Origin of the sequence: Kribbella sp. NPDC004875 (assembly GCF_042873375.1) — a bacterium.
Lineage (GTDB): Bacteria > Actinomycetota > Actinomycetes > Propionibacteriales > Kribbellaceae > Kribbella.
This window is the reverse complement of record NZ_JBIALI010000004.1, coordinates 227,714-283,588: the sequence shown is the minus strand read 5'-3', so window position 1 is coordinate 283,588 and position 55,875 is coordinate 227,714. Positions and strand designations below refer to the sequence as shown.

Annotated in this window: 55 protein-coding genes (2 of these 55 only partly in view); 26 read left to right on the top strand and 29 right to left on the bottom strand. The window is 69.3% G+C overall.

Features of this window, described 5'->3' with window-relative positions; all coding sequences use genetic code 11:
- On the top strand, window positions 1-948 hold the 3' portion of the coding sequence (locus ACFYRH_RS23665; protein ID WP_387779084.1) for a PrsW family intramembrane metalloprotease. It extends 216 nt beyond the left edge of the window; the window shows 948 of its 1,164 coding nt (coding positions 217-1,164); the start codon falls outside the window, past its left edge; it ends in the stop codon at window positions 946-948.
- A 73-nt stretch (window positions 949-1,021) separates the two neighbouring features.
- On the opposite strand, the gene ACFYRH_RS23660 is transcribed toward ACFYRH_RS23665, so the two are convergent.
- Complete coding sequence (locus ACFYRH_RS23660; protein ID WP_387779081.1) at window positions 1,022-2,029, bottom strand: hypothetical protein; 1,008 nt, start codon at window positions 2,027-2,029, stop codon at window positions 1,022-1,024.
- A 91-nt stretch (window positions 2,030-2,120) separates the two neighbouring features.
- On the opposite strand from ACFYRH_RS23660, the gene ACFYRH_RS23655 reads away from it, so the two are divergent.
- Window positions 2,121-3,107: an NAD-dependent epimerase/dehydratase family protein gene (locus ACFYRH_RS23655; RefSeq protein WP_387779078.1), complete on the top strand. Its 987-nt coding sequence runs from the start codon at window positions 2,121-2,123 to the stop codon at window positions 3,105-3,107.
- A 6-nt stretch (window positions 3,108-3,113) separates the two neighbouring features.
- On the opposite strand, the gene ACFYRH_RS23650 is transcribed toward ACFYRH_RS23655, so the two are convergent.
- Window positions 3,114-3,875, bottom strand: coding sequence for a hypothetical protein (locus ACFYRH_RS23650; protein ID WP_387779075.1), 762 nt, complete (start codon window positions 3,873-3,875; stop codon window positions 3,114-3,116).
- A 165-nt stretch (window positions 3,876-4,040) separates the two neighbouring features.
- On the opposite strand from ACFYRH_RS23650, the gene ACFYRH_RS23645 reads away from it, so the two are divergent.
- Window positions 4,041-4,916: a hypothetical protein gene (locus ACFYRH_RS23645; protein WP_387779072.1), complete on the top strand. Its 876-nt coding sequence runs from the start codon at window positions 4,041-4,043 to the stop codon at window positions 4,914-4,916.
- 49 nt (window positions 4,917-4,965) lie between these two features.
- Here ACFYRH_RS23645 and ACFYRH_RS23640 read toward each other — a convergent pair whose 3' ends face one another.
- The 5 genes from ACFYRH_RS23640 to ACFYRH_RS23620 all read right to left on the bottom strand — a co-directional run bounded on the left by ACFYRH_RS23640 (window position 4,966) and on the right by ACFYRH_RS23620 (window position 9,925).
- Entirely contained in the window at window positions 4,966-6,462 is a 1,497-nt protein-coding gene (locus tag ACFYRH_RS23640) for an MFS transporter (protein WP_387779068.1), read from the bottom strand.
- A 21-nt stretch (window positions 6,463-6,483) separates the two neighbouring features.
- The gene (locus ACFYRH_RS23635; RefSeq protein ID WP_387779065.1) at window positions 6,484-7,059 is read right to left on the bottom strand and encodes a dihydrofolate reductase family protein; all 576 of its coding nucleotides are present in this window, start codon (window positions 7,057-7,059) and stop codon (window positions 6,484-6,486) included.
- A gap of 122 nt (window positions 7,060-7,181) precedes the next feature.
- Window positions 7,182-7,433, bottom strand: coding sequence for a hypothetical protein (locus ACFYRH_RS23630; RefSeq protein ID WP_387779062.1), 252 nt, complete (start codon window positions 7,431-7,433; stop codon window positions 7,182-7,184).
- Window positions 7,430-9,658, bottom strand: coding sequence for a hypothetical protein (locus tag ACFYRH_RS23625; protein WP_387779059.1), 2,229 nt, complete (start codon window positions 9,656-9,658; stop codon window positions 7,430-7,432). The genes ACFYRH_RS23630 and ACFYRH_RS23625 overlap by 4 nt, the downstream gene beginning before the upstream one ends.
- 21 nt (window positions 9,659-9,679) lie before the next feature.
- Window positions 9,680-9,925: a hypothetical protein gene (locus tag ACFYRH_RS23620; protein WP_387779056.1), complete on the bottom strand. Its 246-nt coding sequence runs from the start codon at window positions 9,923-9,925 to the stop codon at window positions 9,680-9,682.
- A 188-nt stretch (window positions 9,926-10,113) separates the two neighbouring features.
- Between ACFYRH_RS23620 and ACFYRH_RS23615 the strand changes: the two genes are divergently transcribed.
- Window positions 10,114-10,386 carry a muconolactone Delta-isomerase family protein gene (locus ACFYRH_RS23615; protein ID WP_387779053.1) on the top strand — a complete coding sequence of 91 codons (273 nt, stop codon included), beginning with the start codon at window positions 10,114-10,116 and terminating at the stop codon, window positions 10,384-10,386.
- A gap of 49 nt (window positions 10,387-10,435) precedes the next feature.
- Window positions 10,436-10,813, top strand: a complete 378-nt coding sequence (locus tag ACFYRH_RS23610) for a helix-turn-helix domain-containing protein (RefSeq protein WP_387779050.1) — start codon at window positions 10,436-10,438, stop codon at window positions 10,811-10,813.
- Here the strand turns inward: ACFYRH_RS23610 and ACFYRH_RS23605 are convergent.
- Genes ACFYRH_RS23605 through ACFYRH_RS23565 form a run of 9 tightly spaced genes read right to left on the bottom strand, consistent with a single transcriptional unit; the run spans window position 10,770 to window position 18,478 of the window.
- Entirely contained in the window at window positions 10,770-11,495 is a 726-nt protein-coding gene (locus tag ACFYRH_RS23605; RefSeq protein WP_387779047.1) for a DUF6390 family protein, read from the bottom strand. The two genes, ACFYRH_RS23610 and ACFYRH_RS23605, sit on opposite strands and share 44 nt — an antisense overlap.
- Window positions 11,492-11,722, bottom strand: coding sequence for a HypC/HybG/HupF family hydrogenase formation chaperone (locus ACFYRH_RS23600; protein WP_387779044.1), 231 nt, complete (start codon window positions 11,720-11,722; stop codon window positions 11,492-11,494). Before ACFYRH_RS23600 ends, ACFYRH_RS23605 begins: the two co-directional genes overlap by 4 nt.
- A gap of 1 nt (window position 11,723) precedes the next feature.
- Window positions 11,724-12,197 (bottom strand): hydrogenase maturation protease, encoded by a 474-nt coding sequence (locus tag ACFYRH_RS23595; RefSeq protein ID WP_387779041.1) that lies wholly within the window; start codon window positions 12,195-12,197, stop codon window positions 11,724-11,726.
- Window positions 12,194-13,465, bottom strand: a complete 1,272-nt coding sequence (locus ACFYRH_RS23590) for a hypothetical protein (protein ID WP_387779038.1) — start codon at window positions 13,463-13,465, stop codon at window positions 12,194-12,196. The genes ACFYRH_RS23595 and ACFYRH_RS23590 overlap by 4 nt, the downstream gene beginning before the upstream one ends.
- Complete coding sequence (locus ACFYRH_RS23585) at window positions 13,462-14,091, bottom strand: DUF6084 family protein (RefSeq protein ID WP_387779036.1); 630 nt, start codon at window positions 14,089-14,091, stop codon at window positions 13,462-13,464. The genes ACFYRH_RS23590 and ACFYRH_RS23585 overlap by 4 nt, the downstream gene beginning before the upstream one ends.
- Entirely contained in the window at window positions 14,084-14,749 is a 666-nt protein-coding gene (locus tag ACFYRH_RS23580; protein ID WP_387779032.1) for a DUF5947 family protein, read from the bottom strand. The genes ACFYRH_RS23585 and ACFYRH_RS23580 overlap by 8 nt, the downstream gene beginning before the upstream one ends.
- Window positions 14,746-15,594, bottom strand: coding sequence for a NifU family protein (locus ACFYRH_RS23575; RefSeq protein ID WP_387779030.1), 849 nt, complete (start codon window positions 15,592-15,594; stop codon window positions 14,746-14,748). The genes ACFYRH_RS23580 and ACFYRH_RS23575 overlap by 4 nt, the downstream gene beginning before the upstream one ends.
- 1 nt (window position 15,595) lies before the next feature.
- The gene (locus ACFYRH_RS23570) at window positions 15,596-17,401 is read right to left on the bottom strand and encodes a nickel-dependent hydrogenase large subunit (RefSeq protein WP_387779027.1); all 1,806 of its coding nucleotides are present in this window, start codon (window positions 17,399-17,401) and stop codon (window positions 15,596-15,598) included.
- Between the two features lie 6 nt (window positions 17,402-17,407).
- Window positions 17,408-18,478 carry a hypothetical protein gene (locus tag ACFYRH_RS23565; RefSeq protein ID WP_387779024.1) on the bottom strand — a complete coding sequence of 357 codons (1,071 nt, stop codon included), beginning with the start codon at window positions 18,476-18,478 and terminating at the stop codon, window positions 17,408-17,410.
- A 205-nt stretch (window positions 18,479-18,683) separates the two neighbouring features.
- Here ACFYRH_RS23565 and ACFYRH_RS23560 point away from each other — a divergent pair, with 205 nt between their 5' ends.
- The 5 genes from ACFYRH_RS23560 to hypE all read left to right on the top strand — a co-directional run bounded on the left by ACFYRH_RS23560 (window position 18,684) and on the right by hypE (window position 24,056).
- The gene (locus tag ACFYRH_RS23560) at window positions 18,684-19,187 is read left to right on the top strand and encodes a helix-turn-helix domain-containing protein (protein ID WP_387779021.1); all 504 of its coding nucleotides are present in this window, start codon (window positions 18,684-18,686) and stop codon (window positions 19,185-19,187) included.
- Between the two features lie 95 nt (window positions 19,188-19,282).
- Window positions 19,283-21,685, top strand: a complete 2,403-nt coding sequence (gene hypF / locus ACFYRH_RS23555; RefSeq protein ID WP_387779018.1) for a carbamoyltransferase HypF — start codon at window positions 19,283-19,285, stop codon at window positions 21,683-21,685.
- Window positions 21,627-21,884, top strand: coding sequence for a HypC/HybG/HupF family hydrogenase formation chaperone (locus tag ACFYRH_RS23550; protein ID WP_387779015.1), 258 nt, complete (start codon window positions 21,627-21,629; stop codon window positions 21,882-21,884). Before hypF ends, ACFYRH_RS23550 begins: the two co-directional genes overlap by 59 nt.
- Window positions 21,881-22,996: a hydrogenase formation protein HypD gene (gene hypD / locus ACFYRH_RS23545; RefSeq protein ID WP_387779012.1), complete on the top strand. Its 1,116-nt coding sequence runs from the start codon at window positions 21,881-21,883 to the stop codon at window positions 22,994-22,996. The genes ACFYRH_RS23550 and hypD overlap by 4 nt, the downstream gene beginning before the upstream one ends.
- Complete coding sequence (hypE, locus tag ACFYRH_RS23540; protein WP_387779009.1) at window positions 22,989-24,056, top strand: hydrogenase expression/formation protein HypE; 1,068 nt, start codon at window positions 22,989-22,991, stop codon at window positions 24,054-24,056. Before hypD ends, hypE begins: the two co-directional genes overlap by 8 nt.
- Here hypE and hypB read toward each other — a convergent pair.
- The 3 genes from hypB to ACFYRH_RS23525 are packed head-to-tail and all read right to left on the bottom strand — an operon-like array spanning window position 24,053 to window position 25,876.
- Entirely contained in the window at window positions 24,053-24,856 is an 804-nt protein-coding gene (gene hypB, locus ACFYRH_RS23535) for a hydrogenase nickel incorporation protein HypB (RefSeq protein WP_387779006.1), read from the bottom strand. The genes hypE and hypB overlap by 4 nt on opposite strands.
- 1 nt (window position 24,857) lies before the next feature.
- Window positions 24,858-25,187: a hydrogenase maturation nickel metallochaperone HypA gene (locus ACFYRH_RS23530; protein WP_387779003.1), complete on the bottom strand. Its 330-nt coding sequence runs from the start codon at window positions 25,185-25,187 to the stop codon at window positions 24,858-24,860.
- 32 nt (window positions 25,188-25,219) lie between these two features.
- Window positions 25,220-25,876 (bottom strand): response regulator, encoded by a 657-nt coding sequence (locus ACFYRH_RS23525; RefSeq protein ID WP_387779000.1) that lies wholly within the window; start codon window positions 25,874-25,876, stop codon window positions 25,220-25,222.
- Between the two features lie 171 nt (window positions 25,877-26,047).
- On the opposite strand from ACFYRH_RS23525, the gene ACFYRH_RS23520 reads away from it, so the two are divergent.
- Both ACFYRH_RS23520 and ACFYRH_RS23515 read left to right on the top strand, forming a co-directional pair.
- Window positions 26,048-27,796: a GAF domain-containing protein gene (locus ACFYRH_RS23520; RefSeq protein WP_387778997.1), complete on the top strand. Its 1,749-nt coding sequence runs from the start codon at window positions 26,048-26,050 to the stop codon at window positions 27,794-27,796.
- 170 nt (window positions 27,797-27,966) lie between these two features.
- Window positions 27,967-28,191, top strand: coding sequence for a hypothetical protein (locus ACFYRH_RS23515; protein WP_387778994.1), 225 nt, complete (start codon window positions 27,967-27,969; stop codon window positions 28,189-28,191).
- Window positions 28,192-28,315: 124 nt separating this feature from the next.
- Here ACFYRH_RS23515 and ACFYRH_RS23510 read toward each other — a convergent pair whose 3' ends face one another.
- Both ACFYRH_RS23510 and ACFYRH_RS23505 read right to left on the bottom strand, forming a co-directional pair.
- The gene (locus ACFYRH_RS23510; RefSeq protein ID WP_387778991.1) at window positions 28,316-28,543 is read right to left on the bottom strand and encodes a hypothetical protein; all 228 of its coding nucleotides are present in this window, start codon (window positions 28,541-28,543) and stop codon (window positions 28,316-28,318) included.
- A 295-nt stretch (window positions 28,544-28,838) separates the two neighbouring features.
- Window positions 28,839-29,087: a hypothetical protein gene (locus tag ACFYRH_RS23505; RefSeq protein WP_387778988.1), complete on the bottom strand. Its 249-nt coding sequence runs from the start codon at window positions 29,085-29,087 to the stop codon at window positions 28,839-28,841.
- 294 nt (window positions 29,088-29,381) lie between these two features.
- On the opposite strand from ACFYRH_RS23505, the gene ACFYRH_RS23500 reads away from it, so the two are divergent.
- The 4 genes from ACFYRH_RS23500 to ACFYRH_RS23485 all read left to right on the top strand — a co-directional run bounded on the left by ACFYRH_RS23500 (window position 29,382) and on the right by ACFYRH_RS23485 (window position 32,690).
- Window positions 29,382-29,747: a hypothetical protein gene (locus tag ACFYRH_RS23500; protein ID WP_387778985.1), complete on the top strand. Its 366-nt coding sequence runs from the start codon at window positions 29,382-29,384 to the stop codon at window positions 29,745-29,747.
- A 116-nt stretch (window positions 29,748-29,863) separates the two neighbouring features.
- Window positions 29,864-30,634, top strand: coding sequence for an ANTAR domain-containing protein (locus tag ACFYRH_RS23495; RefSeq protein WP_387778982.1), 771 nt, complete (start codon window positions 29,864-29,866; stop codon window positions 30,632-30,634).
- A 20-nt stretch (window positions 30,635-30,654) separates the two neighbouring features.
- Complete coding sequence (locus ACFYRH_RS23490; RefSeq protein WP_387778979.1) at window positions 30,655-31,377, top strand: ANTAR domain-containing protein; 723 nt, start codon at window positions 30,655-30,657, stop codon at window positions 31,375-31,377.
- Between the two features lie 80 nt (window positions 31,378-31,457).
- Complete coding sequence (locus tag ACFYRH_RS23485; protein WP_387778976.1) at window positions 31,458-32,690, top strand: NAD(P)/FAD-dependent oxidoreductase; 1,233 nt, start codon at window positions 31,458-31,460, stop codon at window positions 32,688-32,690.
- Here the strand turns inward: ACFYRH_RS23485 and ACFYRH_RS23480 are convergent.
- Window positions 32,684-34,030: a TIGR01777 family oxidoreductase gene (locus ACFYRH_RS23480; protein WP_387778973.1), complete on the bottom strand. Its 1,347-nt coding sequence runs from the start codon at window positions 34,028-34,030 to the stop codon at window positions 32,684-32,686. The genes ACFYRH_RS23485 and ACFYRH_RS23480 overlap by 7 nt on opposite strands.
- Window positions 34,031-34,155: 125 nt before the next feature.
- Between ACFYRH_RS23480 and ACFYRH_RS23475 the strand changes: the two genes are divergently transcribed.
- The 4 genes from ACFYRH_RS23475 to ACFYRH_RS23460 are packed head-to-tail and all read left to right on the top strand — an operon-like array spanning window position 34,156 to window position 37,031.
- Entirely contained in the window at window positions 34,156-35,013 is an 858-nt protein-coding gene (locus ACFYRH_RS23475; RefSeq protein ID WP_387778970.1) for a DUF4397 domain-containing protein, read from the top strand.
- Window positions 35,010-35,708, top strand: coding sequence for a class F sortase (locus ACFYRH_RS23470; protein ID WP_387778967.1), 699 nt, complete (start codon window positions 35,010-35,012; stop codon window positions 35,706-35,708). Before ACFYRH_RS23475 ends, ACFYRH_RS23470 begins: the two co-directional genes overlap by 4 nt.
- A gap of 53 nt (window positions 35,709-35,761) precedes the next feature.
- The gene (locus ACFYRH_RS23465; protein ID WP_387778964.1) at window positions 35,762-36,340 is read left to right on the top strand and encodes an RNA polymerase sigma factor; all 579 of its coding nucleotides are present in this window, start codon (window positions 35,762-35,764) and stop codon (window positions 36,338-36,340) included.
- Complete coding sequence (locus tag ACFYRH_RS23460) at window positions 36,321-37,031, top strand: anti-sigma factor domain-containing protein (protein WP_387778961.1); 711 nt, start codon at window positions 36,321-36,323, stop codon at window positions 37,029-37,031. The genes ACFYRH_RS23465 and ACFYRH_RS23460 overlap by 20 nt, the downstream gene beginning before the upstream one ends.
- On the opposite strand, the gene ACFYRH_RS23455 is transcribed toward ACFYRH_RS23460, so the two are convergent.
- Window positions 36,993-37,886, bottom strand: coding sequence for a MerR family transcriptional regulator (locus ACFYRH_RS23455; RefSeq protein WP_387778958.1), 894 nt, complete (start codon window positions 37,884-37,886; stop codon window positions 36,993-36,995). The genes ACFYRH_RS23460 and ACFYRH_RS23455 overlap by 39 nt on opposite strands.
- A gap of 12 nt (window positions 37,887-37,898) precedes the next feature.
- Entirely contained in the window at window positions 37,899-39,575 is a 1,677-nt protein-coding gene (locus ACFYRH_RS23450) for a cytochrome bc complex cytochrome b subunit (protein WP_387778955.1), read from the bottom strand.
- A 129-nt stretch (window positions 39,576-39,704) separates the two neighbouring features.
- Between ACFYRH_RS23450 and ligA the strand changes: the two genes are divergently transcribed.
- The 3 genes from ligA to ACFYRH_RS23435 all read left to right on the top strand — a co-directional run bounded on the left by ligA (window position 39,705) and on the right by ACFYRH_RS23435 (window position 45,590).
- Window positions 39,705-41,702: an NAD-dependent DNA ligase LigA gene (gene ligA, locus ACFYRH_RS23445; RefSeq protein ID WP_387778952.1), complete on the top strand. Its 1,998-nt coding sequence runs from the start codon at window positions 39,705-39,707 to the stop codon at window positions 41,700-41,702.
- A 70-nt stretch (window positions 41,703-41,772) separates the two neighbouring features.
- Window positions 41,773-43,380 (top strand): DHA2 family efflux MFS transporter permease subunit, encoded by a 1,608-nt coding sequence (locus ACFYRH_RS23440; RefSeq protein WP_387778949.1) that lies wholly within the window; start codon window positions 41,773-41,775, stop codon window positions 43,378-43,380.
- Between the two features lie 92 nt (window positions 43,381-43,472).
- Entirely contained in the window at window positions 43,473-45,590 is a 2,118-nt protein-coding gene (locus tag ACFYRH_RS23435; protein WP_387778946.1) for a hypothetical protein, read from the top strand.
- A gap of 24 nt (window positions 45,591-45,614) precedes the next feature.
- On the opposite strand, the gene ACFYRH_RS23430 is transcribed toward ACFYRH_RS23435, so the two are convergent.
- Complete coding sequence (locus ACFYRH_RS23430) at window positions 45,615-47,747, bottom strand: transglycosylase domain-containing protein (RefSeq protein ID WP_387778943.1); 2,133 nt, start codon at window positions 47,745-47,747, stop codon at window positions 45,615-45,617.
- Window positions 47,748-47,837: 90 nt separating this feature from the next.
- Between ACFYRH_RS23430 and ACFYRH_RS23425 the strand changes: the two genes are divergently transcribed.
- Together ACFYRH_RS23425 and ACFYRH_RS23420 are read left to right on the top strand one after the other, a co-directional pair.
- Window positions 47,838-48,479, top strand: coding sequence for a GntR family transcriptional regulator (locus tag ACFYRH_RS23425; protein WP_387778941.1), 642 nt, complete (start codon window positions 47,838-47,840; stop codon window positions 48,477-48,479).
- Window positions 48,476-49,711 (top strand): MFS transporter, encoded by a 1,236-nt coding sequence (locus tag ACFYRH_RS23420; protein ID WP_387778938.1) that lies wholly within the window; start codon window positions 48,476-48,478, stop codon window positions 49,709-49,711. Before ACFYRH_RS23425 ends, ACFYRH_RS23420 begins: the two co-directional genes overlap by 4 nt.
- On the opposite strand, the gene ACFYRH_RS23415 is transcribed toward ACFYRH_RS23420, so the two are convergent.
- From ACFYRH_RS23415 to ACFYRH_RS23405, 3 genes are all read right to left on the bottom strand, one after another.
- Window positions 49,692-51,482 carry a hypothetical protein gene (locus ACFYRH_RS23415; protein ID WP_387778935.1) on the bottom strand — a complete coding sequence of 597 codons (1,791 nt, stop codon included), beginning with the start codon at window positions 51,480-51,482 and terminating at the stop codon, window positions 49,692-49,694. The two genes, ACFYRH_RS23420 and ACFYRH_RS23415, sit on opposite strands and share 20 nt — an antisense overlap.
- Window positions 51,483-51,547: 65 nt before the next feature.
- On the bottom strand, window positions 51,548-53,575 hold the full coding sequence (locus ACFYRH_RS23410) for an MMPL family transporter (protein WP_387778933.1): 2,028 nt from the start codon (window positions 53,573-53,575) through the stop codon (window positions 51,548-51,550).
- Window positions 53,576-53,654: 79 nt separating this feature from the next.
- On the bottom strand, window positions 53,655-54,125 hold the full coding sequence (locus ACFYRH_RS23405) for a MarR family winged helix-turn-helix transcriptional regulator (protein ID WP_387778930.1): 471 nt from the start codon (window positions 54,123-54,125) through the stop codon (window positions 53,655-53,657).
- Between the two features lie 126 nt (window positions 54,126-54,251).
- Between ACFYRH_RS23405 and ACFYRH_RS23400 the strand changes: the two genes are divergently transcribed.
- A complete protein-coding gene (locus tag ACFYRH_RS23400; protein ID WP_387778927.1) occupies window positions 54,252-55,073 on the top strand; it encodes a MarR family transcriptional regulator in 822 nt (273 codons plus the stop codon).
- Here ACFYRH_RS23400 and ACFYRH_RS23395 read toward each other — a convergent pair.
- Window positions 55,067-55,875, bottom strand: the 3' portion of a protein-coding gene (locus ACFYRH_RS23395; protein ID WP_387778924.1) for an alpha/beta hydrolase. The gene runs 133 nt beyond the window's last position; 809 of the gene's 942 nt are visible here — the last part of the coding sequence; its start codon lies beyond the right edge, outside the window — the gene reads right to left on this strand; it ends in the stop codon at window positions 55,067-55,069. The genes ACFYRH_RS23400 and ACFYRH_RS23395 overlap by 7 nt on opposite strands.

Here is a 55,875-nt window from a genome sequence, read left to right as displayed (position 1 = left end):
TACCTCGTCCCCTGGCTTCTGGTTCTGCGTCACCACAACCGCTTCACCGCGCAGCCGGCCGGGTTGCTGGCCGCGGGCTTCGTGTGGGGTGGCGTTGCGGCGACCTTCTGGATCGCATTGCCGGCCAACTCGGCGCTGCTGTCGATCTGGACCAAGATCGGCGGTACGTCGTTCGCCGCCGACTGGGCCGCCGGCCTCACCGCTCCGATCAACGAGGAGTTCGCCAAGGCCCTCGGCCTGGTCCTGCTGATCGGCCTCGCGCCCCGCCTGGTCCGGAGCGCCTACGACGGCTTCATCATCGGCGCGTTCATCGGCCTGGGCTTTCAGGTCTTCGAAGACGTGCTCTACGTCTACAACGGAGCCACTCAGCTGTACGGCGTCGACCAGCTCGGCTCGTCGTTGCGCGTCTTCATCGTCCGCGGCGCCGCCGGCATCGTCTCGCACGCCCTGTTCAGCGCGATCTTCTGCGCCGGCCTGATGTGGGTCCTCGGCCGCACCCGCGGCGAGCGCAACGTCCTGCGCGGCGTGCTGACGATGCTGATGGCGATGCTGTTCCACTTCGCCTGGGACGACATGGGCGGCCTCAGCAACGGCGGCGTCTGGGCCGGGGTCCTGCCCTTCTTGCTCGCCGCGATCGAGCTGGCCGCGCTCTTCTACGTACTGCGCCACGCCGCCGGCCACGAGCGCACCTGGATCCGTGAACTGCTCACACCCGAACTGGCGACCGGCGCGATCGACCCGCCGCTCCTCGACGCGGTCAGCGGCCTCCGGAAGGACCGGAAGAAGTACCGCAAGCACCTGCACAGCCGACGAAAAGCCGGCCAGCTGATGGAGGCCGCGAGCGACCTCGCCCAGGAGCTCGCCCGCGCCAACGGGACCGACTCCCCCGGCGTCGACCACGCCCGCTCAGAACTCCTCCGCCTCCGCGCTTCCGCCGGTACGCCGTGATTGCCGGTCACCGCATTCTGGCCAACCTCGCGCTGGCGCGGAACAACGCTGCCGTCGCCGCCCGGATCGCCGTTCAGTACGTCGTGTAGTAGATGAGTTCGCCGGACTCGCCGGATGCGGCGCCTTCGCCGGGAATGAACAGGGTGATCACCAATGCCGGCCGGCCGTTGGGGGCTTTCAGGCTGGTGATCGTGGGGTTCGCGAACGCCGTACTGCCGCCGTCCGTGGTGATCGTGGTGCGGTCGGCGTTGCCCGTCTGGTAGTCGTAGACGAACGTGCGCCAGGAGCCGAAGTCACCCTTGGTGTACTGGCCTTCGATCAGACCGAACGCGTACCCACGGAAGGTCGTGTTGTCGCGGTCGCCGATGTTGCCGTTGACTCCCCAGTAGAGCAGCGCGTTGTCGAAGTTCGGCTGCGCGGCGGTGGACCAGGAGTTGAAGTTGGTGAGCGTACCGCGTTGCTGGCGGTCGCGATCGCAGTTCCACCAGTAGTGGCCGCCGATGTCGATCGTCGAGTGATCGATGTCGGGCGACAGCGTGACGCTGTAGATGTTCGGGGTGCCTTCCGCGCAGGACGAGAGCCGGCGCGGTGCGTCGTACGCGCGGCTGACGGTGCCGGCGAGGAGGTCGGCGCGCGAGGCGAAGTACCGGAAGGCGAGGTGGTTGTTGCCGCCACCGGGCTGTTCCTGTTCCCACGCGAGCACGAACCCGCCGTTCGACGCCTGGATGATGGTCGGCTGCGACGCCGGACCGGTGTTGCTGCCGGCAAGCTCCCGGACCCAGTGCCAGGTGAGCAGGTCCGACGAGGTCGCGAGGTTCACCCGGAAGTGCCCGTCGCCGGCCAGGTGGTGCGAGACCGCGAGGTACCCACCGGTCGAGTCCTGGATGATCTTGACGGTGTCCATCACATGACCGGCGTCGTCCTTCACGCCGTACCGCTTCCCGGTCGCGCCGGCGACGTTCTCGACAATCCCCCGTAATTCGGCCCGCGCCGGATCGGACGCGGCGGCCGTAGCCGCAGCAGCCGGCACAGCCGACGTCGCCAGACACAGGACCAGCAGAACACGAAGAACTCTCAGCATGGGCGGCTTCCTTCGCAACGGAAGTACTGGCGTTCTCTCCCTTCGAGACGGTACGCCACCGCCGGATACGTGCCTAGGTAGAGTGGCTGGAATGAGTGCCCTGCGTGTTCTCTTCCTGGGTGGGACCGGCATCATCAGCTCGGCGAGTTCGTGGCGATCGGTCGAGGCGGGGCTCGATCTCACGGTGCTGAACCGGGGTAAGACCTCGCTCCGTCCGATGCCTCCCGAGGCGCGGCAGATCACCGCCGACCTGGACGACCGAGCAGCCTTCGCAAGCGTCGCGGGCCAGGACTTCGACGTGGTTGTCGACTGGCTCGCGTTCACGCCCGAGCACGTGCGCGCTCGGACCGACGCGCTCCGCGGGCACGTCGGCCAGTACGTGTTCATCAGTTCCGCGTCGGCGTACCAGACACCGCCGGCCAGGCTGCCGATCACCGAGTCGACGCCGCTGCGGAACCCGTTCTGGGAGTACTCACGGAACAAGATCGCCTGTGAGGACCTGCTGACCGCGCTCTACCGCGACGAGGGTTTCCCGGTCACGATCGTGCGGCCCTCGCACACCTACGACCGCACCCTGGTCCCGTTCGACGGCGGGTGGACGATCGTCGAGCGGATGCGCCGCGGACAGCCCGTGGTCGTACACGGCGACGGCAGCTCGCTGTGGACGCTCACCCACCACAAGGACTTCGCCCGCGGCTTCGTCCCACTGCTCGGCCACCCGCGCACGCTCGGCGACACCTTCCAGCTCACCTCCGACGACGTCCTCACCTGGGACCAGATCGCGCACACTCTCGCCGCCGCGGCCGGTACGACGGCCCAGATCGTGCACGTCCCCTCGGACGCGATCGCCGCCGTCCATCCCGGCTGGGGCGACGGCCTGCTCGGCGACAAGACGCATTCGGCGGTCTTCGACAACTCCAAACTCCGCCAGGTCGTCCCGGACTACGTCGCCACCATCCCGTTCGAGACCGGCGCCCGCGAGATCGTCGAGTGGTACGACGAGGATCCCGCCCGCCGGACCGTGGACAACGCCGTCGACCAGGCCATGGACACTCTCATCGCCCGGTACGCGGTCTGACCGGGATCACGACGACACCCCACCACCGAGCTTGTCGCGGACCCGGTTCCACCGCCGGGTGTACGACTTGCCGAACCGTCGCTGCGCGCGCTCGAGTTTCTGCTCGCGGTACCGGCGTACTGCCCACGTGGAGCGGGGTTTCGCCAACCGGACGGCACCGACGAACGCGACCACCGGCACCACGATGCCGATCAGTCCGGTGGACAGCTTGCCCTTGAGGAAGCAGATGACCGCCATCGCGAGGTGGAACGCGATCCCGCCGAAGTAGGTCCAGTTCGAGATCCCGCTGCCGGTCCGATGCGGCTCGGCACCGATCGGGCTGGTCTGCATGAGCAGCACGGCACCGAGCACGCCGCCGAGCATGATCGCGTCGATGGACTTGCGTCCCTCCGGTCCCCAGTAGACGTCGTCGAGGTACAGCCAGAGCGCGAACTCGTCGAGCGTCAGCGCGGCGCCGGCCCCGAACGTCACCGCGAGCACCTCGGCCCAGGGACTGCCCGGGGTGTAGCGGAAGTACAGCAGCCCGGACAGCATCACCATCAGGATTCCCCAGACCTGATGGTGGATGTGGATGCCGCCGATGTAGACGTCGGACAACCCGCCCTCGTCCTCGGCGCCGGCGGCACTCTTCGCTTCCCGCTGCTTGCTGCGGATCCGCCGCGTGATCGCGCGCGTGACGCTGAACGTGACGAAAAAGGCGAACAGCATCCACGCGGCCTGCGCCCGCCCGGTGTCGACGAGGTCCCCGTACCAATCCAGTGCGATCATCCGGGCCCACCCTGTAAACACCCCGAATGCGCGGCGCGCATCTCCCCGAATTCCGACGGTACAGGAGACCGCTGGTGACGTATACGCCCGGAACGACCGCCTACCGTACGTGCCGACACGGTCGGTGACGGTGGGTCGGGGCCGCGTGGGGCGTAGCCTCGGGACATGGTCGCCGGTCTGCTGGGAGCCTTCGCGGCGGCGGTCTGCTACGGAATCGGCTCGGTTCTCCAGGCCGTCGCGGCCCGCCGTACGCAATCCGCGGAAGGTCTCGACCCGCGATTACTCCTTCGATTGTTCGGCTCCTGGCGCTATCTGCTCGGAATCGCGTTCGACGGAATCGCCTTCGTGCTGTCCATTGCCGCGCTGCGGTCCTTGCCGTTGTTCGTCGTGCAGTCGATCGTGGCGAGTTTCCTGGCGGTCACCGCGGTTCTGGGCGCGATCTTCCTGCACATGCCGCTGCGCCGCTCGGAATGGTTCGCGTTGCTGGTCGTGGTCGCCGGACTGGTCCTGGTCGGGCTGTCCGCGGCGGAGGACCGTACGGTCTCGGTCGGCACGGCCGAGCGCTGGGGAGTCCTGGTCGCGGCCGCTGTCCTCGGACTGGCGGCGATCCCCCTGGGGCGGATCAACGGCGCACCCGGTGCCGCCGTGCTCGGCTCGCTGGCCGGTCTGGAGTTCGGCGCGGTCGCGGTGGCCGCGCGGATCCTGCCCAGCTCGGTCCAGCTCGACACGCTCTTCAGCGATCTCGGGATCCTGCTGCGCGACCCGGCGATCTATGCGCTCGTCCTGGCCGGCGGAGTCGCGCTCCTCACCTACTCGACCGCACTGCAACGCGGCACCGTGACACAGGCGACCGCACCGCTGGTGATCGGCGAGACGGTCGCCCCCGCGCTGGTCGGCCTCCTGCTCCTCGGCGACCGCCCGCGGCCCGGCTGGGGTTGGGTCGCGGCCCTCGGCTTCGTCCTCGCGGTCGCCGGCGCCTTGAGCCTGTCCCGGCACGGCGACCTCTCCGAGCCGGAGCTCGAGCACACCCAGTCGGCGTGACGCCGGCAGCCGTCACTCGTCGATGCGGTAGAACCGGCGCGCCCACGATTCAGGCAGCACGGCGGCGTTCCGGAAGCAGGAACAACACCAGCACGAGCGCCATGGTCACGACCCCAGCGAGTCCCGCGGCACGGTAGCCGTCGACGAACGCAGTACGGACCTGATCCAGAAGCACGGCATCGTGGCCCGTGGCAGCGAGCCGGAACCCGTCGACCCAGGAACCGTCCGCGTGCCCCGCCACGGTGGACAGGCTGGACCGGTACACGACGGTCGCCAGACTGCCGAGGACGACCAGGCCGGTAGCGATCCCGATCTCGTTCGCCGTCTGCGCGAGTGACGCGGCCGAGCCGGCCTGTTCCTGTGGTGCGTGCGAGATGATGTCGTTCATCAGGAACGGGAACGCGGCCCCGATACCGGCCGTCGTCAGCACGGACCCGCACACCACGACGGCGATCCCGGACCGCCCGGTCGGGAGCAGCGCGAACGGCACGAATCCGGCAGCCATCACGAGCAGACCACCGAGTACGACGTACCTCGGCTGGAACCGGTGACCGAGCCAGGGGCCGGCGTTCGACGCGATGATCATCGCGATCATCGACGGGACCATCCACAGCGCCGCGGTCAGCGGCGCCAGGCCGAGCGCCGACTGCAGGTAGAACGCCGCGAAGATCGATGTGCCGCCCATCAGCAGAGCGGTCAGGAACAGCACCCACATCGCACGGCTCACGCCGGGCCGCCGCAGCAGCGACAGATCGACCAGTGGATGCTCGAGCGCGCGCTGACGCCGTACGAACAGCACGCCCAGGACCAGGCCGATCGCTCCGAGACCGACCGCTTCCCACACGGTCGCACCGTTGACCGCCCACTTGAGCGTGGCCACCAGCGAGAGGATCGCGGCGAGGCAGAGGGCGGCGCTGCGCAGATCGATCGGTGCCGTGACCTGAGTCTGCGACTCGGGCAGCAGCCGCGGCGCCGCCAGCACGGTCACCACCATCACCGGTACGCCGAGCAGGAACACCGATCCCCACCACCAGAACTGCAGCATCACGCCACCGATCAGCGGCGCGACCGCCATCCCCGCGAGGAAGCAGGTCATGTAGGCACCCATCGCGGAAACCCGGCGCTTCGGATCCGGGAACAGCTGACCGATGAGCGCCATCGAGGCCGGCATGATCGCCGCGCCCGCGATGCCCATCACCGCCCGGGTGGCGATGATCATCCAGGGCGCGGTCGAGAACGCGGCGACGGCCGAGGCGAGCGCGAACACCGCGGCGCAGACGACGATCAGTCGCCGCCGGCCGATCCGGTCCCCCACCGCCCCCATCGTGACCATCGTGCCGCCGACCATGAACCCGTAGATGTCGTTCATCCACAGCAGTTCGGTCGGCGACGGCCGCAGGTCCGCGGCCATCCGTGGCAGCGCGACACCGAGGACGCTGATGTCGATCGCGATCAGCAGCGACGGCAGGGACAGCAGCGCGAGCGCAAGGCGCGGACTGCGCGACCGGCTCACCAGAGCCTCGACAGGCTCGGGTTTGGTAGTCATGTCAGTTCTCTCCGAAGCGATTCAGGCGGCAGACCGGGCAAGGGGCTGGTAGTGCGAGACCACGACCTGACCGTCGACCACCACCGTGTCGACGTGCCGCAGGCCGCGCCGGCTCGCGGGGTTCGGGAACAGCGGACGACCGCCGCCGAGGACGACGGGGTGCACCGCGATGTGGAACTCGTCGATCAGGCCCAGGTCGGCCAGTGCTCCCGCCAGCGCCGACCCGCCCGTGAGCAGGAGGTCCTGCCCCGGCTCGGCCTTCAGTTCGGCGACCTGTCGCGCCAGGTCCCCGCTGATCACCCGGCTCGTCCACTCGTCGCCGTGATAGCCGCGGGAGAACACGATCTTCGGCGTGGCCCGCCAGAACGGCGCGAACGCGGCCGTGTGCGGGTCGTCGGTGATCGACTCGGCGTTCGGCCAGAAGCCGACCATCATCTCCCAGACCGGCCGGCCGAACAGCAGGGTGTCGACGTGCTTGTCCAGATTCTCGGAGTACGCCGACAGCTCCGGCCCCATCACCGGCCAGTCGAACTCGCCGTTCGGCCCGTCCACGAACCCGTCGATCGAGGTGTGTACCCAGTAGATGATCTTGCGCATTTCCGGCTCCTTCAGAGTGTGTTTGCCCTCTGGTCGGAGCCGGTCGCGGGTTCTTGACATCGCCGGGCGACATCAAGGGCGGCCATTTTGCGGCCGCCCTTGATGAGACTGCTACTGCCTGTTCAGTCGGTGACAACGGGATGTGTACGGTGCCATTCGCGGCGGGCCGCGGCACCGAGAGCGACGGCGACGACGGCCAGGACGGAGACGATCACCCACTCCACCGTGCCGCTGCCGCGGTCCGGGTCCCAGCCGGTGAGGAGTTCGATCCATTCACGGCTGATCAGTGTCACCAACGCCAGGACCAAGGCCGCCGCGGAGAAGCCGGCCTGCCACCAGAAGCGGGTTCGTACGACGGAATGTGACCGCATCATGCCGGCACCTCCCAGACACCGCGGCTGCGGGTTCCGACCCGAAGTACATGGGCGGCTTCGTGGAACAGCAGGTCGACCGCCAGGCTGTTCGGCAGGCCGGTGCCGTAGACCGCCCAGTGGCCGCCGGCGTCGACGGATTCGAACACTCCGACGTCGCAGGCAACCCAGAGCCGATCGTCACGGCCGGGATCGGTGATGACCGCGTTCACGGGGATGGCCGGCAGGTTCGCGGTCACGTCCGTCCAGTGCGCGCCGTCGTCGTCGGACCGGAACACCGCACCCGGGTTGGAGAACGTCACCCAGTACCGGTGCGCGTTCCGCGGGTCGACCAGCAGGTCGCTGATCCAGCCGTTGCGCGGGCGGGCGAGCGTCGTGGGGTCGCTCCACTTCCCGTTCGCGAAGACGATCCGGCTGACGTCGCCCTCGATCGTGCCGACCAGCACGGTGTCCGGGTCCGGGATGGCGAGGGCCGAGGCGATCGACCGCTGGCCGCCTTCCAGGTCGATGTCGTTCCAGTTCCTCCCGGCGTCCCGCGAGAGATGCACGGTGTGCCCCGCCTTGACCACCACCGAACCGTTGACCTCCACCGGTGGATAGAACAGCTGCTGCGGCGCATTGGGATCACCAGGAGGAGTCACCCGCTTCCAGCTGGCGGGGTCCCCGCGGTGGTCCGAACGCTCCAGGTGCATGTGGTAGTAGGAGTGGTAGCAGGTGTCGGGATGCGACATGTCGGTCCCGCAGTCGCCGCCGTCCCCCAGACCTACCTGCGTCCACAGGTCGGGCGACTGGCGGCGGATCGTGCCGTTGTCCTGCAGCCCGGCCAGCATCCAGATCTGCTCGTCCGGCCGCTGCGTCAGGTACTCGACCTCGCTGATCGCGAGCCCCGCGTTCAGCGGACGCCAGGTGTCGCCACCGTCCGGGCTCCGGAAGATGCCGCCGTCGCTGCCGGCGTAGATCACCGCCGGATTCGAGGGGTCGAACGCCATCGTGTGCTGATCCGGGTGGATCGAGTCGCCCTGATCGATCCGGGTGGAAATGTCCTCCCATTCCCACTTGTCTCCAGTTCGCACCCCGCGCACGAGCTCCTTCGCGCCGAGGTAGACCGTGGTGTCGCCGTCACCAGGCACCGCGACGTACCAGTCGTACGCGGCCTGGTCCACGGCGAGGACGTCGTCGACCAGCTGGCCGAGGCTGAACGACGGCAGGTCGATGCGGGCCCAAGGCGCGGTGCGGCCGGGCCGATGCCAGAGCCTCGCCACTCCTCCGGTCGCCGCGAACACGAACGCCTGCCCTGGGTCGGACGGGACGTGCGCGACGGCCATCCGCTCGCGGCGTGCGTCCAGCGCCGGCAGGCCCGGCAGGTTGACCTTCGCGAACGCGCCACCGTTCTGCACGGCGAACAGTCCGTCAGGCGCGGCGAGCAGGATCTCCTCCGCGCCCGCGTGATGCTGGGCGAGCGAGACGTCCCAGGTCAGTCCCCGGTGCAGCAAGGACCACGTGGCGCCACCGTCGGGCGTCTCGGCGGCGCCGCCGGTCGTTGCGACGAGCAACCGACCGCCGCCGGCCGGATCCACGGCGATCTTGTAGAAGCCCACGCCGGCGAACACCTGCTCGGCGACCTGCGTCCAGCTCGAACCACCGTCGTGCGAGACCAGAAGTCCCTGGCCGAGACTGGCGTACTCCGAGTTGCCCTCGCCGGTGCCCGCGTAGACCGTGGACACATCGGACGGGTCGAAGGCCAGCGCACCGATCGACAACGTCGGCTGGTCATCGGTCCGCGGCGCCCAGTGCATGCCGCCGTCGCGTGTCTCCCAGATCCCGCCGGCGGCGCTGCCGACCAGCAGCCGGGCGGGGTTGTTCGGGTCGACGGCGATTGCGGGAACCCGTCCGCTCACCGTCACGGAACTGCCGGGTCCGGTGCCGTACGTCTGGCCGTGCGGGATCCCGGCGGGCCCCAGCGAACGCCAGGTCAGCTCTGCTGGTGGCGGTGCGGCTCCGAGCATCGTCGCGCGGTCGCGCATCGCCTGTACGTAGGACTGTCCTGTCGTCGGCGGTACCTCGGCGTCAGCGATCTCTAGCGGTTGCGCCTCGTAGCTCAGGCCGCGGGCGTCCAGGAACGCCTCCTGCCGGAGGAAGACCTTCCGGCGGACACCGCGTTCCCCCGCGGCACGGCCGCTGGCGGCCAGCTCGCCCTCGCGCTCCTCGACGTCTGTCGGACCCTTCATGTCTGTCGCCCCCCTGCTGTCTTACTCCTGATCCTCGGCGTCGGCATCTGAGTCGCTGGCATCTGCGTCGTCGGCCGTGTCATCGACCGAGTCACCGTTTTCGTCATCGGCTGAGTCGGCAGCCGATTCGGCAGCTGGGTCCTCGGCCGAGTCGTCGTCGAGGGAGAGCTCGCGATGCTCTGTCAGTCCGCGCGAGTCCTCGAACTGACGGCGCCGGTCCTCCGCCCGACCACCCGGACGGCCGGGCTCCTGCTCTCTGCTCCCCATGCCATCTCCTCGGAGTGCCGGGGAACGACCATCCCCAACCGGCCCCGCCGGCACTCGATGCCGCCCAGAAACCCCCGCGGTCCCCTCCCGCGATCGGCGGCGTACAACTCAGCGTGGCACCGGGGTCGACGACGCGCAAGGGCGGCGATCCCTTCCCCGGTTGGCGAGCCGGGGTTACAAAGAGTGCAATGAAGTTTCTCGTGCTGTGGCAGATGGAGTTGAGTCTGCTGTCGCCGGAGATGGCTCGGGCGGTCGGCGGCATGCCGGCGTACGGCGAGAAACTGGAACAGGCGGGGAAGGTCTTGGCGCGGTACCACGTGGTCGGATCGCACGGTGGCGCCTGGATCTACGACGTGGACTCGCACGAGGAGTTCGAGCGCTTGCTCGCCACGGCGCCGGTGTTCAACTTCGCCCGGTACACCGTGCACCCGCTCGCGGACATGGGGCCGGCGAGCGATTGACGCACGACCGGCACCGGAGGAGGGTGGCAAGGTACGGGGGAGGTCTCGCATGTTCGACCAACCGAATCATCCCGCGGTGGACCGGCATCTGCTGGTCACCCAGCGCCTGCGGTCCCGGCGACTGCAGTTGGGCCTGACGCAGAAGCAGGTGGTCACCCGCTTGGCGCGCCGCGGTGTGCGCACCACCAACAAGACGCTGAGCAGCTTCGAGCACGGTGCGGGTGTGGACGTCTGCCGCCTGCCCGACCTGGCGGTCGCCCTCGAATGCACGGTCACCTACCTGCTCGGGCTCACCGAGCAGCCGACCCGCTGGGAACCGGACCACAACCCGTCGCTCGGTCGCTCGGTGGCCGGCCGCGACGCCCAGTCAGCCGACGCGCACCTCATCCTCGGGCCGGATATCCCCGCGAAGCAGACCCATCGCTGACGTCGCGAACCTCGGTGGCGAGGTCGCGATTGGCCAAGCGCAGATTGTGAGCGGAGTACCGGCGGAGCGCGGCGACCTGCTCCGCCGTGAGGCGGTCGCAGATCCAGTCCCAGTGCAGCGACACCCATTCACCCGGCTGCAGACGCCCGACCAGACTGACGCCATCGATGCCGCGCGCAACAGTCTCCTGCCTTAACCGGCCGAGTTCCAGGTTGTACCCGTTCCACACCAGCGGCCGCGAGCTGACCACGACTTCGGCACCGAGATCGGCGACGACCTGCCCCCAGCGGATCCGGCACTGATCGAGCACTCGCAACGCCTGCGCCTGCGTCCGTTCGTCCGGGAGCAGAGCGGCCCACGGGTAGACCCGAAAGACCTGGTGACTGTGGTGCGGCAGGCCCTCCTCGTCGGCGCCGACGCGAATCCGGTCGAGCAGGCGGTTGCCGACCCAGTACGCCTCGACCACCTCGCGGTCGAGGGGCTCCGACGTACCAGTGCTCGCCGCGATCAGCGACAACTGCGGCCAGGCGCCCTCGAACTGGCGGGCAAGCCGGCCGAATCCAGGGTCCACCCGGCCGTGTACGCCGTACTGGAAGAACATGTCGCTGTCGGCGGGACCGCAGTACCCGAGCCGGTTCGGCGCGAGCGCGTACCGGACGAACAGGACCGCTCCGCTGGTCATGGCCGCGTGGACGGCTCACCGGCGAAGAAGGCCAACGCGTCCGCCGCCTGCTCGGCGTCCATCCGTTCCAGTGCGAAACCGCTGTGGATCAGCACGTACTCACCAGGTACGAACGGTCCGTCCAGCAGACCGAAGTTGATCTCACGGACCACACCAGCGACCTCGACGTCACCGAGCGCGGCACCGGCCGGTACCGAGACGATCCGTCCCGGAATCCCCAGGCACATCTCACACCTCCTCCGGTACGCCGAGCACCAACTCGGTCACCAGCGTCGCCGCCTGCTCGACCGCCCCCGCGACCGCCGGGGTCAGCTCCATCCCGGCATCGAGGTCGGCCGGCTCGCATCCGACCACCACCACTCGTCCCAGCGTGCCACCCAATTGCGGCACCAGCGAGAGCACGGCGTCCGGACTGAGATCGTGCGCATCCATGCTCGCTTCGGCCGTCTCCTCCACCGGCTCCGCTTCGATCACATAGAGCGTCCCGGGTGGGGCGTCCCGATGTACGGCATCGATCAGTACGACGAGTTCGTACGGCTCGAGCAGCTGATACGCGAGGTGGATACCGCGAATGCCGAAGTCCTGGATCTCGACGCCCGGCGGCCACGATCGCGCGGCGAGCCGCCGTACCACCTCGACCCCGAAGGCGTCGTCGGTGCAGAACAGGTTGCCCAGGCCCGCCACCAGGATGCGCGCGGTCATCGCAGCGGCTCCAGCTCGTCCGGTGCGAAGTACAGGTAGCGACCGTGCGCCCGCTGTACCTCGCCCTCGGGTCCGTCGAGCGCCACCGCGACATGCGTCTCGCCGTCGACGTCCGCGAGCACCGCCGCGACGGTCCCGACTCGCTCGGCCAGGAACATGTCCTGCGCGTCGGCGCGGCGCGCACCTGGCCGCAACCGCACCCGGCTGCCGTTCCGCACCGGTACGCCGTCGACCGTGACCGTGTCTGTCATTGGGGAGACCGACGAGTCGTTGCCGGGGTCCCACCAGGGTGCATCGGCCGGCGGTGGCTCGCTCACCCGCCGCAGGTAGCGGACCGTGCCGTGCAGCCGGTCCAGGATCTCCTGCGGCATCGAGTCCACCCGGTCGAGCAGGCCGGCCGCGCGCGGATCGGTACCGCGCACCTCACGCTTCTCGGCGTCCGTCAGGGTCATCGTCCGCAGACTCAGGATCTCGTCGATCTCGGTCGCGTCGTACAGGTCGCCCTGACTCTCGGGGGCGATCCGCGGATGGTCGTACAGGATGATCGGGGACGACAACAGGACGTCACCCGCGAGCACCGGGAAGGCACCGACGTTCTCACAGCCCGCGACGTACGCCGTCGCCCACTCGGGTGGTTCGAGCAACGAGACGAACCGGCCGCCGGCGATCAGCAGGTGGTGGGCGATCAACGCGTCCTGCAGCGCGTCCTCCCGGGTGGTGGCGTCCGACGTACTTCGGTTCTCGACGCGCACGCTGAGCCGCGTGACGCCGTACGGTCCGGACAAGCGCTCGGCGGCGAGCGAGACCACGCCCGTCAGCGGCGACCGCGTCCGCCGGAGCACACCACCGTCCAGCGCCTCGATCGCGACGCCGCCCTCGATCCTGAACGGAACCTCGCACGGCAGGTCCGCCGGAGCGCAGCTGACGTCGACGTGTTGCTCCACCGCCTCGTCCCACGCCACGTACGTCGCATCGCCGACGTGCAGAGCCGGCACCTCACGGCCGGACGAATCGACGGCGACCCGGTGCTGGGCCTGCAGGAACCGCAGCCTGATCGTCAGCTCGTCGCACTCCCCGTCGACCAGGCATTCGGTCTGCGACCAGGTGCGCTCCGACGGGTCGACCCGCGCATAGCTGGGCGGCATCAGTACGCCGAACTGCCAGCGCACCCGGTTCTTGCCCGAGGAGGCGCGGTACGGGTACAGGACGTACCCCTCGAACAGGATCGCGTCCGCGACCTGTTGGACCTCGTCGAACATGTCGCTCATCCGTCGTCCTTCAGCAGCCGCTCGATCGCCTCGTCCCAGGTCCCCAGCGCCTGCCGCACGCGGTACCGGTACAGCCGGTCGAAAGTGTCGCGATGCAGCCGCAGCCAGGCCGCGCCCGGGAAGTGTTGCTCCATCGCCTCCCGCCAGACCGCGACCGGCAGCTGGTACGACGCTTCTTTCCGCCAGGCGACCGGGGTGACGGCGATCGTGCCCGGCCGACCCGTGAAGATCGTGCCGTTGAACAGCAACAGCAGCGGCACCGCGCCGTCGCGGAGTGCGTAGAGATACTTGTGCGCGGCAACATCGAAGTCGTAGCTACAGGGCAGCGCCAGGTCGATCTCCGTCGTTCCCGTGAAACTCGGCGCCAACTGGGACACGAAGGCGAGCTGCAGCGGCTTCAGCGTCTCGCCCCACCGCGAGCGATCGCCGAACAGGTCCGTCAGCGCGTCCACTTCGGCGTCGTCGTACCGGCGCCGGATCGGCTCGATGCGGACCTGGGTCCGCAGCGCGAGCGTGTGCACCGGCGTACCCGTGGTCTCCGCGATCCGGAGCCGCAGCTGGATCGTCGGCGTCGCGGCGTACCGGTCGGCGACGGCGTCGACGCAGGTGAACTCGAGGTCAGTCATCGGACCGGTCCCGCACCCGTGCGAAGAAGTCGTCGATCCGCTGCCAGACCTCTTCGCCGCCCGCGAATCCCTGCCAGTACTGACGAACGAGCCCGACCAGTTCGTAGCACGCGTCGATCGGCACCAGGTAGCACTCGAAGTCGTCGGCGGTACGCCGCAGCAACACCGCCTCGACGTCCTGCACGAGCGCTCCGAGGACCGGGTTGGCGGCCACGACCTCGTCCCATCCGGCCAGGTCGAGCAGCGATTCGGTCGCTCCCCCGGGGCTCGGATAGAACGCGACCCATTTGTCGCCGTCCGACTGCCGGAACAGGAAGGCGAGTGCCACCGGAATTCCGAGCGCGTCCCACTGGCCGGCTGACATCGCGAACCCCGGACAGGAGCGGTAGGTCTCCGGGACCGCTCGATAGTGACCTCGCGACGCGGCCGTCGTACTGAACAGCAGGTAGCACGGACGGCACGTACACAGCAGCCGATGATCGGGTACGTCGGCAACGTGCGGATGGTTCACGCCGATCGGCACCGCACACAGCTCGCACCGCTCACCAGGCGCACCCCGCGCCCGCTCCCCCGCCGTGAACCGCCCGAGCACCTCGGCCGGACCGGGCCGCGCCGGCTTGCCGCGCGCCAGCGAACGCAGCGCCGAACTGGTCCTCACACCGGTTGCCTCCTCGGTACGGCGACCTTCCAGCCTTCACCCTCCGGTAGCAGCGGCAACGCCTGCAGCGGTTCACCCCCGTCGAGCGACCTCCCGGCCAGGCGTACGTCGTACCGCGCACCGCACCCTGGACACGTCAGCCGGTCCCCTTCGAGCGAGCCGTTCCGCAGGCTCGACGTGCACGCCGCACAGCGGTTGCGGTAGGCAAACAAACCCTCGCCGGGGTTCGCCACGACGAGATCGAGGTCGGCGAATTCGTCAACCCCGCCGGCAGGTGGTGCGGTGCTGAATTGATGCCAGTCCTCGCGCGGCCGGAACGGTTCGATCGTCAGCAGCGGCCGGCGCTCCTCGACCATCCCCTCCACATCGACAGCGACTGCCTCCGGAGCCGCCTCGAGTACGGCGTTCTCCACCGCCAGTCGCACGGTCGCCGTCGAGCCCGGGCAACCGTCACAACTGCCTTGCAGTCGCAGGTGGACGACTCCGGCATCGTCGAGTCCGAGGTAGTCGATGCCGCCGGCGTGCGAGCCGAGATACGGACGGACCCCGTCGAGAGCGGCCTGGATCCGGGTCGCCGCGTCGTCCGGATGCAGGTCGTGCAGCAGCAACAGGCCGGCGATCAGCTCGTCCTCGGCCAACTCCCGGACCTTCGCCGGACCGAGCCGTTCGACCAAGTGCTCCAGGCCGGTGCTGTGGAGGGACAGCACGGCCTGGAGCAGCTCTTCGACGCTCGAGCTCAGCTCGGGCGGGGCTTGCCGGTGCAGCTCGTCGAGCAGGGTGTCGATGCGCTCGGCCACCCGTTGCACGGCCGCCGCGTCGCCGGAGCGGTCCAGGTCCGTACCCATGTCAGTACGGCTTGACCGCTACGGTCGGCGAGTGCAAGTGGGTCTTCTCCCGTCCGTTCCCGACGAACATGTGCACGCCGCACGGCAGGCACGGGTCGAAGCTGCGGACGGCCCGCATGATGTCGATACCCTTGAACCGGTCCGGCGGGTTCTCCTCGAAGATCGGCGTGTTCTGTACGGCGTCCTCGTACGGACCCGGCGTCCCGTAGCTGTCCCGGACGCTGCCGTTCCACGGTGTCGGCGGGTACGGATGGTAGTTCGCGATCTTCCCGCCCCGGATCACCACGTGGTGCGACAACACCCCGCGCACCGCCTCGGTGAAGCCGCAGGCGATCGCCTCGTCCGGAACCGTGAACGGGGTCCAGGTCTCGGTCCGGCCGGCACGTACCTCGGCCATCGCCTGCTCGCAGAAGTGCAGTGCGAGCGCCGCGGAGTAGGCCTGGAAGTAGGTTCGCGCGCGGTTCCGCTCGATCGCGTTGCTCCAGCGCGGGATCTGCCACTCGTACTCCGTCGCGGGCTTCAACGCGGTCCGCGGCAGCTGGATCTTCACGCTGTGACCTGTCGCCTGGACGTTCGGTGTGTTGACCAGCCCGGACAGCGCCGTCGACCACAGCCGTGCGATCGGGCCACCGCCGGTATCCAGCGCCAGATGGTCCTTGCCGTCGAACCAGCGCGGCGACATCGTCCAGCTGTACGCGTTGGCGAAGTCACGCTTCTGCGGTTTCGGCAGCGTGTGCTGGTTCCACGGGTGCCGGACGTCGACCGGGTTGCCGAGCGGATCCACGTCGACGAACTTCTCGTGACTGCCGTCGGCCCAGTCGTCGTAGTACGAGCTGCCGAGCAGGATCCGCAGGCCGAGGTTGATGTCGACCAGGTTGTTGGTCACCAGCTCACCGTCGACGATCACGCCCGGCGTGACGAACATCCGGCGGCCCCACTCGGGCATCGTCCGGTACCGGAAGTCGCAGATCTCCGGGTCCTGCAGACTGCCCCAGCAGCCGAGCAGCACGCGCCGCTCGCCGACGTGCTCGTAGCCGGGCAGCGCCTCGTAGAAGAAGTCGAACAGGTCGTCGTGCAGCGGCACGACCTTCTTCATGAACTCGATGTAGCGCATCAGCCGGGTCAGGTAGTCGGTGAACAACTGGATCGTCGCGACCGTCCCGACGCCACCGGGATAGAGCGTCGACGGGTGCACGTGCCGGCCCTCCATCAGGCAGAACATCTCGCGGGTGTACCGGCTGACGTGCAGCGCCTCGCGGTAGAACTCGCCCTCGAGCGGGTTCAGCGACCGCATGATGTCGCCGATCGTCTTGTACCCGTGGTCGCCGGCGTGCGGCGCCTCGGTCCGGTTCGCCAGCTCGAGTACGCCGGGATTCGTCTCCTTCACCATCCGCTCGCAGTAGTCCACGCCGACCAGGTTCTCCTGGAAGATGTTGTGGTCGAACATGTACTCCGCGGCCTCGCCCAGGTTGACGATCCACTCGCCGAGGTGCGGCGGCGCGACGCCGTACGCCATGTTCTGCGCGTACACCGAACACGTCGCGTGGTTGTCGCCGCAGATCCCGCAGATCCGGCTGGTGATGAAATGCGCGTCGCGCGGGTCCTTGCCCTTCATGAAGATGCTGTAACCACGGAAGATCGACGAGGTGCTGTGGCACTCCTCGACGGTCTTGGACTTGAAGTTGACGTTCGCGTAGATCCCGAGGCTGCCGACGATCCGGGTGATCGGGTCCCAGGCCATCTCGACGACGTCGGACTCGGGCGTGACGCCGGCCTCGCCGCCGGTCTTCGGTGCGGTGGTGGTCATCGTGAGTCACCAGACCTTCTGGTATCCGGTGTCGAGCGACGACCCCTTGTGCCGCCACTTCGGCTCCTTGTTCTTCCGGCTCTGGGAGTACTTGCGCAGCCGCCGGATCGCGGTGCCGTAGACGACGCTGGCCGTCGTCGACACCCGTGCTCCACCGGGCTCGTCCATGAACGGCATGAACTTGTCCGGGAACCCGGGCATCGTGCACGCGATACAGATCCCGCCGACGTTCGGGCAGCCGCCGACGCCGTTGATCCAGCCGCGTTTCGGCACGTTGCAGTTCACCACCGGGCCCCAGCAGCCCAGCTTCACCAGGCACTTCGCCGACCCGTACTCCTTGGCGAAGTCACCCTCCTCGTAGTACCCGGCCCGGTCGCAGCCCTCGTGCACCGTGGCACCGAACAGCCACTGCGGGCGCAGTTCGGCGTCCAGCGGGATCATCGGCGCCTGACCCGCCACCTGGTACAGCAGGTAGACCAGGGTCTCGGACAGGTTGTCGGGGTGGATCGGGCAGCCCGGCACACAGACGATCGGCAGACCGGCCTTCGACTTCCAGCCCCACCCGAGGTAGTCGGGAACCCCCATCGCGCCGGTCGGGTTCCCGGCCATCGCGTGGATGCCGCCGTACGTCGCGCAGGTGCCGACGGCAACGATCGCGGTGGCCTTGGACGCCAGCCGGTCCAGCCACTCCGAAGTCCGCATCGGCTGGCCCGTCGTGGGGTTGTTGCCGAACGCCGCCCAGTAGCCCTCCGGCTTGATCGCCTCGTTCGGGATCGAGCCCTCGACCACCAGCACGAACGGTTCGAGCTCACCGCGGTCGGCCTTGTGCCACCACTCGATGAAGTTGTCCGCGCCGGTCTCCGGGCCGCACTCGAAGTCGATCAGCGGCCAGTGCACGGCGATCTTCGGCAGTCCGGGCAGCGCGCCGAGGACGATCTCCTCGATACTCGGTTGCGTGGCCGCGGTCAGGGCCACCGAGTCGCCGTCGCAGCTGAGTCCGCCGTTCATCCAGAGGATGTGGACCGCGGCTTCCTCGGCCGTCTCCTGCGCCTGCTCCGGCTCCAGCGTCGTCGACACGTGCGCTCGCCTCCTACCGACATCATCAGGTGGTCGGGGCTCCCCTTGTGACCGTACGTCCGGACCGCGGACCCGGACAGACACTTGTGTCAGGTATTTATGTCCGGGTCCGGAAATCGTGGAATCGCGGATTTCCGGATATTCCGGATTCTCCCGGCCGACGGCACCGGCGGTATCGTGAAATCCTCCCAGAACCGGCCCGAGAATGCCTGCCAAATCCGCGTCCGAAGACCCTGACGACACCACCGTCGTCTCGCCGGTGGTCGTCGTCACCCAGACCTTCCCGGCGCGTCCGGGCGCGATCCCGGACGCCGAGCTGTTCGTCCGCGAAGCCGTCGGACCGGCCGGGTTCGAGCCGGCCGAGCGCCGGGCGCTCTACCACTCCATCACCGCCGCGCTGCTCGCCGCCGCGGGCCCGCCGAACGGCTTCTTCGACGTCACCGTGCGGATTCTCCCGGACACGGTGGAGGTCGAGGTCCTGCACGGCGCACCCGTCCGGCAGGGCGAGATCGCGGACCGGCTGGCCGGCCGCTCCCCCGAACCGTTCGCGGCCTGGTTCACCGGAGTACTCCGTCAGCAAGGCCTCTCCCAGCAGGCGGCCGCCCGCCGGGTCGGCGTCTCGGTCCGGACGATCAGCCGCTGGTTACGCGGCGACACCGAACCGCGACTGCGCGACCTCCGCCGGGTCGAGCAGATTTTCGGGCCCTGACCTGCCGATTTCCGGCGACCGGGTCTAATCTGCAGGAAAAGAGTCCGGTGATCACCGAATTCGGTACTTCTCTCGGACAATTCACGATTCCGGGGGTGAATGTCACGACAGATCCGGCCCGTGTCCGGCTACGCCTCGGTGTGACAGGTGTCGTCCAGGGCGTCGGGTTCCGGCCGTTCGTCTATGCCCTCGCCCGGGAGCTCGGGCTCGCCGGTCAGGTGTCCAACTGCGCGGACGGCGTGCTCGCCGAGGTCGAAGGCGATCCATCCGCGGTCGCTGTGTTCCAGCAGCGGATCGCTGCCGAGGCGCCGGCCCTCGCGGTCGTGACCGGCGTCCACGCGACCACTGTCCCAGCGCGCGGCGGTACCGACTTCCGCATCCTGGAGTCGACCGGTGGACCGGGCCGTACCCTCGTCTCCCCCGACCTCGCGACGTGCCCAGACTGTCTGGCGGAGTTCCGCGACCCCAGGGACCGGCGGTTCCGCTACCCCTTCATCAGCTGCACCAACTGCGGTCCACGCTTCACAATGGTCACCGGCCTGCCCTACGACCGCCCCGCCACCACGATGGCCGGCTTCCCGTTGTGCGCCGCCTGCTCCCGCGAGTACGGCGATCCGTCCGACCGCCGCTTCCACGCACAGTCGACCGCCTGCCCGGTCTGCGGTCCCCGCCTCCAGCTCACGCGAGCCGGCCACGGTCCGTCGTACGCCGAGGCCGCGCTGACCGCGGCGCAGGAGCTGCTGCGTAGCGGCGCGATCCTTGCGGTCAAGGGACTGGGCGGATTCCATCTGGCGTGTGATGCCGGCAACGAGACCGCGGTCGCCACGTTGCGGCACCGGAAGGATCGGGGCAACAAGCCGTTCGCGGTGATGGCCTCCGGGGTCGGCACCGTCCGTGCGATTGCCGAGGTCAACGATGCCGAGCGGGAGCTGCTGACCGGCCGGCGCCGCCCGATCGTGCTGCTCAGGAAGCGAGCAGGCTCGTGTGTTGCCGACAGTGTTGCCCCCGGCAACCCGGATCTCGGCGTGATGTTGCCGTACACGCCTTTGCACCACCTGCTCTTCGAGAGCACCGGACCGGCGGTTCTCGTGATGACCAGCGGCAACCTGGCCGGTGAGCCGATCGTCACCGGCGACGACGATGCGCTGACCAGACTCGACGGTCTGGTCGACGCCTGGCTCGGGCACGACCGCCCGATCCAGGTGCCGTGCGACGACTCGGTCATCCGGATCGTCGACGGTACCGAGCTCCCGATCCGGCGGTCCCGCGGGTACGCGCCGCTGCCGATCGACCTGCGCCGACCGGTCCGCCCGGCGCTCGCGCTCGGTGGCGACCTGAAGAACACCTTCTGCCTGGCGGACGGTGGGTACGCCTGGCTCTCCGGCCATGTCGGCGACCTTGACAGTCTGGCGACGATCGACGCCCTCGAGCGGGCCGAGCAGCACCTCGAGATGCTGAGCGGGGTCCGTCCCGAGCTCTTGATCACCGACAACCATCCGTCGTACCGCTCCCGCCAGTGGGCGCTCCGCAAGGCGGGCGGCCGGCCAGTTGTCGGCGTACAGCATCATCACGCGCACCTCGCGTCGGTGATGACCGAAAACGGCTACGACGACGAGCAACCGGTGATCGGCTTCGCGTTCGACGGGACCGGGTACGGCGCCGACGGTGCGGTGTGGGGCGGCGAGGTACTGCTCGCGACGTACTCCGGCTTCGAGCGCTACGCCCACCTCCGCTACGTCCAGCTGCCAGGTGGTGATGCCGGTGTCCGGAACCCGTGCCGGATGGCGCTGTCCCACCTGCGCGCGGCCGGGCTGCCGTGGGACCCGCGGCTGCCCGCGGTCGCCGCGTGCTCGGACGAGGAGCGCGAGTTGCTCGCCGCCCAACTCGACCGCAACCTCGCCTGCGCGCCCACGTCCAGCATGGGGCGACTCTTCGACGCGGTCTCGGCGCTCGCCGGCGTCTGTCAGCGCGTCGGGTACGAGGCCCAAGCCGCGATCGAACTCGAAGGCCGGGCGGTCAAAGCGTCCGGGCAGTACGACTTCGCGTGCAACGGCAGCGACATCGATCCGGGGCCGCTGCTCGCGGCGGTGTGCCGTGACGTGCTCGACGGCGTACCGGCGTCCATCGTGAGTACCCGGTTCCACCGAGCCGTCGCGGATCTGATCGTGGCCGTGGCCGCGGACGTTCGCAACCGTACGCAGCTCAACACCGTCGCCGTGTCCGGCGGCGTCTTCGTCAACCAGCTGTTGCTCTCGGCAACCTGCCGTGCGCTGGCCCGGGCGGACTTCGCCGTCCTGCGGCCGCGGCGGGTGCCGCCGACCGACGCTGGCCTCGCGCTCGGGCAGCTGGCTGTGGCCGCCGGCACCCACAAGGAGGGTCACCATGTGTCTCGCGGTACCAGGACAAGTGAAGGAGATCCGGGAGCAGGACGGAACCCGGATGGGCACCGTGGACTTCGGCGGAGTCCTGAAGGAAGTGTGTCTGGAGTACCTGCCTGACCTGGAGGTCGGCGAGTACACGATCGTCCACGTCGGCTTCGCACTGCAGCGGCTGGACGAGGAGTCCGCGCTGCAGTCCCTCGAGCTCTACCGCAAGCTCGGCGCGCTCGAGGAGGAGTTCGGCGACCAGTGGGGGCTGGCGGCCCGGCAGGCCGGGGAACGCCGGCCGCCCGGTACCGATGAGAGGACGCCGCGATGAAGTACCTCGACGAGTTCAGCGACCCCCAGCTGGCCAAGCGACTGGTCGACCAGATCCACGCCACCGCCACCAAGCCATGGGCGATGATGGAGGTCTGCGGCGGGCAGACGCACACGATCGTCCGGCACGGCATCGACCAGCTGCTGCCCGACGGTGTCGAGATGATCCACGGTCCCGGCTGCCCGGTCTGCGTGACGCCGCTCGAGGTGATCGACAAGGCCCTGGAGATCGCCTCGCGGCCGGACGTCGTCTTCTGCTCGTTCGGCGACATGCTCCGGGTCCCAGGCAGCGGCCGTGACCTGTTCCGGATCAAGAGCCAGGGCGGCGACGTACGGGTCGTCTACTCGCCGCTCGACGCGCTCCGGATCGCGCAGCAGAACCCGGACCGGCAGGTGGTCTTCTTCGGCATCGGGTTCGAGACCACGGCACCCCCGAACGCCATGACCGTCTACCAGGCCAGGAAGCTCGGCATCGCGAACTTCAGCCTGCTCGTCTCGCACGTCCGCGTCCCGCCGGCGATCGAGGCGATCATGCAGTCGCCGGACTGCCGGGTCCAGGGCTTCCTGGCCGCCGGCCACGTGTGCAGCGTGATGGGTACGGCGGAATACCCCGAGCTCGCCGGCAAGTACGGCGTGCCGATCGTGGTCACCGGGTTCGAGCCGCTCGACATCCTGGCCGGGATCCTGCGTACCGTGACGCAGTTGGAGAACGGCGAGCACACGGTGGAGAACGCCTATCGGCGGGCCGTCCGCGACGAGGGCAACCCGGCGGCGAAGGCGATGCTGGCCGACGTCTTCGAAACCACCGACCGGGCCTGGCGCGGCATCGGCATGATTCCGCAGAGCGGCTGGCGGTTGTCCGAGAGGTACCGCGAGTACGACGCGGAGTACCGCTTCCAGGTCGGAGACATCGCCACGCAGGAGTCCACCGTCTGCCGCAGCGGTGAGGTGCTCCAGGGGCTGATCAAGCCACACGAGTGCGCAGCCTTCGGAACCCTCTGTACGCCGCGGAACCCGCTCGGCGCGACCATGGTGTCCAGCGAGGGCGCCTGCGCCGCGTACTACCTGTACCGACGGCTGCAGACACCCGAGGCGGTGACCAGCCGTGGCTGAGCCGATCACGGCACCGGACTTCAGCAACTGGACCTGCCCGATGCCGTTGCGCGATCACCCGAACGTCGTGATGGGCCACGGTGGTGGCGGGCAGATGTCCGGTGAACTGATCGAGCACCTGTTCGTCCCGGCCTTCGGGAACCCCGTGCTCGCCGGGCTGGCCGACTCCGCCGTCGTCGACGTCGGCGGCGCGAAACTCGCCTTCTCCACCGACTCGTTCGTCGTCCAGCCGCTGTTCTTCCCCGGTGGCAGCATCGGTCACCTGGCGGTGAACGGGACGGTCAACGACCTGGCGATGAGTGGCGCGCAGGCGTCGTACCTGTCCTGTGGCTTCATCCTCGAGGAAGGCGTCGAGCTGTCGGTGGTCGGGAGGATCGCCACCGACCTCGGCGATGCCGCCCGTCGCGCCGGAGTGCAGGTCGCGACCGGTGACACCAAGGTCGTAGACGCCGGTCACGGGGACGGCGTCTACCTCAACACGGCCGGGCTCGGACTGGTTGCCGACGACGTCGACATCCGCCCGCAGCGCGCCCGGCCCGGTGACGTGGTGATCGTCAGCGGCGAGATCGGGGTGCACGGGATCGCGATCATGAGTGTGCGCGAGGGGATCTCGTTCGGGACCGAGGTGGTCAGCGACTGCGCGCCGCTGAACGGTCTGGTCGCCGCGATGCTCGACGTCACGCACGACCTGCACGTCCTGCGCGATCCGACCCGCGGCGGCGTCGCCACGTCACTCAACGAGATCGCGCAGGCGTCCACGGTCGGAATCGAGCTCAGCGAACGGAACCTGCCGATCCCCGAGACGGTCGCGAACGCGTGTGCGTTCCTCGGGCTCGATCCGTTGTACGTCGCCAACGAAGGCAAGCTGCTCGCGTTCGTCGCGCCCGGCGACGCGGACGCCGTACTCGCGGCCCTGCGGGCGCATCCGCTCGGCGCGGACGCCGCCGTCATCGGTGAGTGCGTCGAGGAGCATGCGGGCCTGGTGGTCACGCGGACGGCGTTCGGCGCGACCAGGGTCGTCGACACTCCGATCGGGGAACAGCTGCCACGGATCTGCTAACGCAGCGCGTCGAGCCAGTCGTACCAGGCGTCGAGGCCGGTGCCCTTGGTCGCGGAGACGTGCAGCAGTTCGGCCTGTGGGTTCAGGCGGTGAATCAGGTCGAGGCAGAGGTCCACGTCGAAGTCGACGTACGGGAGTAGGTCGATCTTGTTCAGCAGCACGAGGTCGGCCTCGCGGAACATGTACGGGTACTTGGCGGGTTTGTCCGCGCCTTCGGTGACCGAGATGATCACGGCCCGGGCAGACTCGCCGAGGTCGAACAGCGCCGGGCACACCAGGTTGCCGACGTTCTCCACGAAGACCAGCGAACCCGCGGGCGGATCCAGCTCGTCGAGGCCACCGGCCAGCATCGACGCGTCCAGGTGACAGCCGGCACCGGTGTTGATCTGCACGACGCGGCTCCCGGTGGACCTGATCCGCCGGGCATCCAGCCAGGTCTCCTGATCGCCTTCGATCACGAGGGTCTCGCGGCGGCCGGCGAACGCGCGGACCGTTGCCTCTAGCAACGTGGTCTTGCCGGAGCCGGGTGAGCTCATCAGGTTGACGGCGCCGATCCTCTGCTCGGTCAGGCGGCGCCGGTTGACCGCGGCCAGGTGGTCGTTCTTGGCGAGGATCTCCTGCTCGAGCAGGATGGTGTGCTGGTCGTGCCCGTTCTCGTGGCTGTGCTCGTGACCGTGCCCGTGGCCGTGCTCGTGACCGTGGTCGTGCCCGGCGTGGTCATGTGGGTGGTCGTGGTCCGCGGTCAGCAGGTGGATCCGGGTGCCCTCGTCGGCGCCTGAGCACCCGCACGTGCTGCACATGTCATCGCACCTCCACCGAGACGATCCTCAGCTGCTCCCCGTCGGTGACGGCGAGATCCGCACTCCCGCAGGCACACAGCATGATCGGATCGGACAGCCCGAACTCGTCACCACACGTTCGACAGTACGCCCGCCCCGGCGGCTGGTCGATGTCCAACCGCGCGCCCTCCAGCCCGGTCCCCTGCGCCACCAGCTCGAAACAGAACCGCACCGAGTCCGCCACCACCCCGGACAGCGCCCCGATCTCCAGCCGTACGGCGTCCACCGGGACATCGCCGACCTTGTCGACGATCGCCTCGACCACGCTTTGTGTCACGGCGAGCTCGTGCACGCTCGCAGCTTAAGCCGCCACGCGAACCGCAGTCAGCGTTTCGGGTTCCGCCGGGCGCGCTCGACGGCGTACACCGCGGCCTCGGTGCGGCGCTCCATGTCGAGTTTGCGCAGCAGCGAGGAAACGTAGTTCTTCACGGTCTTCTCGGCCAGGAACATGCTCTGCGCGATCTGCCGGTTCGTCTTGCCGACGGCGATCTCGTCGAGGATGCGGCGTTCCTGTTCGGTCAGCGCCTGGTACCGCGGATCCTCGGCCGAGTCGGCCGACTGACGCAACCGGTCGAGCACCGCCTTCGTCATCGCCGGGTCCAGCAGCGATTCGCCGGCCGCCAGGCGGCGTACCGCGCCGACCAGATCGGTGCCGCTGACCTGCTTGAGCAGGTATCCGGCGGCGCCGGCCATGATTGCCGTGAACAACGCTTCGTCGTCGGAGAACGACGTCAGCATCAGGCAGGCCGGCGGCTCGGTCATCAGCGAACGGATCTCCCGGCAGACCGTGATGCCGTCCCCGTCCGGCAACCGGACGTCGAGTACGGCGACATCGGGCTGCAACGCCGGCACCCGCGCGATCGCCTGCGCGGCCAGCGTCGCCTCGCCGACGACCTCTATGTCCGGCTGGCTCTCGAGCAACTGCCGCAGCCCGAGCCTGACGACCTCGTGGTCGTCGAGCAGGAACACCTTGATCCCCATGTCACCTCGCTCACCACACGCTCACCACACGCTCACCACACGCTCACCACACGTCCCCCACTGCTTCGCGCGACCCAGCGTAGCCGGACGGTCCGCTCACGTCATCGGATCGACCGCACCCGAACGCCGGGACGGTTCCTCAAGAGGAGCGAATTCCGTACGGTTAGTGACGTGGGCGATACACCGGGAAGTTCTGACCGGATCTGGGACGAGGAAGCGCTGCGGTTCGCCGGTCTGTCCCGCGTACGGCTCGACGCACTGCTGCAGGAGTTGCTCGGGCGGGTCGACGAGATCATGGACTCGCAGGACCGGCTCCGCGCCTTGCTCGACGCCGTGGTCGGGATCGGCACGGACCTCGATCTGAACAGTACCCTCGACCGGATCGTGACCGCGGCGTGCGATCTCGCCGGCGCCCGCTACGGCGCGCTCGGCGTGGTCGGCCGGGACGGCAGACGTCTGAGCAGGTTCATCACGCACGGAGTCACCGACGAGCAGTCCGCGGCGATCGGGCCGGCCCCGCAAGGCCATGGCCTGCTCGGTCTGCTGATCCAGCACCCGACGCCGCTCCGCCTGCACGACCTGGCCGAGCACCCGGAGTCCTACGGCTTCCCACCGAACCATCCCCCGATGCGCAGCTTCCTCGGCGTCCCGATCCGGACCCGGGACCAGGTCTTCGGGAACCTGTACCTGACCGAGAAGGCTTCCGGCGCGGACTTCACCGGGCAGGACGAGCGCAACGTCACCGCCCTCGCCGCCGCTGCCGGCGTGGTCATCGACAACGCCCGCCTGTACGCCGACACCGAACGCCGCCGGCGCTGGCACGAGGTCACCGCCGAGATAACCCAGCTGATGCTCGGCGCATTCGACCCGAAGGACGTGCTCCAGCTCATCGCCCGCCGCGCTCGCGAGGTCTCCGGTTCACGGGTCGGCGTCCTGCTGCTGACCGACGACGACCACCTGACGATCGAGGCGATCGACGGACCCGAAGACCTCGAGCGGTACGTCGGCCGGCGGATCGCCGCCGACTTCCCGGTGCTCGGCGACGTGGCGCGCGGCGACAAGCAGGAGGTGGTCGAGGATCTCGCCCAGCTTCTGAAGAACATCGGGCGTCGGGTCGACGACCTGCCGGAGGTGATGTCGCTCGGGCGCACGATCATGGCGCCGATACCGGCCGGCAGTCACGCGCCCGGCGGGCTGCTGCTCGTGGCCGCCGAGCGCGGCGCCGTCCTCGGTGTCACCGAAGGCACCGACCTGCTCAAGATGTTCGCGAGCCAGGCGACCCTGGCGCTCGACCGGGCACAGGCGCAGCAAGATCAGGCGATGATCGCCGTCCTCGAGGACCGGGACCGGATCGCCCGCGATCTCCACGACCTCGTCATCCAGCGGCTGTTCGCGACCGGCCTGCAACTGCAGGGCATCCAGCCTCAGGTCCGGCCCGAGGTCCAGGAGCGGCTCCGGAACGCCGTCGAGGACATCGACACCACCATCCGGGACCTGCGCGCGGCGATCTTCGAACTGTTGCACCAGCCGGGCCGGAGCTCGCTGCGCGCCGACATCCGGTCGCTCGCCGCGGAGTACGCCGTACCGCTCGGCTTCGCGCCGCGGCTGAACTGCGCGGGGCCGCTGGACACCGTCGTACCGACCGTGGCGCGGCCGCAGATCCTGGCGACGATCCGGGAGTCGCTGTCGAACGTCGTACGGCATGCACGGGCCACCGCGGTCACCATCGACGTGGTGGTGAGCGGCAACCAGGTCGTCGCCCGGGTCAGCGACGACGGAGTGGGCATCGCCGCCGGCGACCGGCAGAGCGGCCTCCGAAACCTCCGCGAGCGCGCCGAAACACTCGGCGGCTCGGTCAGCATCCGCCCGAACGAACCACGCGGCACCACCGTCGAGCTCACCGCCCCACTCCACCCCTGATCACCTCGGGCCCTCCGGACCACGAACCGCTTCGGAGCCTGGGGCAACGAAATCCGCCGGGGCCGATTTCTGAGTCTTGCCGGGGCCGGAATTGCGGGTCGACGATCACATCCAGGGTGGGTGCTGCCGCGCGGCAGCAGGCTGAGGGGTGGGGAATGAGCGAGACATCCATGAGTGACGACGAACCGGGCGACCAGCGGGCCGGGCTCTGGCGGGTGAAGCTGACCTTCCGGGCCGACGGCATGACCGAGCAGGCGATCGACGACCTGTGCACCAAGCTCGAGGCAGAACTCGTCGAGCAACTCGGGGACCAGCTCTCCCACCCGATCTTCCTGATCGGCGGCCCGTTTCCCGACCACGATTCCCTCGCCCACGCCCTCGCCGAGGACATCTGACGCGCACGGCCGGCTCGCTCCGGTACCCCACCGGAGCGTCCGGCCGACCGCTGTCACCACTCGACGCCGGCCATGATCGCCCCCAATCCTGTACGCCGTTCCTGCTCCGACCGGACCGTGGCGGCTAGCTCGGAGCTTGCCGTCGGTGCTTCCCGCGCAGGTCCAGTTCGCGCTGCACGCGGAACCGGTAGATCTGCAACCTGATGTTGAGGACCCGCGCCCGGCCCTCGCGTTGCTGCCACCGCTCGTTCACGATCTCCTCGATCGTGGCGAGCGCCCCGACCAGGTCCTCGGTAGCCCAGTTGTCGAGCCGCTGCGTGCGGGCCAGCCGATCCAGGTACTCCGCCCCCATCGCCGGCTCATCCCCGGCCGTCGTGGCAATCGCCGTCCTCGTACCCTCTGGACACACCGGTGAGAACGGCGAGACGATCATGTATTGATGGCACCTGACCCCCCAGGACGTAGCTGCGACGCCGCCGGGGTCCAGGGCAGCTCAATGGACACCAAACGCTACCGCTCGACCCCTGGATGTCAAGGAGACCTGAACGTTCAGGCCGAGATGCGAGGACCGGGGGTACAAGCCGATTCGGTCCGCGGGAGCCCCTGATACCCGCGGACCGAATCACCCCTCCGAGCCGTCCTGGAAGTCAATGGCTGTCGAGCGAGCCCGACGATTCGATCACCCCGGCGCGCCGGTCGAGTTCGTACTGCAGCCGGCGCCGGTAGATGGCCAGCCTGATGTCGACGGTGCGTACGCCGCTGCGCGAGCGTGGCCGGTCGGCGTCGAGCAGCTCGATCACTGCAAGTGCAGCGCGCAGCTCGTTCGTGGGCCAGGACGACAGTCGCTCCGAATGGGCGAGCCGATCCAGCAGATCCGAACGTTGCTGTTGCGCCACGAGCGCTCAACTCCTCGGGAGTCTCTCCGCACCGAGGTCCAGGGCGCGTGCCGCCAACACCTTGACGATAGCCCTGTGCCCCGCGCGAAACCAGCACGTCCGGAAGACCCTTCGATATTCGTTGGCCCCACCCATGGATCGATGACCTGTGACAAGCGATTGAACCTCTGCGCGAGCTGCCGCCGGCGTGCCTGCTACCTGGTGGGCGGGAGGCCCCGGCAGTAACCTGGGAGGACTAATCGAGGCACGCTCCAGACCCCGGCGCCCACAGATCAGCGCCTTGGGGAGGGCCCGGTGCACCGATCATTTGATGACGCGCAGTCGCAGGCCACGGGGAGCGCGACGACCGGCAGATCGCTGCGGTTGTTGCCCGCGCAGTCGCCCGAGTGGGTGATCGTGCAGGTGATGCGGGACGCACAGGGTCCCGAGTGGACCCCGGCGTCGGCGGCCGACCGCCTGGTCGATCGGATACCGGACCCGCGGGTACTACGGCACGCCCGCGCGCACCTACGGACCATCGCCGGCCGCCGCGTCACGATCCACCGATTGCGCGCGGTTGCCACCCTCAACCTGGCGATCCACCGCCTCGAGCACGACAGCACGCCGGTCGGTCCGGCCACCGTAGGTCCGGCGTCGACAGCGAGTCCCGGGCCCGGCTGAGGGCTCCTCGTGCAGCAGCAGCATCAGGAGGGGGACGACGGGACGTGGTTGGTCGAGGCGGCGGTCACGTCCGCCGGCCGCGCGGGCGGCGACCAGAGCGGAGCGACCGTTCCGCGATGGCACGAGTGTGGACGGAATGGGTGGAGCAGGAGAGCAGCGCCCGCGTGTGGGGTGCGATCATCGCCGCAGCCAGCAGCGAAGGTGCCGCGCCGTCCCTGCCGCACGCCGTGACGGCCTGTGCGAACGCGCTGTCCGTGCTCGGTGCCGGGTTGTCGATGACCCAGGACGGCCGGATCCTCGAACCCTTACTGGCCAGCGGTCCCGAGGTGGGTGAGCTGGACGAGCTCCAGGACACCCTCGGCGAGGGGCCGAACCTGGTCGCCGTCTCGACCGGCGCGCCCGTGCTCGAGGATGACCTGAGCCGCGCCGAGGCCGGGAACCGCTGGCCGGTGTTCGCCCCGGCTGCCGTCGAACGCGACGTACGGGGTCTGTTCGCCTTTCCGATCGGCGCCGGGGCGGCGTGTATCGGCGTACTCAGCGTGTACCGGCGTCCGGCCGGGCCGTTGTCACCGGGGCAACTGCGGGACGCACTGGTCTTCGCAGATGCCTTGTTCGTGCTGGCGCTGGACCACCGGCAGGGTCTGAGCGCAAACCTGACCGACGTCATCGACGCCGCCTTCACCGCGCGTCGTGCGGAGGTCCATCAAGCCGCGGGGGTGGTCGCGGCGCAGGAGCACATCCGGGTCGCTGACGCACTCGCGCGCCTGCGGGCCCGGGCGTACAGCAGCGGGAGACCACTTCACCAGGTCGCTACCGATGTGATGACCGGCCACCTCCGGTTGTCGACCGACGACCCGATGAGCAGGAACGGAGAGCAGGAGGAGTGATGGGCGCCTCTAATCGGAGGGTGCGGGAAGTCTTCATCGAGATGACCGACACACTCGTCGAGGATTTCGACATCATCGAGTTTCTGGACCGGCTCGCCGGCCGGTGCACCGAGCTGCTGGGGGTGTCCGCGTGCGGCATCCTGCTCGTCGACCATCACGGCGTACTGAATCTCGTCGCCGCGTCGACCGAGCAGGCACGTCTGGTGGAGCTCACGCAGCTGCAGAACTCCGACGGACCGTGCCTGGACGCGTTCAACACCGGACGGCCTGTCCAGCGGGCGGATCTGCGAGAGCCCGACCCGCGGTGGCCGCGTTTCACCGCGGCCGCACTCGCGGGTGGATACCGGTCGGTGCAGGCGTTGCCGATGCGGCTGCGCGAGTCGGTCCTCGGAGCGGTCAACCTCTTCAGCGCCCGGGTGGGGCCACTGGACAGCGACACCATCGCGCTCGGGCAAGCGCTCGCCGACGCCGCCACCATCGGCATCGTGCACCAGCGGACCGTGGCCCACCAGGAGATGATCACCGAGCAACTGCAGACCGCGCTGAACAGCCGCATCCTGATCGAGCAGGCCAAGGGCTTCCTCACCCACAGCCTCGACATCGACGTCGACGAGGCGTTCACCGTCCTGCGCTCGACGGCCCGGAGCACCGGCCGCCGGCTGACCGATGTCGCCGACGACATCGTCCAGGGGCACATGAACCTCGGCGAGTCGCAGCCGTCGCCCGGCTCCTCACCGACCTGAGCCACCCACCGTGCGACACTGCCCTGGCAGAGCTGCATCGCTTTTGCACCAATTTCGTCAGGACCGACCGGAGGTAGCACATGGACGACGCGGACGTCATCGTTGTCGGGGCCGGTCTGGCCGGACTCGCGGCCGCGATCACGCTGCAGACCGCCGGACTCCAGGTCCTGCTGCTGGAGCAGGCCGACGAGGTCGGCGGACGAGTTCGCACCGATGAGGTCGACGGCTTCCTCCTCGACCGTGGCTTCCAGGTCCTGCTCCCTGCCTACCCCGAGCTCCAGCGGCTGCTCGATCCGGCGGCTCTCGACCTCAGGGCCTTCAGTCGCGGCGTCCTCGTTCAAGGCCGCGACGAGCGCTGGGACCTCAGTACGGCGTACCGGGACAAGGCCACCGTCGCCTCGCTGGCGCGGTTCGCCGGCAAACGACCGCTCGACGCGCTCGCGGTCGGTGCCTTCAGCGTGCGCGACGCGGTCGTCGACGCCGCCCGGCTGCGTGGCGCGACGCCCAGGGAGACCGGACTAGAGCTCAGCCGGTGGCACGTCTCGCAGCGAACGACCGAGGAGATCTTCCAGCCGTTCCTCGCCGGGGTGTTCCTCGATCCCGATCTGACGACCAGTTCCAAGATGTTCCACCTGCTCTGGCGATGCTTCGTCCGAGGCGGTGCGGCGGTGCCGGCCAACGGCATGCGCGCGTTGCCGCACGCCCTCGCGGACCTGCTGGCCGACGACGCGCTCCGACTCTCCACCACCGTCGAGTCGATCGAATCCGGCGCGGTCCGGACGACCGGTTCCGCCAGCCCGCTCAAAGCCCGAGCCGTCCTGGTCGCGACGGACGGGACGGACGCCTCCGGACTGCTGCCGAGCGTCAGCGCCCCCGACTGGCGCGGCGTCACCACCTGGTACTTCGCGGCGCCGGACGCACCGCTCCACCGGCCGACCCTGCTCCTCGACGGCGCCGACGGCTCCCTGATGAACACCGTGGTGATGAGCGAGGTCGCGGGTACCTACGCACCACCAGGCCGCGCGTTGATCGCCGCCTCGGTCCCGAACACCACCTTCAACACCGACGTGGCGCGGACGCTGCTCAGCCGGCTGTACCAGACATCGACGTCGGACTGGGAACTCCTCAAGGAGTACCGCATCCCGCGAGCACTCCCGCGGATGACCGCGAACCATCTCCTCACCACGCCCGCCAAGGTCGCCCCCGGCCGCTACGTCTGCGGGGACCATCGCGACACCAGCTCGATCCAGGGCGCGCTGTTCTCAGGCAGGCGCGTGGCGACCGCGATCGCGCAGGACCTGACGCGTCACTGAGTGGACTCGGCTGTCCGGCCGAGGACGTGGCGGAGCGTGTCCTCGAGCTCCGGACGGCGGAAGGTGTGTTTGACCTCGGTCAGGCGGCTCGGCAGCACCCGCTGGGAGGCCAGGGCCAATTCCTCGGCACCTTCCTGGCCGAGGAGGATCCGCGGGCCGATCGAAGGGACGCGGAACAGCGCGGGTCGCCGGAGCACGCGCGCGAGCGTCGCGGCGTACTCGCTGTTCCGGACCGCGGTGGGCGCGACCGCGTTCACCGGGCCCGACAGCGCGTCGTCGTAGATCGCGCGGTGGTAGATGTCGACGAGGTCGTCGATGCCGATCCACGACTGCCACTGGCTGCCGTCGCCGAGCGGTCCACCGAGGCCGGTTTCGAAGAGCGGGTACTGCAGCTTCAGGACGCCACCGGCCGGCGTCTGCACCAGGCCGGTCCGCACGTTCACCACGCGCAGACCGCCGTCGATCGCGGGCTGCGCGGCCTGCTCCCACTCCGCGACCACGTCTGCGAGGAATCCCTCACCACGATCGCTGGCCTCGGTCAGTTCCTCGTCGCCGCGGTCGGGGCCGTAGTACCCGATGGCTGACGCGCTGACGAAGACCTTGGGACCGTTCTCGGTCGTGGCGGCGGCTTGGGCCAGGGAGAGCGTCGGCCCGATCCTCGACGCTCTGATCGCGTGCCGATGCGCAGCGGTGAAGCGGCCGGCGATCGAGGCACCGGCCAAGTGGACGACGGCGTCGACGCCTTGCAGCAGGGTCGGGGCCGGGATCTCGGTGTCCCAGAAACGCTCGTCCGGCTGGTCGGTCGGGCGCCGGACGAGACGGATGACGGTGTGTCCCGCCGTACTGAGCAAGGCGGTCAGGGCCTGGCCGATGGTCCCGTTGCTTCCGGTGACGGCAACGGTGAGCGGACGCATTCCACCGTCGGCGGCGCGATGCAGCGCGGACAGGTCGTCGGCCAACTGCCGGTGCCGGTAGGCAAGCATGGACTTCAGCATCAGACCCGGCACGTTGCTGTCGATCCGGTCGGTGATGCGGGTCCGGTCCGGGCCGAGCGCCTCGAACTCGTGGGTATGGCGCCAGCGCACCGCCCACCGCAGCGGGGCCGAGTCGAGTTCGTCGACGAAGCGGTCGGGAGACTCGGCGCCACTGTGGCGCGCGACCCAGCGCAGCCCGAGTGGGAAACCGAGCACGGCGACACCGTCCGACAGGTCGTCGGCCTCCTGCTCGATCCGCACCGGCATCCACGGCGGGGTCAGCCGCACGATGGCTCCCGGCCGGCTGTGCCAGGCGTAGACCTCGTCCTGCGGAAAGTTCAGCACACTGCTCTTGGTCAGGCCCACGACGACGATCCCTTCCTAGCTCCCGTATGCACCACTTTTGCACAACTTTTCTCGTTGTCGCTGCATCCGCCCCGCAAACTCCGTCGGAAGAGCAGAGAAGAACCCCGATCCCTAGGAGGGCTTCCATGTCCGTGCGACCAGTCCGACGAGTCCGACGAGTCACTGCCCTGCTCGCCACCGGCCTCTTGGCCGCCATCGCCCCTGCGATGGCGGCCACCGGGGCCGAGGCCAGGCCGGCAGCCACCGCGACCGTCTCCGTGCTGCACGCCGTGCCTGGTCCGACCGTCGACGTGTACGCCAACGGCAAGGCGCTGCTCACCAACTTCAAGCCAGGTACCCTGACCGACCCGGTCGAACTCCCCGAAGGCACCTACGACCTCAAAGTGACCGCGGCCGGAGCCGGTCCGAAGGGTGCGGCGGTCATCCAGGCGAACGACGTCAAGGTGCCCGGCGGCGCCAACATCACGGTCGTGGCGCATCTGTCGGCGGCGGGCAAGCCGGTCCTGACGCCGTACGTCAACGATGTCTCCAAGCTCGCGGCCGGCCAGGCCAGGATCACGGTCCGGCACGACGCGGCGGCGCCCGCGGTCGATGTCCGTGCGGGCGGCAAGCCGGTGTTCAAGGGGCTGACCAACCCGAACGAGGCGAAGGCCGACCTGCCGGCCGGCACAGTCAAGGCCGATGTCGTGCTCGCCGGGACGTCGACGGTCGCGATCGGCCCGGCGGACGTGAATCTCGAGGAGGGTACGAACACGATCGTTTATGCCTGGGGCAGCGCGTCCGGCAAGAACCTGAAGCTCGCCGTCCAGACGATCTCGGGCCTGCACGGGCACCCCTCCGGCGTCCCGGGCGGTACCGGTGGTCAGGCCGCCGAGGTCGGCGACTCATCCGCCTCGCTGTGGCTGATCGGCGCCCTGGCCGTGGCCGGTCTGGCGGTCGTCGGCCTGGGTACGGCGGCGATTCGGGGGCGTGCCCGGTCGTGATCCGGCCTCGCGGTGCGGCCGTCCTCGTGATGGCCGCACTCCCCGTCCTCGGCCTCGCCGGCTGCGCCGCATCGGACGGCGTGGCAGGCGACCGAAGCGGGCGGGCGGAGCAGTCCGCGCCGGTCGCTGCCACTCCTCGTCCGGCAGCTTCTCCCCCGGCAGCGTCGACCGCTCCGCCCGCTCCACGCCCTGGAGCGGCGTACGGCGGTATTCGCACCCACCCCGCCGTCCCGTCGGTCGCTCCGACTACGGCGCGACCGCTGCGCCTGCGTCTCGCGTCGGTGGGGATCGACGTACCGGTCGTGCCGGTGGGAGTCGCCCCGGACGGACAAATGGCCCTCCCACCGAATCCGGCGACGATCGGTTGGTACGAGTTCGGTCCCGGCACCACCGCCGCCCGCGGTTCGGTGGTCCTGGGCGGTCACGTCGACAGCTTGCAGTACGGTGTCGGGCCGCTCGTCCGGCTCCGCGGTCTCCAGACAGGCGCGTCGGTCGTCGTTGGTCTCACCGACGGTACGTCGACGACGTACCGGGTCCAGAGTGTCCAGGACATCCCCAAGGCCGGCATGGCGTTCGACCAGGTCTTCGATCGTGAAGGGCCGCGGCTGCTCCGGATCATCACCTGCGGCGGCCCGTACGACCGCGGCCGCGGGGGTTATCAGGACAACCTCGTCGTCGTGGCAGTTCCCGCATGACCCGGGACCTGTCGGCCACCGTCGGACCGTGGGGCTTCGCTAGAGTTCCGAGCGTGAGCAGCAACGGGGCCGGGGAACCGTCCCCCGCGGAGATCGCCAAGGGCCTGGCGGCCGGCCGCGAGGAGAGCCTCGCCGATGCCTACCGGCGCTGGGCCGGCCTGGTCTTCACGCTCGCCCACCGGGCGCTCGGGGACCGCGACGACGCGGAAGACGTCACGCAGCAGGTCTTCGTGTCCGCCTGGCGCGGGCGGCACAGCTTCGACCCCGATCACGGTCAGCTCGGCGCGTGGCTGACAGGCATCACCAAGCACCGGATCGCCGACCGGCTCGCCATCCGGCACCGCGACCACCGCAACGCGGCGGCTGCCGCCGACCTGCTGGACACCGCCGCGGCACCCGACCAGCTCGACCAGCACACCGTCGACCGGGTGCTCCTCGCCGACGAGCTCGCGAAACTCGAGGATCCCCGCAGAACGATCCTCCGGCTCGCGTTCTACGAAGACCAGACATACCCGGCGATCGCGGAGCAACTCGCGCTGCCGCTCGGAACCGTGAAGAGTCATGTCCGGCGCGGCCTGCTGCATCTGCGGGACCGCTTGGAGGAGGTGAAGAGTGACGACACATCTCGATGAGGAACTGCTGGCCCAGTGGGTCATCGACGGCGACATCCCTGATGACGCCGCCACCGATCACCTCCGTCGGTGTACTCCGTGCAGCGAACGCCTGGCCGAGCTGCGGGCGGTCGCGAGCGACCTCGGCAACCTGCCCCGGCTGGAGAACCCGCCGAGTCACGTCTGGGATCGCGTCGAGGCCGAGCTCGGGTTCCGGAACGCTGTACAACCGGTGACCGCTGTGCCTCCGACAGACGGGCGGCGTGGAAAGCGACCGACCCGTACGGCGTTTGCGATCGCCGCGAGCGTGGCGGCGATCCTCGGCGCCGGTGCGGGAGTCGCCGGCACCCTGCTGGCGACCTCCGACGACTCACCACCGACGACCGAAGCGGTGGTCAGGCTGGAACCACTCGCCGGCAAGTCCGGCGCGGGCAATGCCGACCTGGTGCGGGGCACCGCCGGCAGCCAGCTCCGGGTCACCACCACCGGTCTCAGCAAGACACCGGGTTTCTACGAGGTCTGGCTGATCAACGAGGACGGCAAACGGATGGTCTCGCTGGGCGTCCTGGATCCCGGCACTGGCGGAACCTTCCAGGTCCCGGCCGGCCTCACCGGACAGGGCTACCGGATCGTCGACATCTCGCTGGAACCCGACGACGGCAATCCCGAACACTCACACGACAGTGTGGTCCGGGGTTCGCTGCCGGGCTGACGTGCGGTAGACGTCGATGACCTGGGCGACGGCCGCGTCGAGATCGTCGAGGTCGCGGTCGGGCCGCAACCATCCGGGACCGGCTGTCAGCACCTGGTGTCCGTGCCCCTCGACGCGTCGCCGCAGCACGCTCTGGCCGCTGCGCCGAATGGTCGTCCACAGCACCACCACGGCCGGCGCGGCCCGATCGGCCGCGGCCACGATCGCCGCGTCGTTGCCACCCGCGGCGAGGGCGATCACCGGGATCCCCCGTTCGAGCAGGACGGCGCGCAGGACCGACAGCGGCAGGGTATGGCGCTCGTCCGGGCACGGCACCAGCAGGCACGGCGTCCCGTGGTGCTGCAGGCCGCGGCGCACGATGTAGCGCTCGATCGCCTCGTCGACGACTCCGGCCAGCAGGACGGTCAGGTCGATGCAGTCGCCGGCGTCCGCGAACCGCTGCTCGAGTTCGTGGAACGCGGGCACCACCACCTCGGTCCAGACGCGCTGGATACCGCGGCTCTCGATCGAGCGGTCGAGCATGTCGGCCATCGCGGCCACGTGGTACGTCTCCGCGGACGAGAGCAATGCGCTGGGCTCGGACACGGCCGGTCCGGTCGGCGCGCTGAGGCGGGCGGCGTCGACCGGCGACGTACCGCCGGCGATCAGCGCGATCATCTGCCGCAGCCGCGCCACGTCCTCGGCGGAGTAGCGCCGATGCTGACCGGCGCTGCGCAGCGAGGGGCCGATACCGTACCGCCGCTCCCAGCTTCGAATCGTCACGGTGGGAACGCCGAGCATCTCCGCGACGCGCCCCACCGGCCACACCACCTCCCCTGTGGCGGTGTACTGCGTGGTCCCCGAGCGTCTTGCCATTTCACTACGATGTCACGAAACCCGTCCGCCGACACCGCGCTTCCCTGACTTCGTCAGGGCGTCGGGCTGCTCCGGGTCCTCGGCAGCGTGGCGACCGGACCGGCCGGCGCGAGCATCCGCGAGTTCGGCGATCGTGGGCTTCTGCACCGCGTCGGCGAAGTAGAACCGGCTCAGGGCGGCGCGGATCCGGTCCCGCCGCCGGTGCGGCCGAGCGACGCCGTTCGCGTCGGTCGCGGGCGCCACCTCGAGGACGGTGTCCCGGTCACGGGCGGTCAGCGCGTAGGCGTCGTACGTCGAGATCGGCTCGTGTCTCTCGGTGTACTTTCCCTCCGGCGAGCGCACGATGATGCCGGTCTCCCGGCCGTGGAGCAGTCGCTCGCGGTCGGCCCGCTGGAGCGCGATCGCCCACCGCCGGGTGATCCAGAAGGCGATCACCGGGCCGCAGACGATCAGCACGCGGCAGACCCAGGTGATGGTGTTGATCGAGGAATGGAAGTGCGTGGCGATCAGGTCGTTACCGCTGTTCAGCCACAGCACTCCGTAGAAGGTGATCATCGCGACCCCGATGCCGGTCCTGGTCGGGACGTCGCGCGGCCGGTCGAGCAGGTGGTGCTCACGCCGGTCACCGGTGACCCAGGCCTCGAGGAACGGATACAGGGCGACGAAGCCGATGAACAGCGGCGGCACCAGCAGGGCCGGCAGGAAGATGTTCCAGCTGATGGTGATCCCGGCGACGTGCGACTCGATGCCGGGCATCAGCCGTACGGCGCCGTCCAGCCACCCCATGTACCAGTCGGGCTGCGACCCCGCCGTCACCTCCGCGGGGTTGTACGGCCCGTAGAGCCAGACCGGATTGATCTGGAAGAGCGCACCCAGCAGCGCGGTCACACCGGACACGACGAAGAAGAAGCCACCCGCCTTCGCGGCGTAGACCGGGAACAGCGGGAAACCGACCACGTTCCGCTCGGTCCGGCCAGGCCCGCGGTACTGCGTGTGCTTGTGGTACACGACCAGGAACAGGTGCACGGTGATCAAAGCCAGCAGGATGCCGGGGATCAGCAGCACGTGGATCGTGAAGAACCGCGGCACGAAGTCGTTGCCGGGAAACTCGCCGCCGAAGATGAAGAACGCCAGGTAGCTGCCGACGACCGGGGCGGCCAGGACGAGGCCCTGGGTGATCCGCAGGCCGGTACCCGACAGCAGGTCGTCCGGGAGGCCGTAGCCGATGAAGCCCTCGACCACGCCGAGGAACAGCATCACGATGCCGATCAGCCAGTTCAGCTCCCGCGGCTTGCGGAACGCGCCGGTGAAGAAGATCCGCAGCAGGTGCACGCTCATCGCCGCGACGAAGAGCACGGCGGCCCAGTGGTGGACCTGCCGCATCAGCAGGCCGCCACGGATGTCGAAGGACAGGTGCAGCGCCGAGGCGTAGGCCTCCGACATGTGCAGGCCCTTGAGCAGGCTGTACGGCCCCTGGTACTCGACCTCGGCCATCGACGGCTTGAACCACAGGGTCAGGAAGACGCCGCTGAGAATCAGCACGACGAAGCTGTAGAGCGCGATCTCGCCGAGCATGAACGACCAGTGGTCGGGAAACACCTTGCGGAGGTTCTTCCGCCCGAGCTTCCCGATCCCGAGCCGGTCGTCGGCCCACCGAACCGCCGCCGGGAATTGTTGTTCCGGTGCCATCTGCCAGCCTCCAAGGTGCTGGACGTTCCGGATTCAAACTTATGCACAATTGATGCACATCTGGTCGCCCGAGGCAACCGCCCGTGTCCGGAGCACCGTTGTCGGCGCCGACCGGTAGGGTCCGGAACCGTGGACGTTGGGGAGCGGATTCAGGACCTTGCCGATCGGATCGTCGTACTGCGGGACGCGTACTACCGCGGCTCGCCGGTGGTGGCCGACGCGGAGTACGACGCGGTCGAGGACGAACTGCGGGCGCTGATCGAGGCCAACCCGGAGCTGGCGCCGGACCCGAACCCGCTGGACCAGGTCGGAGCGCCGGCGGTGCTGCACGCGCCGGTGCGGCACTCGCGGCCGATGCTGTCGCTGGAGAAGGCGACGCGCCCGGAGCAGGTCGAGGCGTTCTTCGGCCGCTTCCCGGGCCAGTCGGTCGTGGTGATGCCGAAGCTGGACGGCCTGTCGCTGGCGCTCGTCTACGAGAACGGGCAGCTCGCCCGCGCGGTCACCCGAGGTGACGGTACGACGGGTGACGACGTGACGCCGCTCGTCCGGGCCCTCGCCGACGGGGTCCCGGAGCGCCTCGGCGTACCGGATCGGATCGAGGTCCGCGGTGAGGCGGTGATGTTGCGCTCCACGTTCGCCGCGTACAACGCCGCGCATCCCGACAAGCCGCTGATCAACCCGCGGAACGCCGCCGCGGGCACGCTGCGCGCCAAGGACCCGGCGACGGTCGCCGAGCGACGCCTGCAGTTCCTGGCGTTCGACCTGCTGAGCGACCGGGACGCCACCGACGCCGACCTCGAGCGCGCGCTGCAGGAGATGGGCTTCACGGCCGCCGACATGCGGCACTGCTCCGACGCCGCCGCGGCGCAGGCGGTGATCACCTCGATCGAGCAGCAGCGCAACGAGCTCGACTACGACCTGGACGGTGCCGTCCTGCGGCTGGCCGATCGGGACGCGTTCGCGGCCGCCGGCACCCGGTCGAGCTCGCCCCGCGGCGCGCTGGCGTTCAAGTTCGCCGCCGAGGAGAAGACCACGGTGCTGGCCGACGTGGTCTGGGACGTCGGCAAGACCGGCAAGATCGCACCCGTCGCCTGGCTGGAGCCGGTCTTCGTCGGCGGTACGACGGTCACCCGCGCGACGCTCGCCAACCAGGAGGTGATCCGGGCCCGCGACATCAAGATCGGGGACACGGTCCTGGTCCGCCGCGCGGGCGACGTGATCCCGTTCGTGGCCGGCGTACTCGACGCCTCCAAGCGCACCGGCGCGGAACAGGACATCGTGCCGCCGAGCGTGTGCCCGTCCTGCCGGCAGCCGCTGACCGAGCAGGGCAACAGCCGCGAACTGTTCTGCACGAACGTCTCCTGCCCGGCGCAGACGGTCCGTCGGCTGATCCACTGGGCGTCGCGCGCGGCCGCCGATATCGATGCGATCGGCGGGGTCTGGATCGAGCGCCTCGCCGAGGCGGGGATCCTCGAGAACCCCTCGGACTTCTACCGGTTGACGGCCGAACGGCTGCTCGAGTTCGACCGGATCGGCGAGATCTCGGCGGCCCGGATGATCGAGTCGATCGACGCCAGCCGCCAGGTCGGACTGCGGCGCGCGCTGATCGGACTGGCCGTCCCGATGGCTTCCGAAGGCACCGCGGCCAGGCTGTGCCGGGCCGGTTTCGGGTCCCTGGAAGCGGTCGTGGACGCGGGCGTCGACGGGCTCGTCGCGGTGGAGGACATCGGCCCGAAGGTCGCGGCCTCACTGATCGAGCACCTCACCCGGCTACGCCCCGAACTCGAACGACTCCGCTCGGCAGGCGTCTCGCTCGACGTCCGCGAGGAGGACCTCCCGCCGGTGGTCGCGGCCGGCGCGCCACTGGCCGGCAAGACGGTCGTCGTCACCGGCGCCATCAGCGACCCACGCTCGGGCGAGAAGGTCGCCCGCCCGGCCTTCCAACGCCTGTGTGAGAAGGCCGGGGCCACCATCGCGTCGTCGGTCTCGGCGAGCACCGACCTGTTGATCACCGGTGCGGACGTCGGTGCCGCGAAACTCACGAAGGCGGAGAAGCTCGGCGTCACGGTCGTCGACCAGTCGGAGATCTGGCAGCAACTCGAAGCGGCCGATCTCCTCCAGAATTGACGCCGCCTTTTGCCGGAATCCGCGAGTAGTCTCGGGTCAGACGTGAATCGTGCCCGAGGGGGGAACGACCGTGACCCAGCCCGCTACTCATTCCGACCAGCCCGACTACCCGGACAACATCGACGCCGCGGTCCTGAAGATCGCCGGCGTCGTCGTGCTGGGCGCCGTGATGTCGATCCTGGACATCACGGTGGTCAACGTCGCGCTGCCGACCTTCCAGATCGAGTTCGGCACCCCGGAGAACCCGGTCTCGTACGCGCATGTCGCCTGGACCGTCACGGCGTACACGCTCGCGCTCGCGACCGTGATCCCGCTGACCGGCTGGGCAGCCGACCGGTTCGGGACGAAGCGGCTGTACATGATGGCGATCTTCCTGTTCACCGCCGGCTCGGCGCTCTGCGCGACCGCGTCGACGATCAACATGCTGATCGCCTTCCGGGTCCTGCAGGGGCTCGGCGGCGGCATGCTGATGCCGCTCGGGATGACGATCATGACCCGCGCCGCGGGGCCGCACCGGATGGGCCGGCTGATGGCCATCCTCGGCGTCCCGATGCTGCTCGGCCCGATCCTCGGCCCGATCCTGGGCGGCTGGCTGATCCAGGTCGCGAGCTGGCACTGGATCTTCCTGATCAACGTCCCGCTCGGCGTGATCGCGCTGGTGTACGCCTACTTCGCACTGGCCAAGGACACGCCGCACCGGTCCGAGTCGCTGGACATCCTCGGTGTCGCGCTGATGTCCCCCGGCCTGGCGCTGTTCCTGTTCGGCGTCTCCTCGCTGCCCGCCGAGAACGGTGACTTCGGCGCGCCCCGGGTGTGGGTCTCGATGCTGGTCGGCGTCCTGCTGATGGCGGCGTTCGTCTGGCACTCGTTCCGCCCGGAGCATCCACTGCTGGACCTCAGGCTGTTCCGCAACCGCAACCTGACAATCTCGATCGTCACCATGTTCCTGTTCGCCGCGGCCTTCTTCGGCGGCCTGCTCCTGGTGCCGACGTACTTCCAGGAGATCCGCGGCGAGTCCACGCTGCACGCCGGTCTGCTGGTCGCTCCGCAGGGGCTCGGTGCGATGGTGACGATGCCGATCGCCGGCCGGCTGGTCGACAAGGTGCCGGTGGGCCGGATCGTGCCGTTCGGGATCGTGCTGATCATCATCGGGATGTTCGGGCTGACCCAGCTCACCGCGACCACGCCGTACCCGTTGATCATCACGATGCTGGTGGTGATGGGCTTCGGGATGGGCGGCACGATGATGCCGCTGTTCACCTCGGCACTGCGGACGCTCAGGGGGCCACAGGTCGCCCGGGGGTCGACGCTGCTCAACATCAGTCAGCAGATCGCCTCGTCCTGTGGTGTCGCGACGATGTCGGTCATCCTCACCAACCAGCTCAACAACTCGCCGATCATTCCCGGCACCGAGCACCTCCCCGGCCTCAACGGCGGGCTGCACGAGACCCAGGCGGCGATTCTGGCGAACACCCACCCGGAGAGCATCGCCCCGCTGCACATCGACCCGGCCGCCCTGCTCCGCGGTCTCGTCGACGCGGCCGCTGCGTTCGCACACACCTATTGGGTCGCGTGGGCGCTGGTCGTCCTCACCCTGATCCCGGCCTTGATGCTGCCCCGCAAACGGGAGGTTGTCGTGCCCGCCGACACCAAGGCACCGGGTGCCGTCGTGGAGTGAGCGGGAAATCGCTGTCCAGAACCTGACGTCATGCTGGCGCCGGCGTGCCGGACCCGACAGGGTTGACGGCAGTCGACGAACGGGAAGAGCGCATGACGAACAGCACCGACAAGCACGGCGAGGCGACCGGCTTCCAGGAGCAGGCGCCGTACGACGCATCGATCGACCTCCGCACCGACTTCGTGATGGTGTACGGGCTGAACCCGAGCACGCCGGAGCGCATCGCCCGCTGGCGCGAGGCGGGGTACCGGGTGCACCTGATGACCGGCATCTCGTGGGGCACCTATCAGGACTACCTGGACGGCCGGTTCGACGGATCCGGCCACTGGGCCGACGCGCAGACCGCGGGCGACGGCGCACCGATCCTGCACGGCAAGAGCCCGGACATCCCGTACATGGTGCCGACCTTCGGCTTCACCGAGTACCTCGTGCAGAAGCTCCGTCCGATCATCGAGCTCGGCGTGGAGGGCATCCACCTCGAGGAGCCCGAGTTCTGGGCCCGCGCCGGGTACTCGGAGTCGTTCAAACGCGAATGGCAGGCGTTCTTCGGTGAGCCGTGGCAGCCCCCGCACAGCACCGCCGAGGCACACTTCCGCTCCGGCCAGCTCAAGCAGCACCTGCTCTCGCGCAGCCTGGACCGCGTTACCTCCGTACTGCGGGACGAAGCCCTCCAACAGGGTCGGCAGGTACGGTTCTACGTCCCCACGCACAGCCTCCTGAACTACACGCAGTGGCAGATCATCAGCCCCGAGTCGCGGCTGCGGACCCTGCCCTCGATCGACGGCGCGATCGCGCAGGTGTGGACCGGCACGTCCCGGACGCCGAACGTGTACGCCGGGAAGGTCGCCGAGCGCACGTTCGAGACGGCGTACCTGGAGTACGGCATCGCGCAGGACCTCACCCGCGGCACCGACCGCCGGATGTGGTTCCTGCACGACCCGATCGAGGACCACCCGGACCGCACCTGGGAGGACTACCTGGCCAACTACCAGCGCACCCTGATCGCCTCGCTGCTGCACCCGGGCGTCTCGCGGTACGAGGTGGCGCCGTGGCCGCACCGAATCTTCAACCGCCCGTACCTGCGCGAGGGGTCGACCGAACGGCAGCTCATCCCGCAGGACACCGCCACCAGCTACCTGATCGCGATGAACAGCCTCCGGGACCTGGACCAGCCCGACGTGCGCTGGGCGAACGAAGGCCCGCGGATCGGCGTCGCGCTCTCGGACACCGCGATGTTCCAGCGCTGGGCGCCGGGTGGCGAGAGCGGGCATTACGACGGTCTCCAGGACGCGCTGGCGCTGGAGGGCCGCGAGCAGCTGCACTTCTCCGACTTCTACGGTCTCGCGCTGCCGCCACTGTGCGACGGGCAGGAGGTCTGTCCCGTGCAACTCGAGAACCTCGTCGACACGCCGGACGCGCTGGACGACGTCGACGTACTCGTCCTGAGCTACGAGTTCCAGAAGCCGTTGGCGCCCGGCATCCATTACGCGCTCGCCGGGTGGGTCAGCCGCGGCGGCAGCCTGCTGTACGTCGGCGACGGAGCCGACCCGTACCACGAGATCCGCTCCTGGTGGACGGGTCGGTACGAAACGTGCGCCGACCACTTGGCCGAGGCGCTGGGCGTGGACCGCAAGCGGGACGGCGTACAGCCCGTCGGTGCGGGCCGGGTCAGGTTCCTGCCGTCCCGGCCGGCCGAGTTCAGTGAGTCGCCGGAACGCGCCGCCGAGCTGGTCGCGGCGATCCGCGAGCTGGCCGAGGCCGGCGGGCAGACCTGGGAGTCAACCAACTGGTTGTCGGTGCAACGCGGCCCGTATCTCGTCGGATCGGTGCTGGAGGAGGCCGGCGGCACGCATGTTGTCGAGGGCAAGTACCTCGACCTCCTGGACCCGCAGCTCGGTATCGTCCGGCAGCGGGAGCTCGGACCGGGACAACTGACCTGGCTGCGCGACCTGACCTACGACGACGAGCCTTTGCTGGCGTCCGCCGGCCGCGTCGTCGACTGGCAGCACGACGGGACCAGCATCCGCTTCAGCTGCGAGGCCCCGAGCGGCGTGCAGGTCACCACCGCACTCCGTGTCCCGTCCGAGCCGGCCGCCGTCATCGCCGACGGCACCGAACTCACAGACCTTCGCCACGACCCCGAGACCGGCGTCCTGTGGCTGCGCCACCCCGGCGTACCTGCCGGAACCGCCGTCGAGATCAAACTCTGACTCCGCGACGAACGGCCCGGCCGACTAACCGCCCGGGCCGTTCGTCGGGCCGCTCGTCGGCGTGTTGGTCGGCGTGCTGCCGGCGCCGTTGGTCGAAGAGCTGGACAGGCTGCCGAGAACCTTGTCGGGTGGGGCGGTGAACCGTTCGAGCGGCAGGCCGTGCAGGGCGCCGCGCATCGTGGTCTCCCAGATCGGACCCGCCGTACCCGAGCCGGTGGGGTCGACGATGTCCTGACCGTCGAGCCGGTGGCCGAACATCAGGTTCGTGTACGGCGGTGTCGCGTCGGCGACGACCGCTGCGGCGGCGAGGTTCGGGGTGTAGCCGGAGAACCAGACGGCCAGGTTCTGGTTGATCGTGCCGGTCTTCCCGGCCAGGTCCCAGCGGCCGAACTTCAGGTTCCCGCCGGTCCCACCGGGCCGCATGACGGCGCTCAGGACCCGGTTGACACCGTCGGCGACCCACGGCTCGAGAACCTGCTTGCAGGACTGGGCCGGAGTGTCGACCGACCGGCCGCCCAGATCGGTGATCGCGGTGACGAGGAGCGGCTCGCAGTACATTCCGCGGGCGGCGAAGGTCGCGTACGCGTTCGACAGCATCAGCGGCGTCACGTACCCGACGCCCAGCGTCATCGACACCACCTGGTCGAGCGGCCCCATCGTCTGCGCGTTGTACATCCCGAGCCGGGACGCGACCTTGGCGATCGCGCACAGACCGGTCTTCCGGGACAGCTGCAGGAAGTAGGTGTTCACCGAGTAGCGGGCCGCGTCCACCATCGTGAAGTCACCGCTGCGGGTGGAGTTCTTCGGCTGGTAGTTCATGTCCCGCGTCCACCCGTGGCAGGTCCGGTACCGGACGCCGCTGAGGTCGATCTGCGCGGGCGCGTTGATCCGGTAGTCGATCGGGATGCCCTGCTGGATCGCGGCCGCGATCGTGAACGCCTTCATCGTCGAGCCGTTCTGGAACCCGCCGTACCCACCGGCGTACGACTTCTCGACGTTGTAGTTGTACGCCGTCTCGTGCCGGCCGTTGCCGTACGGCGCGCTCTGCACCATCGCCTTCACCAGCCCGGTCCCCGGCTCGACCACCGTGACCGCAGCGATCGTGTTGTCGCTGACCTTGGTGTGCTTGTCGATCGAAGCCTGCGCGGCGGCCTGGATCCGCGGGTCGAGTGAGGTCCAGACCGTCAGGCCGCCGGTCTTCACGTAGCGGTCGCGGTCCTGCGTGGTCGCACCGAGCGCGGGATTCCGCAGCAGCTTGGAGACGACGTACTCGCAGTAGAAGGGGTACGCCGAGTTCGCGCAGCCGTTGAGAATCGGGCGTACCCGCGACGGATCGATCACGGGCGTGCGCAGCGCGGAGTTCGCCTGGGCTACCGAGATCACGCCGAGCTGGAGCATCCGGTCCAGCACCGTGTCCCGGCGCTCGACGGCCCGTTCGGGGTTGGTGATCGGGTCGTAGCCGCTCGGGTTCTTCACGATGCCGGCCAGCATCGCGGACTGCGCGAGGGTGAGGTCGGCGGCGTTCACCCCGAAGTAGTGCTGGGCGGCCGCCTGGACGCCGTAGGTGCCGTCACCGAAGTTGGCCAGGTTCAGGTACTTCGCGAGGATCTGGTCCTTGGAGTACGTCTGCTCGATCGCGATCGCGTAGCGCAGCTCGGTCAGCTTGCGCTGGTACGTCGGCGCGACCGCCGCCTGCTGCTCGGCCCGGGTGCGGGCGTTCTCCAGCAGCGTCAGCTTCACGTACTGCTGGGTGATGTCCGAGCCGCCCTGCATCGTCCCGTCGGCGTGGTTGCGGATCAACGCCCGGACCGTGCCCTGCAGGTCGAGCGCGCCGTGCTGGTAGAACCGTGAGTCCTCGATCGCGATCGTCGCCTGCCGCATGCTCGGCGCGATCTGCGAGAAGTCGACCGGCACACGATTCTCGTCGTACAGATACGCGATCAGGCTCCCGTCCGCGGCCAGGACCCTGGTCCGGACCTCCGGCGGCTGCGCGCCCAACTCCTGCGGCACCCGGTGCAGCGTGTCCACGACCTGCTGACTGCCGACCCCGACCATCCCGGCCAGCGGGATCACCAGTCCAGCCGTCAGCGCACCGGCGAGCGCGCTGACGCCGAAGAACCGCGTCAGCAGCCGTACCCGCTGCCCCGCCGCACGCACCCGTCCAGGCTAGGTCGCTTCGGCGTCCGAGGCACGCGGCTCTCAGCGTCCTCACATCCTCTTGCATGCAAGGTTGTATGCTTGGCGTTCGTGACCGAGCTTCCCGCTGCCGAGCGCGCGTACCTGTCCCTGAAGGACGGCATCCTCACCGGCACCGTCCGCGGTGGCGACTTGCTGAGCGAGGTCGAGGTCGGCGCCCCGCTCGGAATCAGCCGGACGCCCGTCCACGAGGCGTTCCTGAGGCTGCAGGCCGAGGGACTGCTGCGACTCGTGCCCCGGCGCGGCGCGGTCGTGGTCCCGGTCGAGCCCGGCGAGGCCACCGATGTCCTGGAGGTACGGCGAGCCCTCGAGACCGCCGCCGTACGCCGGCTCGCGGCAACCGGCAACGGGGATCTGCGGGCCACGCTGGTCCGATTGCTCGCGACCCAGCAGGAGCTCGCGGACGCGGGCGACGTCCAGGGCTTCGTGGTGGCCGACGAGCAGTTCCACAGCGCGATCGTCGCGGCCAGTGGCAACGCGCTCTCGCTGCGGTTCTACTCGACGCTGACGGATCGGCAGCGCCGGATGGCGCTGAGTTCGATCGGCGCCCGCACCGAGCACCTGACCACCTTGGTCGCCGAGCATCGTCGACTGGCCGAGTTCATCGAGCGGGGTGATCCGGACGGCTTCGACACGTCGTTGACGGCTCACCTCACTGCGACCCACGCGGCGTTCCTGGGTGGCGCCAGGTGACTTCTGACGTCCGGGTGCGGGCCATCCCGGCGGCTCGCACATCGGAACGCGCCTGGTGGCCGGTCGGCCTCGCGATGCTCGTGATCGGGTGGGGCGGTAACCAATTCACGCCACTGCTCATCGTCTATCGCCGGCACGGCGGGTTCTCCCAGCTCGACGTCGACGTCTTCCTCGGCGCGTATGTCGTAGGTCTCGTGCCCGGCCTGCTCATCGCCTCGGGTCTGTCCGATCACTTCGGCCGCCGCCCGCTGATGCTCGTGGGACTCGCGTCCTCCTTCGTCGGCAGCGCCCTGCTCGCGTTGGGCGACATCGCCGGCTACCCCGCATTGTTCGCCGGTCGCGCACTGTCCGGCATCGCCGTCGGCATCGCGATGGCCGTCGGAACCGCCTGGGTGACCGAACTGTCGGCGTACGCGGCCCCGGGAGCAGGCGCACGTCGATCCGCGATCCTGCTCACCACCGGCTTCGCCGCCGGGCCGGCGTCGGCGGGCCTGCTCGCCGAATGGACCTCCCCCGCCCTCGTCTGGCCGTACGTCGTGCACCTCGCGCTCTGCCTGCCCGCGCTCTGGCTCGTGCTCACCTCATCGGTCGAGACACGACACGAGTCCGGCAAGGACGTCCGGCTGCTCGACCGGCTCCGGGTGCCCGGTGTCGCGCACCGCCGGTTCCTGCACGTCGTACTGCCGATGGCGCCGTGGATCTTCGGCTCGGCCGGCGTTGCGTACGCGATCGTCCCGCAGGTCGTCGACGCCTCCTTGGGCAGGTGGGCGTTGCTCTTCACGTCCGGCCTGACCGTCGCCACGCTCGCCACGGGCGTGCTCGTCCAGCCGATCGCTCGCCGGCTCGACGACCGTTCCACCGCTCGCGCTGTCGTGGTCTCGATGGCGTTGATGACTGTCGGGATGGCGTTGGCGGCCCTGACCGCGGTGGTCGCCCGGCCCTGGCTCGCCGTACCGGTCGCGCTGGTCCTCGGAGCGGCGTACGGGATCGCGGTCGTCTCAGGTCTGCTCGAGGTCCAGCGGATGGCGCGGCCCGGCGAGCTCAGCGGCCTGACCGGCGTCTACTACGCCCTCGCGTACGTCGGGTTCTTGCTCCCGGCAGCTCTCGCGTTCCTCGGCCATTGGTTCGGCTTACCGACCATGCTGGCGATCGTCGCCCTCACCTGCTTGGCTTGCACGCTCGCCAGCTCGTCGGGCTGGTCCCGGCACCTGGTCAGCGGCGGGAGCGAGTGAGGGCCGGGTTGATCATGCCAGGGATGGTCTTGCCGGTGGTTTCCTTGCCGACGATGTTCGTGACCGCGGTGCCTGCGGTGAACGGGATCGCAACCGGAGTGCCGTACGTGCGGGCACCGCGGTTGTCTCGGACGGTGATGTGCGAGACACGACGGCTGCCCGCGGCCAGGAGGTAGGAGGCACGGTTCGGCGCGCGCCAGAGCGTCGCGGCGACAAGGTTCTGGGAGAACCGGCTGCAGGCACTGGTGTTCACGGCCGCCGACACGGGAAGTGCCGCGCCGGTTGGAGGCTCGAGCCGAACGCTGGCCTGCCCGCCGCCGGTCCACGTGTCCAGTCGTAAGCAGGTCCATCGAGCCGAGCCCCCGGTCGGCAGCGTCTGTTCCGCGAAGGTCCAGCTGTTGATGAGCCGGGCCGAACTGTTGCGCCAGGCATCCAAACCGCACGCGTGCAAGGCCCAGGAGCTGCGGGCGTCGGTGCTCAGCACCTCGCGCGGCGGGCGCGCCGCCTCGGCGGTCGGCGCCGGCATGTACGTGAGGTGCGTCGGCACGAAGGCGTCCAGGTCCGCCAGCACGAACGCATGCTTCTCGGCCACCGCCGGCGAACTGCGCAACTCGAGCACGAACCGGCTCCGGCAGCCGGCGCCGCCCGCGGGAACCGGAGCGGTCAGCCCGTTCGTCACCGCGAGCGGACGCGAAACCGCATCCCGTACGGCGAGATCGCGCACCGCCGAGCCGGCGATCCACGGCGCGACAAGATACCGCCGACCCTGCGGACCTCGACTCACGACGAGCGCCGCCGACGTCATCAGATCGGCCGAGTCGACCCGGTCCAGGCGCAGACTCCCTCGGCCACCGGCCTCGGTATACCGGCCGACCCGCTGACCGTCGTACACCACGACGACGAGCGATCCGTCGACGTTGCCGGCGTACAGCAACGAAGGCGGGTTCGTCGGCGGCACCGTCGAAGTACCTTGGGCCGCGTCGATCTGCGCCTGGTTCTGCCAGGCGCGCCACATCCGTGCCTGCAATCCCTTGTCCTGCAGGAGTTCGCCGCGGGCCGGCCAGGCGCTGAAGTCGAGTTTGGAGGTACGGCGCCACTCGTCGGCGGCGGCCGCTGCGGTGAATGCGGCCTGACGTGACGAACCGTGCGGGTCCGCTACGCCGATGCTCGCCGCCTGCTGCTGCTTCTCGGAGTCGTCGGTCAGCTGCCAGATCAGTCCGGCCGTGAGCAGACCGAGCACCGCGAGCACGGCCGGGATCGCCAGCAGAGCGAACTGCCGTCGCGTCCGCCGATTCCACTCCGGCGCCAGTTTCACCGCGCACGGGTCGAAGATCTGATCGGCCGGAACCGCGATCTGCCGAGCCGCCGCGAGCACGTTCTCCGGCGCGGCGATCCCGGCATCACGCAGTACGCCGGTCAATGCACCGTCCTCAAGTCCTGACCTGTGCAGCAGCGCCCACGCGGCTCGCACCTCAGGCGCGGACCGGTACAGCTCGACCTCGCTCTGCAACGGCTGCAGCGAATCGGTGACCGGGAAGAACCGCAGTCCTCGAATCCCCATCCAGCGCGGCACGGTGCGCGCCACCAGCGCCGCGCGGATCGCGGCACTGAAGAGCGCTACCGGCGCAGCGCCGTCGAGCCGTTGGACGATGGCGTGCGCCAGGAGCACTCGTCGGTGCCGGCCAAGTCTGACGGGGGTTACCAGGAAGACAACGTTCACCAGCGCGTCGTACGACTGGGCAACCATCGTTCCGGCTTGACCGCGACGCATGTTTCAACTTCCTGTCAGGCCCCGTACTGCTCAGACCGAACTACAACGAGGAGTCACGGACCGCGTTACGCAGCCGATCGAGCGGCCCGTCCGGGCCACCAGAAACGGTCTCCCAGCAGGAAAGCCAAGGCAGGTACGACGACGGTCCGCACGAGCAACGTGTCGAGCAGTACGCCGACGCACACGATCACACCCACTTGCGTCAACGTGATCAACGGAAGTACACCGAGCACCGCGAACACGGCCGCGAGCAACAGCCCGGCGCTCGTGATGACGCCTCCGGTGACACGCAACGCGGTCAGCATCCCGTCGCGGGTCCCGGCCGTGGCCGCCTCCTCGCGGGCCCGCGTGGTCAGGAAGATGTTGTAGTCGACGCCCAGCGCGACCAGGAACAGGAAGGACAGCAGGAACACCGAGCCGTCCAGCGCGGGGAACCCCAACAAATGGTCGAACAACAGCCAACTCGCACCGAAGCTCGCGAAGAACGACGCGATCACCGTCAACAGCAACAACACCGGCGCGAGCACGGACCGCAGTACGGCGACCAGCACCGCACCGACCAGCAGCAGGATCAACGGGATGATCAGCAACCGATCGCGCTGATCGGCCTTGTCCACATCGAGGGTCTCGGCCGGACCGCCACCCACCAGCACCGACCCGCCGTCGACGACATCCAGCGCACTCCGCAGCCCGCGGACGGAGTCGAACGACTTCGCACTCCCCGGCTCGGACGACAGGACGACGTTGTACGACACGATGTCGTCGCTCTTCCGGTCCGGGTTCACCTGGGCGACGCCGTCGACCGAACGCGCGACGCGCGCGATCTCGTCGGCAGCCGCGGCCGGCCCGACGATCACGACCGGATCGGTGCTGCCCGCCGGGAACGCCTGTGCCAGGACCTTCGCGCCCTTGACCGCTTCCGGCTCGACGCGGAACTGCTCGTTCTGCGCCAGCCCGGTGCGCGCCCCGAGTCCCCCGATGGCGAGTCCGGACAGCACGATCAGCGACGCGACCAGAACCAGGGCGGGGCGCTTGAGGACCGCCGTACCGAGACGTCCCCAGAGCTTTCCTTCGGACGCGCGGTCGCCGACGCGCGGCACGAACGGCCAGAAGATCCGGCGCCCGAACAACGCCAGTGCGGACGGCAGCACCACCAGACCGGAGATCATCGCGAACGCGATCCCGATGATGCAGGACACCGCGATGCCCTGCAGGGTTTCCGTGCTCGCGAGCAACAGCAGGGCAAGCGCGCCGATGACCGTTCCACCGCTGGCGAGGATCGGTTCCGCGACCCGGCGTACGGCGGTCTGGAGTGCGACCAGCGCGTCGTCGTTGCGCCGGAGTTGCTCGCGGTACCGGGCGATCAGCAGCAACGCGTAGTCGGTCGCCGCGCCGAAGACGAGAACGCTGGCGATGCCGGACACCTGTCCGCCGCCGGGGAGACCGAGCCTCGCGAGCACCTGCTCGGACAGACCGGTGGTGGTCTGTTCGGTGAGGCCGACGACGACCAGCGGCACGAGCACGAGGCCCGGACTGCGGTAGGTGATCAGCAGGAGGATCGCGACCACGATCGCCGTCACCATGATCAGGTTGGTGTCCGCGCCGTCGAAGACCCGGACCAGATCCGTCGTGAACGCGGCCGGACCGGTCACCGCGGCCTGCACTCCGGACGGCAGGTCCTCGAGATCGCCGCGAAGCTTGTCGACCTGCTTGCTGGTCTGATCGTCGTCGCCCGCCGGGAGCGTCAGGATCGCCAGCGCGACGGTCCGTTCCTCCGACACCTGAACCGGTACCCGGACGCCGAGCGCCGTGGCCCGCTCCCGGATCCCGGCCTGTTGGGCCGCGTCGAGCGCCGCACCGTCGGCTCGGTTGAAGACGATCAACGCCGAGGTCTCGTCAGCGGCGCCGGGCAGCTTGTCACGCAGGCGCTCCACCTGCGCGGACTCGACCGAGGACGACAGTCCGGTCGCCGAACGCGGCGTCGCGGCCTCCGGCTTCGGGGTCAGCAGGGCGACCGCCGCCACCGCCAGCCCGAGCAGGACGAAGATCACCGCGACGAGGCGGGAGGACGGCAGAGCTTTGGCTCGGAACACAAGAATCTCCAGAATCTAGTATCTCGATCATCAAGATATTAGACCGCGGGAAATCCCTCTGACACACCGGGTCCGAAGGTCAGGCCTCGTCGGCCAGATCGGTGCGGTACCGCTGGAAGGCCTCCAGGGTCGCCGCGAGATAGCGCTCGACAACCGCGAGCTCCGCGTCGCTGAACTGCCGCGTGACGTTGTCGTGCAACTCCCCCAGCGGGCCGAAGAACCGCCCGGCCAGCTCGAGACCGGAGTCGCCGTAGTGCAGGATCACCCGGCGCCGATCGGTGGTGTCGCGCTCCCGCCGTACGTGACCGGCGCGCTCGAGCCGGTCGATCAGGCTGGTCACCGTGCCGGTCGAGAGGCCCAGGTCGGCGGCCAGTTCACCGGCCGTCAGCGGATGACCGGAGCGGCCGGCCACCAGGATCCGGGTCAGCGCCTCGACATCGGTCGAGTGCACGCCGTTGCGCTGGCCGAACGCGTGACCGATCCGCTGGCCCTCGGCGACCAGCGCCTGCGTCAGCCGGGTCAGCTCATCGCGACGACCGGTTTCGCCCACCGCGACGACACCTCCGAACAACTCGACAACCGAGATAAATTACCATGTCGAAACGCGCCGTCCCCGTTCGTAGCGAGGGTGAGAGACCGGCACCGGACCGGTCGGGTCACCGCTAGGAGCACTCGGATGGACACCATCGCGCGCCACCTCTGCCGGCAACTGCTGGAGCCGATCCACCTGGTCGCCTACATGTCCGAGGAGCCGACGGAGGAAATCAACGCGCTCGGCTTCGAGGGCTACTGGCCGGGGTACTTCGCCGCGCGGTCGGCGCCGCTGGGCAAGGCACCGGCGGAGGTCGTCGACGCGCTGTTCTACAACTTCGCCCCCGGCGAGGTCGCCGCCTGCATCCCGAGCGTCTGGGACGTCACCACGCCCGAAGCGGTGCTCGCCGCCCGCGAGCGGGGCGCCGTCAAGGCCCTCCGCCGCATCCTCGGTGACCTGGCCGACTCCCCCGAACTCGCCCGTGCCGCCGACGTCGCCACCAAGGTCGCTGTCAACGCGCCGGCAGCGGGCCGGCTCCTGTACGCCGGTCTGCGCTCGATCCCGGTTCCGGACGAGCCGGTCGCCCGGATCTGGCACGCGGCGACGCTGCTCCGCGAACACCGCGGCGACGGCCACACGATCGCGCTCGTCGCCGCAGGTGTCGACGGGCAGGAAGCTCACGTGTTCCAGTCGATCGACTGGGGCATGAAGCCGCGCGACTACGGACGACTCGGCCCGCTCACGGACGACCAGCTGGCCACCGTCGTGAACGGCCTGCGCGCCCGCGGCCTGGTCGACGACTCCGACCGTTTCACCCCCGCCGGTCGCGCCCTCAAGAACCAGATCGAATCCCTCACGGACACCCTCGCCGCGCCGGCCTACGCAATCCTGACCCCCCACGAGGTCGACCAGCTCACCGCCGACCTCACCCCCATCGCAACCCGGCTCGAGGAGAACGGCTACTGAGCCGCCGCAAGGTGCGTGGTGAAGAAGTCGGTCAGCTTCGATACGGCGGGAGTGACGTACTCCGGCTTGTCGTACAGGTCGACGTGGGTTGCACCGTCGACCCAGAAGAGTTCCTTGGTGCCGACGGCTCGTTGGAAGGCTTCGACGCTCATCCAGGAGGTGACGGCGGCCGAGCCGGCGATCAGGAGGAGGGGGCGCGGGGCGATCAGGTCGACTGCCCGGAAGGCGTCGAACGTGACGATGCGGTCGATGCTCGACCACGTCAGCGTCTTCGCGGAGCGCGGGTGCATGCCGCGCGGTGTGCAGTAGTACTCCCAGCCTTCGAAGACGTGCTGACCACCTTGCCGGGCGACGTCCTCGGTCGCCGGGAACAGGTCGAAGGACTGGCCGTCGCCGTCCCGGGCTTCCGCCGTACGGGCTGCCGCGGAGGCGTCGAGCATGGACTGGAGTACGGCGGGATCCTGCGTCCCGTCGGCGCCCATCCGGAACTGGCGGGCGATGTCCGCGGCACTCACGGTCGCCACCGCCTTGACCCTGTGATCGGTACCGGCCGCGGCCAAGCTGTAGCCGCCGGACGCGCAGATGCCGAGAACTCCGATCCGGTCCGCATCAACCTCGGACCGGGTCGTCAGGAACGACACCGCCGCCTTCAGGTCCTCGATCCGCTGTCCAGGATCCTCCAGCCCGCGCGGCTCGCCCTCGCTCGCTCCCTGGTACGCCGCGTCGAAGGCGAGGGTGACGAAACCCTGCTCGGCGAGCAGGCGGGCGTACAAACCCGCGGTCTGCTCCTTCACTCCAGTGC

Excerpts from the sequence above, each read along its gene's own strand:
- ACFYRH_RS23660 (WP_387779081.1), bottom strand. The coding sequence starts at position 2,029 with ATGCTGAGAGTTCTTCGTGTTCTGCTGGTCCTGTGTCTGGCGACGTCG.
- ACFYRH_RS23655 (WP_387779078.1), top strand. The coding sequence starts at position 2,121 with ATGAGTGCCCTGCGTGTTCTCTTCCTGGGTGGGACCGGCATCATCAGC.
- ACFYRH_RS23650 (WP_387779075.1), bottom strand. The coding sequence starts at position 3,875 with ATGATCGCACTGGATTGGTACGGGGACCTCGTCGACACCGGGCGGGCG.
- ACFYRH_RS23645 (WP_387779072.1), top strand. The coding sequence starts at position 4,041 with ATGGTCGCCGGTCTGCTGGGAGCCTTCGCGGCGGCGGTCTGCTACGGA.
- ACFYRH_RS23640 (WP_387779068.1), bottom strand. The coding sequence starts at position 6,462 with ATGACTACCAAACCCGAGCCTGTCGAGGCTCTGGTGAGCCGGTCGCGC.
- ACFYRH_RS23635 (WP_387779065.1), bottom strand. The coding sequence starts at position 7,059 with ATGCGCAAGATCATCTACTGGGTACACACCTCGATCGACGGGTTCGTG.
- ACFYRH_RS23630 (WP_387779062.1), bottom strand. The coding sequence starts at position 7,433 with ATGATGCGGTCACATTCCGTCGTACGAACCCGCTTCTGGTGGCAGGCC.
- ACFYRH_RS23625 (WP_387779059.1), bottom strand. The coding sequence starts at position 9,658 with ATGAAGGGTCCGACAGACGTCGAGGAGCGCGAGGGCGAGCTGGCCGCC.
- ACFYRH_RS23620 (WP_387779056.1), bottom strand. The coding sequence starts at position 9,925 with ATGGGGAGCAGAGAGCAGGAGCCCGGCCGTCCGGGTGGTCGGGCGGAG.
- ACFYRH_RS23615 (WP_387779053.1), top strand. The coding sequence starts at position 10,114 with ATGAAGTTTCTCGTGCTGTGGCAGATGGAGTTGAGTCTGCTGTCGCCG.
- ACFYRH_RS23610 (WP_387779050.1), top strand. The coding sequence starts at position 10,436 with ATGTTCGACCAACCGAATCATCCCGCGGTGGACCGGCATCTGCTGGTC.
- ACFYRH_RS23605 (WP_387779047.1), bottom strand. The coding sequence starts at position 11,495 with ATGACCAGCGGAGCGGTCCTGTTCGTCCGGTACGCGCTCGCGCCGAAC.
- ACFYRH_RS23600 (WP_387779044.1), bottom strand. The coding sequence starts at position 11,722 with ATGTGCCTGGGGATTCCGGGACGGATCGTCTCGGTACCGGCCGGTGCC.
- ACFYRH_RS23595 (WP_387779041.1), bottom strand. The coding sequence starts at position 12,197 with ATGACCGCGCGCATCCTGGTGGCGGGCCTGGGCAACCTGTTCTGCACC.
- ACFYRH_RS23590 (WP_387779038.1), bottom strand. The coding sequence starts at position 13,465 with ATGAGCGACATGTTCGACGAGGTCCAACAGGTCGCGGACGCGATCCTG.
- ACFYRH_RS23585 (WP_387779036.1), bottom strand. The coding sequence starts at position 14,091 with ATGACTGACCTCGAGTTCACCTGCGTCGACGCCGTCGCCGACCGGTAC.
- ACFYRH_RS23575 (WP_387779030.1), bottom strand. The coding sequence starts at position 15,594 with ATGGGTACGGACCTGGACCGCTCCGGCGACGCGGCGGCCGTGCAACGG.
- ACFYRH_RS23570 (WP_387779027.1), bottom strand. The coding sequence starts at position 17,401 with ATGACCACCACCGCACCGAAGACCGGCGGCGAGGCCGGCGTCACGCCC.
- ACFYRH_RS23560 (WP_387779021.1), top strand. The coding sequence starts at position 18,684 with ATGCCTGCCAAATCCGCGTCCGAAGACCCTGACGACACCACCGTCGTC.
- ACFYRH_RS23550 (WP_387779015.1), top strand. The coding sequence starts at position 21,627 with ATGGGCACCGTGGACTTCGGCGGAGTCCTGAAGGAAGTGTGTCTGGAG.
- hypD (WP_387779012.1), top strand. The coding sequence starts at position 21,881 with ATGAAGTACCTCGACGAGTTCAGCGACCCCCAGCTGGCCAAGCGACTG.
- hypB (WP_387779006.1), bottom strand. The coding sequence starts at position 24,856 with ATGTGCAGCACGTGCGGGTGCTCAGGCGCCGACGAGGGCACCCGGATC.
- ACFYRH_RS23525 (WP_387779000.1), bottom strand. The coding sequence starts at position 25,876 with ATGGGGATCAAGGTGTTCCTGCTCGACGACCACGAGGTCGTCAGGCTC.
- ACFYRH_RS23515 (WP_387778994.1), top strand. The coding sequence starts at position 27,967 with ATGAGTGACGACGAACCGGGCGACCAGCGGGCCGGGCTCTGGCGGGTG.
- ACFYRH_RS23510 (WP_387778991.1), bottom strand. The coding sequence starts at position 28,543 with ATGGGGGCGGAGTACCTGGATCGGCTGGCCCGCACGCAGCGGCTCGAC.
- ACFYRH_RS23495 (WP_387778982.1), top strand. The coding sequence starts at position 29,864 with ATGGCACGAGTGTGGACGGAATGGGTGGAGCAGGAGAGCAGCGCCCGC.
- ACFYRH_RS23485 (WP_387778976.1), top strand. The coding sequence starts at position 31,458 with ATGGACGACGCGGACGTCATCGTTGTCGGGGCCGGTCTGGCCGGACTC.
- ACFYRH_RS23475 (WP_387778970.1), top strand. The coding sequence starts at position 34,156 with ATGTCCGTGCGACCAGTCCGACGAGTCCGACGAGTCACTGCCCTGCTC.
- ACFYRH_RS23455 (WP_387778958.1), bottom strand. The coding sequence starts at position 37,886 with ATGGCAAGACGCTCGGGGACCACGCAGTACACCGCCACAGGGGAGGTG.
- ACFYRH_RS23450 (WP_387778955.1), bottom strand. The coding sequence starts at position 39,575 with ATGGCACCGGAACAACAATTCCCGGCGGCGGTTCGGTGGGCCGACGAC.
- ACFYRH_RS23435 (WP_387778946.1), top strand. The coding sequence starts at position 43,473 with ATGACGAACAGCACCGACAAGCACGGCGAGGCGACCGGCTTCCAGGAG.
- ACFYRH_RS23415 (WP_387778935.1), bottom strand. The coding sequence starts at position 51,482 with ATGCGTCGCGGTCAAGCCGGAACGATGGTTGCCCAGTCGTACGACGCG.
- ACFYRH_RS23400 (WP_387778927.1), top strand. The coding sequence starts at position 54,252 with ATGGACACCATCGCGCGCCACCTCTGCCGGCAACTGCTGGAGCCGATC.